Annotated in this window: 71 protein-coding genes (3 of these 71 cut by a window edge); 43 read left to right on the top strand and 28 right to left on the bottom strand. The window is 54.9% G+C overall.

Annotated features, from left to right (window positions below; genetic code table 11):
• A protein-coding gene (locus E3E51_RS09655; protein WP_167912880.1) for a hypothetical protein crosses the window boundary here: on the top strand, positions 1-29 show its 3' end. The gene continues 298 nt to the left of window position 1, outside the view; only the last 29 of its 327 coding nucleotides appear in the window; its start codon lies off the left edge, out of view; it ends in the stop codon at positions 27-29.
• Here the strand turns inward: E3E51_RS09655 and E3E51_RS09650 are convergent.
• Positions 1-644, bottom strand: partial view of a serine/threonine protein kinase gene (locus tag E3E51_RS09650; protein ID WP_167912879.1) — the 5' portion only. 4 nt of this gene lie to the left of the window's left edge; 644 of the gene's 648 nt are visible here — the first part of the coding sequence; the start codon lies at positions 642-644; its stop codon lies off the left edge, out of view. The two genes, E3E51_RS09655 and E3E51_RS09650, sit on opposite strands and share 33 nt — an antisense overlap.
• A 52-nt stretch (positions 645-696) precedes the next feature.
• Here E3E51_RS09650 and E3E51_RS09645 point away from each other — a divergent pair, with 52 nt between their 5' ends.
• Positions 697-924 carry an Lrp/AsnC ligand binding domain-containing protein gene (locus tag E3E51_RS09645; RefSeq protein WP_012572508.1) on the top strand — a complete coding sequence of 76 codons (228 nt, stop codon included), beginning with the start codon at positions 697-699 and terminating at the stop codon, positions 922-924.
• A 30-nt stretch (positions 925-954) separates the two neighbouring features.
• Here E3E51_RS09645 and E3E51_RS09640 read toward each other — a convergent pair whose 3' ends face one another.
• The 6 genes from E3E51_RS09640 to E3E51_RS09615 form a co-directional block, all read right to left on the bottom strand.
• Complete coding sequence (locus tag E3E51_RS09640; RefSeq protein ID WP_346765963.1) at positions 955-2,193, bottom strand: ABC transporter permease; 1,239 nt, start codon at positions 2,191-2,193, stop codon at positions 955-957.
• Positions 2,174-3,172, bottom strand: coding sequence for an ABC transporter permease subunit (locus tag E3E51_RS09635; protein WP_167912877.1), 999 nt, complete (start codon positions 3,170-3,172; stop codon positions 2,174-2,176). Before E3E51_RS09635 ends, E3E51_RS09640 begins: the two co-directional genes overlap by 20 nt.
• Positions 3,173-3,478: 306 nt before the next feature.
• A complete protein-coding gene (locus E3E51_RS09630) occupies positions 3,479-4,654 on the bottom strand; it encodes a radical SAM protein (RefSeq protein ID WP_167912876.1) in 1,176 nt (391 codons plus the stop codon).
• Positions 4,655-5,069: 415 nt separating this feature from the next.
• The gene (locus E3E51_RS09625; protein ID WP_167912875.1) at positions 5,070-7,016 is read right to left on the bottom strand and encodes an FtsX-like permease family protein; all 1,947 of its coding nucleotides are present in this window, start codon (positions 7,014-7,016) and stop codon (positions 5,070-5,072) included.
• On the bottom strand, positions 6,994-7,665 hold the full coding sequence (locus E3E51_RS09620) for an ABC transporter ATP-binding protein (protein ID WP_167912874.1): 672 nt from the start codon (positions 7,663-7,665) through the stop codon (positions 6,994-6,996). The genes E3E51_RS09625 and E3E51_RS09620 overlap by 23 nt, the downstream gene beginning before the upstream one ends.
• A 1-nt stretch (position 7,666) precedes the next feature.
• The gene (locus E3E51_RS09615; protein WP_167912873.1) at positions 7,667-8,809 is read right to left on the bottom strand and encodes a hypothetical protein; all 1,143 of its coding nucleotides are present in this window, start codon (positions 8,807-8,809) and stop codon (positions 7,667-7,669) included.
• Between the two features lie 344 nt (positions 8,810-9,153).
• Between E3E51_RS09615 and E3E51_RS09610 the strand changes: the two genes are divergently transcribed.
• Both E3E51_RS09610 and E3E51_RS09605 read left to right on the top strand, forming a co-directional pair.
• Positions 9,154-9,510 carry a hypothetical protein gene (locus tag E3E51_RS09610; protein WP_167912872.1) on the top strand — a complete coding sequence of 119 codons (357 nt, stop codon included), beginning with the start codon at positions 9,154-9,156 and terminating at the stop codon, positions 9,508-9,510.
• 221 nt (positions 9,511-9,731) lie between these two features.
• Complete coding sequence (locus E3E51_RS09605) at positions 9,732-10,112, top strand: hypothetical protein (protein WP_167912871.1); 381 nt, start codon at positions 9,732-9,734, stop codon at positions 10,110-10,112.
• 48 nt (positions 10,113-10,160) lie between these two features.
• On the opposite strand, the gene E3E51_RS09600 is transcribed toward E3E51_RS09605, so the two are convergent.
• The 5 genes from E3E51_RS09600 to E3E51_RS09580 all read right to left on the bottom strand — a co-directional run bounded on the left by E3E51_RS09600 (position 10,161) and on the right by E3E51_RS09580 (position 15,631).
• On the bottom strand, positions 10,161-11,153 hold the full coding sequence (locus E3E51_RS09600; RefSeq protein ID WP_167912870.1) for an ABC transporter ATP-binding protein: 993 nt from the start codon (positions 11,151-11,153) through the stop codon (positions 10,161-10,163).
• Between the two features lie 9 nt (positions 11,154-11,162).
• Positions 11,163-11,960: an ABC transporter permease gene (locus E3E51_RS09595; protein WP_167912940.1), complete on the bottom strand. Its 798-nt coding sequence runs from the start codon at positions 11,958-11,960 to the stop codon at positions 11,163-11,165.
• Positions 11,961-12,021: 61 nt separating this feature from the next.
• Positions 12,022-12,696, bottom strand: coding sequence for a TIGR00153 family protein (locus E3E51_RS09590; protein ID WP_167912869.1), 675 nt, complete (start codon positions 12,694-12,696; stop codon positions 12,022-12,024).
• A 4-nt stretch (positions 12,697-12,700) separates the two neighbouring features.
• Entirely contained in the window at positions 12,701-13,921 is a 1,221-nt protein-coding gene (locus E3E51_RS09585) for an inorganic phosphate transporter (RefSeq protein WP_167912868.1), read from the bottom strand.
• Between the two features lie 93 nt (positions 13,922-14,014).
• Positions 14,015-15,631: a metallophosphoesterase gene (locus E3E51_RS09580; RefSeq protein ID WP_167912867.1), complete on the bottom strand. Its 1,617-nt coding sequence runs from the start codon at positions 15,629-15,631 to the stop codon at positions 14,015-14,017.
• A gap of 107 nt (positions 15,632-15,738) precedes the next feature.
• Between E3E51_RS09580 and E3E51_RS09575 the strand changes: the two genes are divergently transcribed.
• Complete coding sequence (locus E3E51_RS09575; RefSeq protein ID WP_167912866.1) at positions 15,739-16,095, top strand: cupin domain-containing protein; 357 nt, start codon at positions 15,739-15,741, stop codon at positions 16,093-16,095.
• Here E3E51_RS09575 and E3E51_RS09570 read toward each other — a convergent pair.
• From E3E51_RS09570 to E3E51_RS09545, 6 genes are all read right to left on the bottom strand, one after another.
• Positions 16,092-16,661, bottom strand: coding sequence for a signal peptidase I (locus E3E51_RS09570; protein ID WP_167912865.1), 570 nt, complete (start codon positions 16,659-16,661; stop codon positions 16,092-16,094). The genes E3E51_RS09575 and E3E51_RS09570 overlap by 4 nt on opposite strands.
• A 210-nt stretch (positions 16,662-16,871) precedes the next feature.
• The gene (locus tag E3E51_RS09565; protein WP_167912864.1) at positions 16,872-17,291 is read right to left on the bottom strand and encodes a hypothetical protein; all 420 of its coding nucleotides are present in this window, start codon (positions 17,289-17,291) and stop codon (positions 16,872-16,874) included.
• A gap of 165 nt (positions 17,292-17,456) precedes the next feature.
• Positions 17,457-18,734: a tRNA (N(6)-L-threonylcarbamoyladenosine(37)-C(2))-methylthiotransferase gene (locus E3E51_RS09560; RefSeq protein ID WP_167912863.1), complete on the bottom strand. Its 1,278-nt coding sequence runs from the start codon at positions 18,732-18,734 to the stop codon at positions 17,457-17,459.
• A gap of 72 nt (positions 18,735-18,806) precedes the next feature.
• The gene (locus E3E51_RS09555) at positions 18,807-19,085 is read right to left on the bottom strand and encodes a hypothetical protein (protein ID WP_167912862.1); all 279 of its coding nucleotides are present in this window, start codon (positions 19,083-19,085) and stop codon (positions 18,807-18,809) included.
• Positions 19,086-19,123: 38 nt separating this feature from the next.
• Positions 19,124-20,422, bottom strand: a complete 1,299-nt coding sequence (locus E3E51_RS09550; RefSeq protein WP_167912861.1) for a 1-deoxy-D-xylulose-5-phosphate synthase — start codon at positions 20,420-20,422, stop codon at positions 19,124-19,126.
• A gap of 202 nt (positions 20,423-20,624) precedes the next feature.
• Entirely contained in the window at positions 20,625-20,837 is a 213-nt protein-coding gene (locus tag E3E51_RS09545) for a TRAM domain-containing protein (RefSeq protein ID WP_055430018.1), read from the bottom strand.
• A gap of 363 nt (positions 20,838-21,200) precedes the next feature.
• On the opposite strand from E3E51_RS09545, the gene E3E51_RS09540 reads away from it, so the two are divergent.
• The 29 genes from E3E51_RS09540 (at position 21,201) to E3E51_RS09400 (ending at position 37,912) form a co-directional block, all read left to right on the top strand.
• A complete protein-coding gene (locus tag E3E51_RS09540; protein ID WP_167912860.1) occupies positions 21,201-21,701 on the top strand; it encodes a monovalent cation/H+ antiporter subunit E in 501 nt (166 codons plus the stop codon).
• The gene (locus E3E51_RS09535) at positions 21,698-21,961 is read left to right on the top strand and encodes a cation:proton antiporter (RefSeq protein WP_167912859.1); all 264 of its coding nucleotides are present in this window, start codon (positions 21,698-21,700) and stop codon (positions 21,959-21,961) included. The genes E3E51_RS09540 and E3E51_RS09535 overlap by 4 nt, the downstream gene beginning before the upstream one ends.
• A complete protein-coding gene (gene mnhG / locus E3E51_RS09530) occupies positions 21,958-22,329 on the top strand; it encodes a monovalent cation/H(+) antiporter subunit G (protein WP_167912858.1) in 372 nt (123 codons plus the stop codon). Before E3E51_RS09535 ends, mnhG (E3E51_RS09530) begins: the two co-directional genes overlap by 4 nt.
• Complete coding sequence (locus E3E51_RS09525) at positions 22,326-22,592, top strand: DUF4040 domain-containing protein (RefSeq protein ID WP_014013094.1); 267 nt, start codon at positions 22,326-22,328, stop codon at positions 22,590-22,592. Before mnhG (E3E51_RS09530) ends, E3E51_RS09525 begins: the two co-directional genes overlap by 4 nt.
• On the top strand, positions 22,589-22,891 hold the full coding sequence (mbhE, locus tag E3E51_RS09520) for a hydrogen gas-evolving membrane-bound hydrogenase subunit E (protein WP_167912857.1): 303 nt from the start codon (positions 22,589-22,591) through the stop codon (positions 22,889-22,891). Before E3E51_RS09525 ends, mbhE (E3E51_RS09520) begins: the two co-directional genes overlap by 4 nt.
• Positions 22,881-23,327, top strand: coding sequence for a Na(+)/H(+) antiporter subunit B (locus E3E51_RS09515; protein ID WP_167912939.1), 447 nt, complete (start codon positions 22,881-22,883; stop codon positions 23,325-23,327). Before mbhE (E3E51_RS09520) ends, E3E51_RS09515 begins: the two co-directional genes overlap by 11 nt.
• Positions 23,324-23,683, top strand: a complete 360-nt coding sequence (locus E3E51_RS09510) for an NADH-quinone oxidoreductase subunit K (RefSeq protein ID WP_014013091.1) — start codon at positions 23,324-23,326, stop codon at positions 23,681-23,683. Before E3E51_RS09515 ends, E3E51_RS09510 begins: the two co-directional genes overlap by 4 nt.
• Positions 23,680-25,221 (top strand): proton-conducting transporter membrane subunit, encoded by a 1,542-nt coding sequence (locus E3E51_RS09505; RefSeq protein ID WP_167912856.1) that lies wholly within the window; start codon positions 23,680-23,682, stop codon positions 25,219-25,221. Before E3E51_RS09510 ends, E3E51_RS09505 begins: the two co-directional genes overlap by 4 nt.
• 1 nt (position 25,222) lies before the next feature.
• Complete coding sequence (locus E3E51_RS09500; RefSeq protein WP_167912855.1) at positions 25,223-25,570, top strand: hydrogenase; 348 nt, start codon at positions 25,223-25,225, stop codon at positions 25,568-25,570.
• Positions 25,571-25,583: 13 nt separating this feature from the next.
• The gene (locus E3E51_RS09495) at positions 25,584-26,108 is read left to right on the top strand and encodes an NADH-quinone oxidoreductase subunit B family protein (RefSeq protein ID WP_167912854.1); all 525 of its coding nucleotides are present in this window, start codon (positions 25,584-25,586) and stop codon (positions 26,106-26,108) included.
• On the top strand, positions 26,105-26,629 hold the full coding sequence (locus E3E51_RS09490; RefSeq protein ID WP_167912853.1) for an NADH-quinone oxidoreductase subunit C: 525 nt from the start codon (positions 26,105-26,107) through the stop codon (positions 26,627-26,629). The genes E3E51_RS09495 and E3E51_RS09490 overlap by 4 nt, the downstream gene beginning before the upstream one ends.
• Complete coding sequence (locus E3E51_RS09485; protein ID WP_167912852.1) at positions 26,626-27,921, top strand: nickel-dependent hydrogenase large subunit; 1,296 nt, start codon at positions 26,626-26,628, stop codon at positions 27,919-27,921. The genes E3E51_RS09490 and E3E51_RS09485 overlap by 4 nt, the downstream gene beginning before the upstream one ends.
• Positions 27,918-28,907, top strand: coding sequence for a respiratory chain complex I subunit 1 family protein (locus E3E51_RS09480; RefSeq protein ID WP_167912851.1), 990 nt, complete (start codon positions 27,918-27,920; stop codon positions 28,905-28,907). The genes E3E51_RS09485 and E3E51_RS09480 overlap by 4 nt, the downstream gene beginning before the upstream one ends.
• Positions 28,904-29,329: a 4Fe-4S binding protein gene (locus E3E51_RS09475; RefSeq protein WP_167912850.1), complete on the top strand. Its 426-nt coding sequence runs from the start codon at positions 28,904-28,906 to the stop codon at positions 29,327-29,329. Before E3E51_RS09480 ends, E3E51_RS09475 begins: the two co-directional genes overlap by 4 nt.
• A 250-nt stretch (positions 29,330-29,579) precedes the next feature.
• Positions 29,580-30,083 carry a Na+/H+ antiporter subunit E gene (locus E3E51_RS09470; RefSeq protein WP_167912849.1) on the top strand — a complete coding sequence of 168 codons (504 nt, stop codon included), beginning with the start codon at positions 29,580-29,582 and terminating at the stop codon, positions 30,081-30,083.
• Positions 30,080-30,379 carry a cation:proton antiporter gene (locus E3E51_RS09465; protein WP_167912848.1) on the top strand — a complete coding sequence of 100 codons (300 nt, stop codon included), beginning with the start codon at positions 30,080-30,082 and terminating at the stop codon, positions 30,377-30,379. The genes E3E51_RS09470 and E3E51_RS09465 overlap by 4 nt, the downstream gene beginning before the upstream one ends.
• Positions 30,376-30,729, top strand: a complete 354-nt coding sequence (gene mnhG, locus E3E51_RS09460) for a monovalent cation/H(+) antiporter subunit G (RefSeq protein ID WP_167912847.1) — start codon at positions 30,376-30,378, stop codon at positions 30,727-30,729. Before E3E51_RS09465 ends, mnhG (E3E51_RS09460) begins: the two co-directional genes overlap by 4 nt.
• Positions 30,726-30,989 carry a hydrogenase subunit MbhD domain-containing protein gene (locus tag E3E51_RS09455; protein WP_088181248.1) on the top strand — a complete coding sequence of 88 codons (264 nt, stop codon included), beginning with the start codon at positions 30,726-30,728 and terminating at the stop codon, positions 30,987-30,989. The genes mnhG (E3E51_RS09460) and E3E51_RS09455 overlap by 4 nt, the downstream gene beginning before the upstream one ends.
• Positions 30,986-31,258, top strand: a complete 273-nt coding sequence (gene mbhE / locus E3E51_RS09450; protein ID WP_058939012.1) for a hydrogen gas-evolving membrane-bound hydrogenase subunit E — start codon at positions 30,986-30,988, stop codon at positions 31,256-31,258. The genes E3E51_RS09455 and mbhE (E3E51_RS09450) overlap by 4 nt, the downstream gene beginning before the upstream one ends.
• Positions 31,255-31,722, top strand: a complete 468-nt coding sequence (locus E3E51_RS09445) for an MnhB domain-containing protein (protein WP_167912846.1) — start codon at positions 31,255-31,257, stop codon at positions 31,720-31,722. Before mbhE (E3E51_RS09450) ends, E3E51_RS09445 begins: the two co-directional genes overlap by 4 nt.
• The gene (locus E3E51_RS09440; protein WP_167912845.1) at positions 31,715-32,080 is read left to right on the top strand and encodes a sodium:proton antiporter; all 366 of its coding nucleotides are present in this window, start codon (positions 31,715-31,717) and stop codon (positions 32,078-32,080) included. Before E3E51_RS09445 ends, E3E51_RS09440 begins: the two co-directional genes overlap by 8 nt.
• Positions 32,077-33,630, top strand: a complete 1,554-nt coding sequence (locus E3E51_RS09435) for a proton-conducting transporter membrane subunit (protein ID WP_167912844.1) — start codon at positions 32,077-32,079, stop codon at positions 33,628-33,630. The genes E3E51_RS09440 and E3E51_RS09435 overlap by 4 nt, the downstream gene beginning before the upstream one ends.
• The gene (locus E3E51_RS09430) at positions 33,627-33,980 is read left to right on the top strand and encodes a hydrogenase (protein ID WP_167912843.1); all 354 of its coding nucleotides are present in this window, start codon (positions 33,627-33,629) and stop codon (positions 33,978-33,980) included. The genes E3E51_RS09435 and E3E51_RS09430 overlap by 4 nt, the downstream gene beginning before the upstream one ends.
• A complete protein-coding gene (locus tag E3E51_RS09425; protein ID WP_148883092.1) occupies positions 33,981-34,427 on the top strand; it encodes an NADH-quinone oxidoreductase subunit B family protein in 447 nt (148 codons plus the stop codon).
• The gene (locus tag E3E51_RS09420; RefSeq protein ID WP_167912842.1) at positions 34,424-34,978 is read left to right on the top strand and encodes an NADH-quinone oxidoreductase subunit C; all 555 of its coding nucleotides are present in this window, start codon (positions 34,424-34,426) and stop codon (positions 34,976-34,978) included. The genes E3E51_RS09425 and E3E51_RS09420 overlap by 4 nt, the downstream gene beginning before the upstream one ends.
• On the top strand, positions 34,978-36,216 hold the full coding sequence (locus tag E3E51_RS09415; RefSeq protein WP_167912841.1) for a nickel-dependent hydrogenase large subunit: 1,239 nt from the start codon (positions 34,978-34,980) through the stop codon (positions 36,214-36,216). The genes E3E51_RS09420 and E3E51_RS09415 overlap by 1 nt, the downstream gene beginning before the upstream one ends.
• Entirely contained in the window at positions 36,213-36,455 is a 243-nt protein-coding gene (locus tag E3E51_RS09410; protein ID WP_167912840.1) for a hypothetical protein, read from the top strand. The genes E3E51_RS09415 and E3E51_RS09410 overlap by 4 nt, the downstream gene beginning before the upstream one ends.
• Positions 36,452-37,417, top strand: a complete 966-nt coding sequence (locus E3E51_RS09405; RefSeq protein WP_167912839.1) for a complex I subunit 1 family protein — start codon at positions 36,452-36,454, stop codon at positions 37,415-37,417. Before E3E51_RS09410 ends, E3E51_RS09405 begins: the two co-directional genes overlap by 4 nt.
• 3 nt (positions 37,418-37,420) lie before the next feature.
• Positions 37,421-37,912 carry a 4Fe-4S dicluster domain-containing protein gene (locus tag E3E51_RS09400; protein WP_167912838.1) on the top strand — a complete coding sequence of 164 codons (492 nt, stop codon included), beginning with the start codon at positions 37,421-37,423 and terminating at the stop codon, positions 37,910-37,912.
• A 6-nt stretch (positions 37,913-37,918) separates the two neighbouring features.
• Here E3E51_RS09400 and E3E51_RS09395 read toward each other — a convergent pair whose 3' ends face one another.
• The 5 genes from E3E51_RS09395 to E3E51_RS09375 all read right to left on the bottom strand — a co-directional run bounded on the left by E3E51_RS09395 (position 37,919) and on the right by E3E51_RS09375 (position 40,571).
• Positions 37,919-38,431, bottom strand: coding sequence for a ferritin family protein (locus E3E51_RS09395; protein ID WP_167912837.1), 513 nt, complete (start codon positions 38,429-38,431; stop codon positions 37,919-37,921).
• A gap of 199 nt (positions 38,432-38,630) precedes the next feature.
• A complete protein-coding gene (locus E3E51_RS09390; protein ID WP_167912938.1) occupies positions 38,631-39,122 on the bottom strand; it encodes a ferritin family protein in 492 nt (163 codons plus the stop codon).
• A gap of 47 nt (positions 39,123-39,169) precedes the next feature.
• On the bottom strand, positions 39,170-39,349 hold the full coding sequence (locus E3E51_RS09385) for an LPXTG cell wall anchor domain-containing protein (protein ID WP_167912836.1): 180 nt from the start codon (positions 39,347-39,349) through the stop codon (positions 39,170-39,172).
• Positions 39,342-40,052, bottom strand: coding sequence for a SagB/ThcOx family dehydrogenase (locus tag E3E51_RS09380; RefSeq protein ID WP_167912835.1), 711 nt, complete (start codon positions 40,050-40,052; stop codon positions 39,342-39,344). Before E3E51_RS09380 ends, E3E51_RS09385 begins: the two co-directional genes overlap by 8 nt.
• Before the next feature lie 33 nt (positions 40,053-40,085).
• Positions 40,086-40,571 carry a THUMP domain-containing protein gene (locus tag E3E51_RS09375; protein WP_167912834.1) on the bottom strand — a complete coding sequence of 162 codons (486 nt, stop codon included), beginning with the start codon at positions 40,569-40,571 and terminating at the stop codon, positions 40,086-40,088.
• Between the two features lie 61 nt (positions 40,572-40,632).
• Between E3E51_RS09375 and E3E51_RS09370 the strand changes: the two genes are divergently transcribed.
• The 6 genes from E3E51_RS09370 to E3E51_RS09345 all read left to right on the top strand — a co-directional run bounded on the left by E3E51_RS09370 (position 40,633) and on the right by E3E51_RS09345 (position 46,511).
• Positions 40,633-41,838: an AAA family ATPase gene (locus E3E51_RS09370; protein WP_167912833.1), complete on the top strand. Its 1,206-nt coding sequence runs from the start codon at positions 40,633-40,635 to the stop codon at positions 41,836-41,838.
• Between the two features lie 6 nt (positions 41,839-41,844).
• On the top strand, positions 41,845-42,375 hold the full coding sequence (locus E3E51_RS09365; protein ID WP_167912832.1) for a metal-dependent hydrolase: 531 nt from the start codon (positions 41,845-41,847) through the stop codon (positions 42,373-42,375).
• A gap of 45 nt (positions 42,376-42,420) precedes the next feature.
• On the top strand, positions 42,421-43,266 hold the full coding sequence (locus E3E51_RS09360; RefSeq protein WP_167912831.1) for a hypothetical protein: 846 nt from the start codon (positions 42,421-42,423) through the stop codon (positions 43,264-43,266).
• 65 nt (positions 43,267-43,331) lie between these two features.
• Positions 43,332-44,324 (top strand): thioredoxin-disulfide reductase, encoded by a 993-nt coding sequence (gene trxB, locus E3E51_RS09355; RefSeq protein WP_167912937.1) that lies wholly within the window; start codon positions 43,332-43,334, stop codon positions 44,322-44,324.
• A 158-nt stretch (positions 44,325-44,482) separates the two neighbouring features.
• Complete coding sequence (locus E3E51_RS09350) at positions 44,483-45,820, top strand: ornithine aminotransferase (RefSeq protein ID WP_167912936.1); 1,338 nt, start codon at positions 44,483-44,485, stop codon at positions 45,818-45,820.
• A 91-nt stretch (positions 45,821-45,911) separates the two neighbouring features.
• Positions 45,912-46,511, top strand: coding sequence for an ECF transporter S component (locus tag E3E51_RS09345; RefSeq protein ID WP_167912935.1), 600 nt, complete (start codon positions 45,912-45,914; stop codon positions 46,509-46,511).
• Here the strand turns inward: E3E51_RS09345 and E3E51_RS09340 are convergent.
• The 3 genes from E3E51_RS09340 to E3E51_RS09330 form a co-directional block, all read right to left on the bottom strand.
• Entirely contained in the window at positions 46,508-46,801 is a 294-nt protein-coding gene (locus tag E3E51_RS09340) for a family 4B encapsulin nanocompartment shell protein (protein ID WP_167912830.1), read from the bottom strand. The genes E3E51_RS09345 and E3E51_RS09340 overlap by 4 nt on opposite strands.
• Positions 46,767-47,471 carry a deoxyribose-phosphate aldolase gene (gene deoC / locus E3E51_RS09335; protein WP_167912934.1) on the bottom strand — a complete coding sequence of 235 codons (705 nt, stop codon included), beginning with the start codon at positions 47,469-47,471 and terminating at the stop codon, positions 46,767-46,769. The genes E3E51_RS09340 and deoC overlap by 35 nt, the downstream gene beginning before the upstream one ends.
• Before the next feature lie 145 nt (positions 47,472-47,616).
• On the bottom strand, positions 47,617-47,928 hold the full coding sequence (locus tag E3E51_RS09330) for a hypothetical protein (RefSeq protein WP_167912829.1): 312 nt from the start codon (positions 47,926-47,928) through the stop codon (positions 47,617-47,619).
• A 335-nt stretch (positions 47,929-48,263) separates the two neighbouring features.
• Between E3E51_RS09330 and eno the strand changes: the two genes are divergently transcribed.
• Genes eno through E3E51_RS09315 form a run of 3 tightly spaced genes read left to right on the top strand, consistent with a single transcriptional unit; the run spans position 48,264 to position 51,156 of the window.
• Complete coding sequence (gene eno / locus E3E51_RS09325; RefSeq protein ID WP_167912933.1) at positions 48,264-49,556, top strand: phosphopyruvate hydratase; 1,293 nt, start codon at positions 48,264-48,266, stop codon at positions 49,554-49,556.
• Between the two features lie 36 nt (positions 49,557-49,592).
• Entirely contained in the window at positions 49,593-50,261 is a 669-nt protein-coding gene (locus E3E51_RS09320) for a hypothetical protein (RefSeq protein ID WP_167912828.1), read from the top strand.
• Between the two features lie 58 nt (positions 50,262-50,319).
• Positions 50,320-51,156 carry a radical SAM protein gene (locus tag E3E51_RS09315; protein WP_167912827.1) on the top strand — a complete coding sequence of 279 codons (837 nt, stop codon included), beginning with the start codon at positions 50,320-50,322 and terminating at the stop codon, positions 51,154-51,156.
• Here E3E51_RS09315 and E3E51_RS09310 read toward each other — a convergent pair.
• Together E3E51_RS09310 and E3E51_RS09305 are read right to left on the bottom strand one after the other, a co-directional pair.
• Positions 51,149-51,826, bottom strand: a complete 678-nt coding sequence (locus E3E51_RS09310; protein WP_167912826.1) for a hypothetical protein — start codon at positions 51,824-51,826, stop codon at positions 51,149-51,151. The genes E3E51_RS09315 and E3E51_RS09310 overlap by 8 nt on opposite strands.
• Before the next feature lie 5 nt (positions 51,827-51,831).
• A protein-coding gene (locus E3E51_RS09305; RefSeq protein ID WP_167912825.1) for a hypothetical protein crosses the window boundary here: on the bottom strand, positions 51,832-52,340 show its 3' portion. The gene runs 151 nt beyond the window's last position; 509 of the gene's 660 nt are visible here — the last part of the coding sequence; its start codon lies beyond the right edge, outside the window — the gene reads right to left on this strand; the stop codon is at positions 51,832-51,834.

Below are 52,340 nucleotides of genomic sequence, written 5' to 3'. Positions count from 1 at the left end.
AGGCGAGAAAGAAGGCGCAGAAGGCCTGAGAGCCTTCCGGTTCTCTTGTAAACCCTCACTGCCTCCTTCATCTCCCCCAGGAATGATCCATCTATCCCAAACCTCCCCCTAACGCTGCGCGAGATGTGGTTGTCGTTGATGAACATCATGGCCACCGCGGAGGTTAGGTTCTTCGGCTTCCTCCAGTTGGCTTTCTCGAAGTCTATGAGGTAAACACGCTCGCCGATGATGATATGCTTGCCGCCCTGAATCTGACCGTGGTCGAGGCCGAGCCGGTCTAGCAGAGCCGTTTTTTCTATTATCTCGAACAGATGGCGCTTTTCAAGCTCGGCGTAGAAGATTATCTCCCCCTCCGCGAACTCCCGGATGATGTACTCAAGACCCTCGAAAACGCCGTAGGCCACCAGCGGCGGGGTCACCCCGAAGGGCTCCAAGGCGCGGATGATTTCGGCCTCCTTCGCGAAGTTCTGCCTCGGGGAGTCGGGCCGTTGAAGCTTTATTATGACGTTTTTTTCACCTAACCTTGCCCTGAAGATTAAGCTGGTCGTTCCCTTGGCGTAGGGCTCTATTTCGTCCAATTCAAGCCCCCTCAGGTGAGAGTAAAACCGCTCCAGTTGAACCTTGCTTATCAGGTGGTCGAACATGCGCCTCGATAAGCTTAAATACTCCGCCGATAAAATACTTTTGGTGATAGCCATGGTGACGGCTTTTATTTTGATGGTGACGGCCGCTGGAAAGGAAAGGGAAGTTATGGAGAAGCTTCTGGCCATGCCGGAGGTTAAGGAGGCTTACGTAGTCTATGGAGAATACGACCTCGTCGTAAAGGTCGAGACCGACACCCTCAAGGACCTTGACCAGTTCATCACGGAGAAAATAAGGAAGATGTCCGAAATACAGATGACCTCGACGATGATAGCCATCTGATTCTCTCATTCTTCGTTCTTCCGTTCTCCATTATGTCAACACCCCTTCTGAGGCCTCATCCTCCCAGAGCAGGGCAAAGCCCACGCTCAGGAGCACCATCGTGACGACAGGTGCCAAAAACCACCACCATCTGCCCGCGTACAGGGCGTTCTGATTGAGGCCCTCCAGTATGAACGAACCCCAGTTGTCGCTGGGAATCATGTTGAAGAATCCCAGTATCGCCACCAGCGCGACGACCTTGGGGAACAGCAGGCTGAAGTGGCTCAGGGCGTAGGGGATTACCGGCCTCAGGATATGCCTTCTGAGAATGTGGAAGTCGCCCGCCCCGAGCGCCCTCGCCGCGGCAACGTGCTCTTTAACCTTCTCCTGGACCACGAAGCCCCTAACCGCGCTCCCGAACTTGCCCGCGAGCAGTAGGACCAATATCATGGCCAGGGTTTCGGTGCCTATCTCCCTGCTCATCGCTATGCCCGTCGTCGAGAAAGAGAATATCATCAGCATAGCGAGGGGGAGGACCGGGAGCGCCCCGAGGGAGTTCAGCAGGCCCTCCAAAAGAATCGCGAGCCTGTTCCGGTAGTAGCCCGCGAGGAGGCCGAGGAGGAGGCCGATGACGACCACGAGAACGGACGCCTCGAGCGACACGAGCAGGGTGCTCCTGCCGGCGAGGACGAAACCAACCCAGAGGTCGCGGCCGTAGGAGTCCGTGCCCAGGAGACCGTAGGAGTCGCCGAAGACGGTAACCTCAACCGGGCCGGTGGACTCGACCTCGACCGTGTACTCCCCCTCTAGGACATCACCGCCGTAGCCCATGAAGAGGAGCTGGGTGGGCGTGAAGAGGGGCCTGCTCTCCGGGCCGTAGCCGATGGACTCGGCGAAGTCGTAGGCGTTGGCCGCAAGGACGGGGTTAGAGTTCACGCTCGTCCTCCCGTCCACCTCCACCGGGCCGAGAACCACGGAGAACCCGTCGGGGCGGTGAATCACCAGCCTGACCGTCGAGCTGCCCTCGAGCATTATGTTCCCGGGAACCACGTCGCCGACTGAGAAGGTCATCGAGAAGTTAGTTCCGGAGGATTCAAGGGTTTTGAAGCCAGAGGGGAGCCAGATGGGCCGGGCGTTCCGGGGGTAGTCGTTCCAGTAGGGCAGGTAGTTCCAGTTGGCGGCCTTTTCAGCGGGCACTATCAGCCCGACGGGCAGGACCGCGAGGAGCATCACCAGCATTATCAGCGCGATTCCAACCTTTGCTTTGCCATCAAGCCTCAACGCCGCCACCTCCAGGGGCGAGGAGTTCCGACAGGGCAGTAACTGCCAGAAGGGCGAAGAAGTTCACCACCATGAAGACCGCCAGGGGATAGAAGAAGACGTCCGGGTCGAGGGTGTAGAGGTCGCCGGATATGCGGAAGCCCCACTGGAGCATCTTGCCGAGGCCGAAGAGGCCGAAGAAGGCATCGACCACGAGGGCGAGCGTCGAGACCTCGACGAAGTGCTGGAAGAGGAAGCCGAGGAAGGACGGCATGACCGCACGGAGGGCATGCCTCTCGACCCTACGCTCCGGCAGTCCCATCGCCCTCTTGGCGCGCACGTACTCCTTCCCGAACTCGTCCCGGAGGAGTATCACCAGGGCCTCGACGAACTCCCAGAGGGCGACGAGGACTATGGAGACCAGCGGGAAGGCCATGTAGGCCAGGTTCCTGGCGAGGGAGGTAGAGGAGCCGAGGCCGTTTATCAGGTAGTTGGGGAGCGCGCTCATTATGATGAGGAGCGAGAAGAGCGCCGCCACGGCCCAGACCGGGAGGCCGTTGAAGACCCTGGCGAGAAAGCGCACCGCGGAGCGGAGGCGCCTCTTCCTGAGGGAGAACTTTGCCAGCGGGAAGCCGATGAGGACTATGATAGCCTCCGCGAGGAGAATCAGCGCCAGCGTCCTGGCCACCATGAGCTTCCGGGGTATCGGGTAGTCGTAGTCCGGGTCGAAGAGGGAGTGGTAGAGCACGTAAAGCCCCGCATGAAGGGGGTTCATCGCGAGGGTCGGGTAGTCCTTCGGGGCCACGAAGCTCATGTAGTAGTCGTAGGGATCCATTCCCAGGGAACTCGCGTTGGCCTCCACCACCGCCCTCTCCGCCGAAGGCAGCAGGCTGAAATCCATGTCCGCCCGGTAGAACTGGTAATCCTTTATCCCGATGCCGGAGATGAGCGCCACTAGGAGGATAAGGAGGAGGTAGTTGAGGAGAGCGCGAGAGATGGCCCGGCCCATGGGATCACCTCATCCAGGACAGCACATCAGACATCTCTCCACCCATCAAACGATACCGGCTTTTCTATAGACAACCAGCAGATCAAAGATGAAATGAGCATCTTAGTTTAAAAATATAAACATCACAATAAGTAAGGAGGGAAATTGAATCACCGGATGTCCCACTTGTCACATGGATCTGTATCAATAACCGTGTCACAAGAGGCATCACAGGACCAGCAAGGGGACCAATCCCAGCTCTGAACGCAGAAGTCTGTTGTCAGGCATCCTGATGGGCCTCCTAGTTTCAAAGACTTATTAAGCTTCTTAAACACTTTCCACCGCCTCCTTAAGTTTTTGGGCTTTGGACTCATCGACCTCAGCCTCGTCCCTCACCCCAGATTGGGGTGAGCGTGAGAAGACCTTATTCAACCAATCCTCATCAAGATTCGAGTAGAGCCAGGAACCCCACTTCACGAGAGCAAACATGTAGGCGCAGTGGAACTCGTCGGGGAGAAATATATCGCCGTTGTAGTAGTGATTGCTGTAGATACAACCACCGCCACAGTAGGCCCTTATCGGACAGTTTGAACAGTTCTGCCTCCTATCTACGGTATGGCGCAGAATCTTCTGAATGAACTCGTTCTCCCACCTGAAATCATCAACGTGACCAATCACGAATTCTTCCATCCCAACGAATCTATGGCAGGGATATATCTTCCCGTCCGCCGAAACCCCGAAGTAGCTCCTGGCAACGCCGCATGGATAATGGCGGTAGGTGCCAGAGTAAATCATGTGAACCATCTCACGGAGCTTCGTGTAAACGATTCCCTTCTCTTTGTAGTGTTCAAGCTCGTCCTTCGCTATCTTTTCCAGGGCGGACTCAATGAGTTTGGCATGCTCCTTGGTTAGCGGTGTGCTTGTGGTAGCGGGTTCTATGTGAACGCTCCTAAACCCAAAATCAACGAAGAACCAGTAAATCTCATAGTACCTGCCGAGCTGTTCGGGCAGAATCGTCGCGCGGACGCTAACCTTAACGCCGCGCTCAAGCATTTTCTTTGCATTCTTCGCAACAACATCAAAGGTTGGATACCCGCCGCGTAGGGGCCTATTATGGTTTTGAACGTCCTTGGGGCCATCAAAGCTTAATGTCACTGTAAAGTTATTCTCAAGGAAAAAGTCAATGACCTTGTCCGTGATGAGGTAGCCGTTGGTGGTTATGCTGAAGGTAACGGTTTTGCCGTATTCCTCAGCCTTCTCCTTGGCGTAGGCAACCAGCTCCTGAATCAGAGGTAAGTTCAACAAAGGCTCACCGCCAAAGAACTGGACGTTAACGAATTTCTTTCCTTCCCTCATCAGCAAATCAATGACCTTTTTACCAACTTCCGGGCTCATTCTGGTGTTGGGAGTGTGGTAAGTTCCACCGTCCCCGTAACAGTAAACGCACGCAAAGTTGCAGTCTTCCATGACGTTAAGGGAGAGGGAGGAGATCTTGGATTTCATAGTTCCAAGATATGGTTTTACAGGAGGTTTAGCTTCAAAGAACACACGACGAAGACTTTCATCGGATTTAATCTCATTTATCAAAGAATCCCAGTCAGATTCGGAGTACTCCATTACAAAACGCTCTCTGGCATCACTCCAGCCCAGTTCTGCCACAAACCTGCAGAAGTCGTATGTCTTTTTATCAACCTCAAACAGAGTCCCAGTAGAGGAATGCAAGACAAAATACTTGCCCCCAACGTGAAAATTATATAGTTCCGGTTTCACCTTGTTAGACTTTATACTATCCCACCCAAGAAAATACCTGCATCCTATTCTTATAAATCTTTCTGCCTTATCAGAGAGTTATCAGAGTGTTAAAATTTTTCCAACCGCCCAAAACCAAAAAATAAATGAAAAGTTGCTCGCGCCCACATTAGCTCCTCAGCGCTTTAACGACGTCAAGCCTGTTAAGCGCCCTCTCCGTCAGCAGGACTATGAAGACCCCATAGAGGAGGTAAAGCACCAGCAACAGCGGTGCCACTCCCCCCAAATCACCCATACCAAGCTCTACCGGCAGAACGATGTTCCCGATGTACTCCCCAACTTTAAGACTTATCGGCAGGGCCAGGAGCGAGCTAATAATCAGTGAGGGTATCGCCTTTTTGAGGAATTCCCTCCAAACGTAGGAGTTTGGAATGCCGACAGCCTTGAGTGTTGCGTAAACCTTCTCGTTGCCCTCGATTTCCAAGTAGATTAAGGCGAAGAGGGCAAAGAGAGCTACGATGAGTATCATAACAATTAAGCCGAATATCATTGAGCGGAACAGGGAAACATTCTGCTGGGTTTCTCCTTTAATGTCCTCAACTGTTTTCACGTAAAGTCTCATGCGTTCATATTTAAACTTCTTAGCCTCTGGATCCTCAACCTTAAGGAAAGCCACGTTATCAGGAATAGCCTTTATTTTTGGAAGGAAAATGACCCTAAAGTTTGAAAATGGGGCTCTGCTTATCCCAACGATCCTGTATTCTTTCTCCTCTCCAAGAACCTTAAGCCTTAAGGTGTCTCCGACTTTAAGCCCAAGCTCTTTTGCAAGTCCAATTCCAATAACGGCTTCATTCTCTTTCCTCAGCCACCTGCCCTCTTTTAGAGGCATTCCTATTGTGGAATTGAAAGCCACAAAGTAGAAAGTTACCGTGACTCCGTCGATTTGCTGTCCTGTCAAAATTCCAACTTTTTCACCTGGAAGCTTTCCTACGACTTCGGGGTCTCCATAGACCTTCAGGTTGAAGCTGTAGGTAACATCGTTGAGAACGTTTGTGATTCCTATATATGCCATGTAAGCAGAAAGAGAGGCCAAAGATATGACAAAGAAAACTGCAAAAAATCTAAGGACTGATGTCCTCTTTGGCACAAACCTCAGGCCATCGATTGGCCTTATGCCAACTATGTATACTCCAGGAAAGATTACAAGAAGTGTGATGAGAAGGAGCACCGTTATGTCATAGGGGAGTGCGTAGGAGTAGTTCCGTTGTATTGGAGCTTCTATGAAGAGGTATGAGTAGTGGTAGCCAAGCCACAAACCCGGAAGCATTCCAAGGACATACGCTGTTAGGGACATAAGGAGATAATCGCCGGCAAAGAGTAGAAAGATAAAAGAATTCGGCAGTCCCAGCGCTTTATGAATTCCAATCTCTCTGACACCACTCTTCACATGAGCTATGGTTGTTAGGACTATAACACTGATTGCTGCTCCAAGGAGGAGATAGAAGAAACTCATCAGGAAGTTCTTTGCATTTTTGAGAACGTCCATATAAGGTTGCTCCCCTTCGAAGGCCTTAAAATATCTGACTTGGGCATGCTTTTCTAGGTATCTCGCAAGCTCGTCTGGATTCTTGGAGTTCATGAAGACGTAGAGCCATCTTCCCTTCTCATTCATTAATATTATAGGAGTCCCAGAAGGGAAGTAGTAGGAGGCTTTGACTGTGTAGAATTTTCCATTTATCTCTACTTCTTCTCCTCTCTTAACATCATTCATCCCGAGGACTATAACCTCATTGCCTGAGGGCTTTTCTTTAATAGCGCTGAACTCACCGTAGCCCACCATGGCATGAAATTCTCTTCCGTGTATCTTTACAATCGTCGTGTTATAGTACATGTAGTTGATTATCTCCCCAAACTCCCTCAGGTCATCAATGCTTACACCTTTAGCATCAAAATCCACGTTTCCCTTTGCAGTGTAGCCTTCGAATGCCTTGAGCACTCCTCCTATTGCGGAGAGAGTATAGTTTATCCCCAAGCTCACTATAAAGAACGTCAGAAAAATTACTACAGCTTTTTTCTTCTCGCGCCCGAGCTTTCTAAGGACTGCCCTTAACTTCATGGACCTCACCGTCCCTGAGAACTATCAGGACGTCGGCGAACTCGAAAAACTCCCTTTCGTGGGTCGAGGCTATGACAGTAACGCCCTCCTTCTCGTTTATTCGCCTCAACAGATTCCAGACCCTCATCTTGTTCTCCCAGTCGAGGTTTGCTGTGGGCTCGTCCGCGAAGAGGTACCTGGGATCGTTAGCTAAAGCCCTTGCGATGGCAATCCTCTGCATCTCGCCGCCGCTCATCTGGGACGGCATCTTGTCCTTCAAATGTTCGGCGTTGACGAGCCTCAACAGCTCCAGCGCCCTCCCCTCGGGGTTCCGGATTTTCCGGGAGTACTTCATCGGGAGCATGACGTTTTCGAGGCCGGTCAGGTAGGGCACAAGGTAAAAGAACTGGAATATTATCCCGAAGTTTTCCAGGCGGTAGCGCCTCAGCTCTTTCTCCCCCATTGCGGCCATATCGGTCCCGTCCACGACTACCCTGCCGCCCGTCGGCCTGTCAATGCCTGTCAGGATGTTGAGGAGGGTAGTCTTCCCGCTCCCCGAAGCGCCGGCTATGATGTAGAACTTCCCGTCCTCGAACTTCAGGTTAATTCCCTTTAGAGCCCGGACTTTACCGAACTCATACACCTTCTCAACGTTTTGAACTTCGATCATTTTAACCACCATTGAATGTTTGCCAAAACTGACCCGCTGTCAAGCTTATTTTTTCGCTAGTGAGATACTCATATAACGAAAGTGCGGCACCAAATGATTCGAGAAAGATACAATATGGTTTTGGTATATAAATCTCAATGTCCATTAATTTATCAGCAAATATATACAAGGCATCCTTAAGTATGGGATCCTTCCCAATTCCACTTACCAAGAATTTTGCAGTATCTATCGGAATATCCACCTCAGAAAGAACCATGAGGACATTTTCAAGAATTTTGTTTAGATATGTGCTATAAATATAAAATGCTGAAATTTTTGCCTGATTGTGTAAATTATACGGAGTATTTGTGATTTTGTTCAGATATTTTTTGTTAGGAAAACACCCAATAAATTGTAAAATCACTTCAGAAGAGTTAATAGAGTCCACCCGATACGGTGATTTGTATTCTTTTAATGTCCGAGCAACTTCTGTTTTGGCTATGAGAGATAACGCCTCGTAAAGTTTAATATTTGTAGTTGGAGAAGAAAGAGATTTTTTACCAAATACTAACACATTGTTAGATACACTAGGTAGCGGAGTGTATAACGCTCCAACCCATAAGGCGACACCAGAAGAATAATGTATTTCCATAGGGATGGCCCGTCCAGAGAGCACCGGGATAAATAAAGTAGAAGCGGAGTTCATATGTATTAACATTCCATTTTCCAAGAGTTTTTCTGCAATATATCTAACAGCGTGTATTGAAGACATATACTGCCAAGATTTGAGAGAAGTCAGTTGTTCAACCGAAAGACTGCCGGTCATAGTGTGAAGAATTACATTTTCATATTTCATTTCAATTTCTTTAAATTTTGATAAATAATCATACCACGGGGCAGCAGCTTCTAGTGACGTTACCAAATTCACATATACTGTATCATATTTCTTTGAATATTTTGAAAGTGTTGCATCCAATGCTGGAATAATAAGCTTCTCTATTCTCCCCTTCATCGTGCCAGATAGCTTGAGCTTACCAGTAATGTATGAAATAGGATACACATTAAAGTCAATATTTTTTGAAGAAAGGCAGAGAGTAGTCGTCTTGATATGGGATGACCCAATGTCTACACCCAACATTACACCACTCCTTTCCATTTTGCTCACATTCAATCTACATATTGTCCCAAATATGTGTATATATGTTACAGATCTATTATTATCTCAAGCTCTCTAAGTTGATTCACGAATTCCAAAAAATCTTTACAAACTTGTTCTAGGGGAATAGAGTATTTCTTCCTCAGATAAAATCCCAACCTTCAGCAGTTCATACTTCGGCTTCTCCATCCCACATCACCTCCATTAAGTTTTTGCATCCTCTATTAGTTACTACTTCCAATTTAACTTTTTCGCTTTTAATATCGTAAGTATGCTAAAAATCTTTTTTGTGTTATACTGACAATAGGTTTAACAAAAACTTAATTAATAAGTCAGTTATCCAACTAGAATAAGTGATGCGCATGATTCACATAGTTGGTGTAGGACCTGCGGGAGCATCTTTGGCCTACTACCTTAAAGATGAATTTAAAGTAAGAGGTTATGAAATAAGGAAATCCCCCGGAGCAAAACCCTGTGCTTGGGCAGTTCCAAAAAGTCTAGAAAAATATATCAAAATTCCAGAAGAAGTCATTTTAAACGAGATACACGGGCAAAAGATCTATCTTAACAATGAGTTACTGGGCGAAAATTATCAAAGACTACCTCAAGGGTATATACTCAACAAACCAGCATTCATTAAATGGCTTTTGGATGGAGTGGACGTTAAGCTGAGCAAACCTATCAAATTTAAGGGACAAGGCCAGAACTAAGAACGAAAGACGATGTAGCCGACAAAGTCAGTGTAAAACCTAATTTCTATAACATCATCTTCGATTTTAGCATCTTTAAGTATATATTGGTACGTCAGAAACTTCCACTTGCTTTCATTATGAAATATGCTTCCTGTTGCAATCACGGTGATATCACCTGGGTATTTCCACGAGAAAATAAAGCAAATGTGGGCATTGGAGGATTTTTAAGCCATGACGAATTGAAAGCGAGACTTGACTCTTTCATTAAAAATGATGAGCGTTTTAGATACACAAAAATTGAAAGAAAAGAAGGCGCACACATTTATGCCGGAGGCATAAAAGAGGAGTTGTACAATTTTAAGTATCCAGTTATAGGAGAGGCGCTGGGGGCAGTGTACCCCCTAACTGGTGAAGGAATAAGGCCTTCAATAATTTCCTCCTATGCTTTCTATAGGTCTATAAAGTATGGAAAATCACTCAGAGAAGAGTTCGAAAAAACCGGAATTCCCCAGCAAATCAACTTTCAAAAACAACTAGTCGAAGCCCTCCTAAAAGCACCACCCCATCTGAGAGAGGTATTCATAAGAGAATACTTCAAAAGCTCCAAAAATCCCTTATAGGTTATTACCAATTGTTCAACAAATTTACAGAAATTCCACGAAAAATCATCATCCCCCAAATAACCTATTATCAAAGATAAGTAAAAACACGTCCTCAAGTGATAGGTCCTCCACCTTAATCTGAAGGACACCCCGTGAGGATAGAAACCTCACGAACTCATCAACTTCTTCAACCTTAAGGTACGCAACGAGGTGGGTATAGCCGTTCTTAAAGGTGCACTTCACGAGACCCTCCCAGTTGCAGTTGAATTTTCCCTCCACCAGGGCCACAACCTTCTTATCAACTGGAACCCTAAGCTTCCTGCTTATCTCCTCAGGCTTTCCCTCCAGGATAGGCCTCTTGTTGAAGAGCAGAACCCTGTCGCTCAGCTTCTCCGCCTCCCCAAGGTCGTGGGTGGTAAGCAAAACAGTGGTCCCGAACTCTCTTGCCATGGTCAGTATTGCGTCGTGTATCTCACCCTTAGTTATCACATCAAGAAAAACCGTTGGCTCGTCGAGTATGAGATACTTTGGCCTCACAACCAGGGCGGAGGCGATGTAGACCTTCTGCTTCATTCCAGCCGAGAGCTTCTGGTACCACTCGTCCCTCTTCTCCCACAGGTTCAGCAGCTTGAGCGCGTACTCTATGCGCTCCCCTATCTCACCCTCCGGGACCTTCCACAGCCTCGCGATGAACTGGAGGTTTCGTTGAACGCTCAGACGCCACTGGAATATGCCCCACATGTCCCTCTCGCCGGTGAAGACAGTGAACATCTTGCCCGCAACCTTGCCGTGCTCCCGGAAGCTGTCGTGGCCGTCTATGAGCAGTTTTCCGGAACTCGGCTCCAGCAGGCCGTTGGCGATTTTACAGAGGGTCGTCTTTCCCGCGCCGTTCGGGCCGAGGAGGCCGAATATCTCACCCTCCCTAACCCTGAAGTTCAAATCCACTAGGGCCGGAATCTCCTCCCTCGGCTTACCTAGGAAGTCCTTTATGCTCTCCAGGTCGAAGAAGCCCCGGAACGGGGGAGGGTAGTACTTGGTCAGGTGCTCCGCCTCTATCATCTGACCACCTCACACGTGCCCGAGGGTGCCCAGCTGCATTGCCTTTCCAACGCCCCACCGAAACATCGCCACGCCAACGACCAGCATGACCCCGGTGGTGATGACGAGGTTAACGAAGCTGGGCCAGATCTGGGACACTGAATAGCCCCCGCCCATCGTCAGCCTGGCCATCTCAAGAATGTACCTCTCGGGGTGTATCTTGGAGATGGGCTGGAGCCACCAGGGGAGGGCGTCGGGGGGAAAGTAGAGACCGCTCACGAGCTGGGAGGTGAGGTTGAGGAACCAGTTTATCGGGTCTTGTCTAGCCTTGGTCGCCGCCCGAAAGCCGGCTGAAAACAGTTCCAGGGCGAAGGTGAGGGTGAAGCCCGCGAGGATAACGAGCAGGGCACCGAGGTTGATGTGTATGACCAGGCCGTAGAAGAGAACAAAGACTGCTGTTATCAGGCCCATTATCATGAGGCTCCAGACGACGTTCCAGGCGTTTATTCCCACGAAGATCGCCACCATTCCGGCGGGGGAGGCGTAGAGCATCGGGAAGCTCCGCCCAATCAGGAGCTTGGAAAGGCTACCCCGCGGAAGGAATATTATGTTGTGCACGATGAAGCCTATCAGAAAGAACTGGAGGAAGGAGTCGGTTCCGTACTGCTCGATGTTGGCGTCTATCGTCACCAGGCTGGCGAATATCCCCATCACCGCAACCTGGATTAGAAGGCCTATCAGGTAGCTGACCACGTCCCAGCGGTAGCTGAAAAAGACCTCCCTCTGAATGTTGAAGAACTCACGGACTATTCCAACACCGTCCCTCATTCCCACCAGAAGAAGTCAGCAGAAAGAACTTAAAAGAATATCGGAGGTCGGAGGTATCGGCTCACTTGTTCATCATGAGCCGTATCCTCTCGGCCGCATCCTTGGCCTTGTCCGAGATGTTGCTGAGGGTTCTGGCGATGTTGAGGATGTAGAAGCCGTCGCCCCAGCTGAGCCTATCGGCGTTCTCGAAGACGAGCTGCATGAGCTTCGTGTCGAGGCCATCTATCTTGTTCTCAACGCTCTCTATTCCCCTGATTATCTCGTACTCCCTTTCTATCTCCCCATCGGTAAAGCCGCTCTCTATAACCCTGTCCATCTGGACTATGGCCTCGTGGACTAGCTTGGCGGCGTTGATGCTCTCCATGCCCATCTGGAGAATTATGTCCTTGACCTCCGTTGGGACGCAGTCGGGCTTCTTGATGAGCAGCCACTTCGCGGTGTCCTCGGCGGCATCCGCCACCTTGTCCTGCATGTGGAGGTATATTAGCACGTCCTCCCTCGCAACGGCCATCATGAGCTTGGAGCTGAGGGAATTCCTTATCTCCTCCTTTATCCTGTCCGCAACATCCTCAAGCCGGTCAACCTCGATTGCAACCTTCCGCATCTCCTCGTAATTCCCCTCGTACCAGTACTGGAGGGCCTTCTCCAGCGTCTCAACGGTGCTGAGCACGACATCCGCATGCTTTATGAGGGGCTTGAAGGGGCTCTTCGCGAAGAGCTTCGTCCACACCTGCATGCTATCACCCCACGATCATCAGGAACTTGAATATGGCCGCGCTTATCAGACCCGCGACCGGAACGGTAACGAACCAGGAGATTATTATATCCCTAACGATGTCCTTGTTTATTGCCTTTACTCCCCTCGCGAGGCCTATTCCTATGACCGCGCCGACCACAGTGTGGGTCGTCGAGATGGGCAGTCCAAGCCAGCTGGCGGCGAGGACAACGGTCGCCGCGGAAAAGTCGATGGTGAAGCCGCGCGTGTTGGTAAGCTCGGTTATCTTCTTGCCGACCGTTTCCATGACCCTGTACCCATAGGTGGCGACACCGACCGCTATTCCAAGACCGCCCATGGCGAGTATCCACTTGGGAACGGGAACCTGCATGCCGTTAAGGCCCATCGTGGCCACCGCGTAAACCGCCGCGACCGGACCTATCGCGTTGGCGACGTCGTTGGCGCCGTGGGCCAGGGCAACGTAGCCAGAAGTAACCACCTGCGCCTTCCTGAATATCGCCTCAACGCCGATGAAGGGGTCGCTGCTCGGGAAGCGGAGCTTTATCAGGAGGTACGTTACCGCGAACACGATTATGCCCAAGGGGACGCCGTACATCAAAACTCCCGTCTTGAGGTTATTTCCGTGGAGAACCTTGATGTAGAACATGGTTCCAATGACGACGAACGCCAGCCCAATCCAGAACGGGGACCATATCCTGGCGCTCCTGACGGGATCCTTTCTCTCGAAGATGCTCTTCGTGAAGGCCTTAAAGATGAGGTAGGCCATTATGGCGCCGATTATAGGCGAGAGAATCCAGCTGAGGACGACCTGACCCATCTTGCCCCAGTTGACTATCGCGGTGCCGGCGTAGACTATTCCGTAGCCGGCTATGCCCCCTATGATTGAATGGGTGGTCGAGACCGGCAGGCCGAACTTGGTCGCTATGATGAGCCATATCGTGGCAGCCAGAAGCGCCGCAACGGAGCCGTAAACGAGCACATTTGGGTCCGTTATCATCGTAGGGTCGAGGATGCCCTTCCTTATCGTTTCGGTGACGCTCTTTCCGAAGAAGTACGCACCCGCGAACTCAAGGACACCGGCGATCACGACGGCCTGCTTCGGGGTTATGGCCCTCGCACCCACAGCGGTACTCATAGAGTTGGCCGCGTCGTTGGCACCTATCGCCCACGCCATGGAAAATCCAAGGATTACGGTTATTAGTAGCCATACGTCCACTGTCACCACCGAGGCCCAATATGGATGGGCATATAAATATCTTGTCGCAGTAGAATATAGCCAAATACCATCCACTATATAGACATAAATAGAATAAAGGGATTAAGGGCTCACCTTCACGGGTTCGACCCCTATGCTTCCATCGGCCCCCATCGAGAGCCTGACGTAGTGGTAGAAGCCGCCCTGGTCGGGGGGTGCGTAGAGGGGCGCACCGCCGCCACCGGTGATGAGCATCTGCACACCGTCCTCCTCGCCGTACCAGTAGATGTGGATGTGGCTGAATATTCCGAAGGCGTTGTACTCCTTCATGAGCGCCAGAAGCCTCTTCCCGTCCTCCGGATTCATCGCATGGTCCCCATCCGGCCTTGGGTCCACCGGCGGGGCATGGAGGACTATAACCGGCCTCTTTCCCATGCCCTTCGCCTTCTCAAGCTCACCCTCCAGCCAGGCAAAGACCCCATCGCCCAGCCCGTAGTCGTCCTCGACGTTGTTTATAAATATGTAATAGTAATCCCCGAGTGCGAACGAATAGTCGTCCGGGCCGAAGAAGGTGTGGTAGACGTTCACGCCCTCCCCGCGGTACTCGTGGTTCCCGGGGGCCAAGAATATCGGCTTGTTCCACTTCCACTCCTTCAGCAGGGCCGCCCACTCGTCAACCTTGCCCGAGTAGACGAGGTCACCGCCGTCGATTATGAAGACCGCATCGTCGGAGTTTACCTCGTCCCGTATCTTCAGGAAGACCTCCGGCGGCTCCTTCCCACCATCGGACCTGTGGTCGCCGAAGGCTATCACCTTGTAATCCCCCAAATTCTTCGGAGCGATGTTAAAGGAAGCCTCGGAAGTGCTCAGCCTGACCCATGTGTCCCCGGTTTCAGCCCCCGCGGGAAGTTCAACGACGGACGGGTTGATGTTCTCGACGACGTAGGTCAGCTCAACGCCCTTTGAGTCCCCCACGTCAACGCTGACGTTGAAACCCAGGGCGCGGATGTAGACGGTCGAACCGTTGACCAGTCTTATGAACCCTCCCCTGACCGTCACGTTCTCACCGTCAACGATGCGCCAGTCGTAGATGAATGGCTCCCTCGTCCTGAAAGAATCCAGATACCAGTGCTCCCCGTCGTCGGGGACGCCGTTCCAGTTGTTGTCGCCTATGACCTTGAGAACGACGCCCTCGAACTCCCCGCTCCTGATAACGTCCTCGGTGTTGGGGGCATTTCCGCCCGCCAAATCCAGGGCGTACTTCACCGCGGCACCCGCGCCGGCCCTGCTCGTTCCGGTGAATACGAAGTAGGGCCTGCCATCCTTGTTGAAGACGGCGAAGACGCCCTTGTCCGGACCGACAAACTTAAGGCCGAGCTTATAGACCACGTACCCGAAGTAATCGCTGACAGTTATGAGAATCGGTCTGCCCCTCAGCAGGGCCCTCGCATCGGCGGGCGAGAGTATCGCGACGCCGCCGTCGTACTGGCTCGCGGGGAGTATCTGCGCGTTCGGGAAGTAGTGCTTTGCCAGCCCCTCGTAGCCCCCGCTGACGTAAACCTTGGATACGTCCGCCAGGCTCTTCCACTGCGCCAGGACCCCGCCCTTCTCGTAGCTCCCGAAGTCTATCCCGCCGGCGGGGCCGGTGGCGGTTGACGTCTGGCTCGGACCGCTCTGGCCGATGCAACCCGAGACCATCACCATTAAAACCAGAACGAGGGTAAAAGCGGCTTTCTTCATGAAATCACCTTCTGGGGGATTGAAACGAAAGCTTAAAGCCCTTTCCATTAGAAACCCGAACTCGGCAGATTTAAATAGGCAAACACCGAAAGTCCTTCGGTGATACCATGTTCGTCGGACACTACAAGGATGTCCCCGAAAAGGACACCGGGTTTGAGGGTGTTACCATCAGGTGGCTCGTTTCTCCAAAGCTCGGCGCAAAGAACTACGCGATGCGCTACTTCGTCCTCAAGAAGGGCGCGGAGATACCGCTCCATCACCACGACTGGGAGCACGAGATATTCATTATAAAGGGAGAGGGAGTGATCACCGGCGGAGGCAAGGAAGCCCATGTCAAGGCCGGCGACTTCCTCTACGTTCCGCCCAACGAGACCCACGGATACAAGGCTCTGAGCGAAACCTTCGAGTTTCTATGCATAATCCCTGCCAAGAAGGAGGCAATCCCCGAGGACGAGTGGGCCTAATGGCGCCTGCAGTGATGGGCCTTTATTTTCTTCCTTCTTAAAACGACGAGGTCTGCCTTTCTGGATTTGGGGCGTATCGGCTCATCCTCAAGCAGGAGCCAGGCCAGCTCGTATGCGAGGGAGGCTATTATGAACAGAAAGATTCCGAAAACTATCAGCGGGGTGTAGTACCAGACCGCCCCAACCTTCGGAATCACCAGAACGACCCTGCCGACCACCTGTGTGTAGTAAACCCTCCAGGGGTCCGTGTAGTTCCTGTTGTCCCCTTTTGTCACGTAGTACATCCGCATTTCCGGATCGACGTCCATCCCAACGATGCGGTGGGTTATCATGTAAGTGGAGTTGCCGATGAAAACACGGTAGAGCACCACGTCCCCAACGCCTATCTCATCCGGCTGAACCGGCCTCGTTACCACGAGGTCGTTGGGCCTTATTTCAGGCTCCATGGAGTCCGTGAGGATGACGACGTACCTGAACCCGAAGACGAAGTGAAGAACAACCACGGTAACCACGAGAAGCATGAGAACGTAGGAGACCACTGAAAGGGCGTCGACGCGCTTTGCCATCCAACCACCACCCAAGCGAAGATGCACCCTGGGCCTGTCGTGAGTTTTTATGGAGCATGTCCGACTCCTCCGGATAGGGACGAGTTCGGCTTAATCCTCACCACTGGCGGGGAGGTTTGGGGTTTGCTAGAGTTTCACCGTGACGCTCCTCTTCGTTTTAACTCCCGCCCCCATCGCCAACTAAAAAAAGAGGGGGTTGGGGCAGGCAAATCAGCTCTTTATCTCCTTACCCTTATAAATGACCTTAACGCCGTTAAGCTGGTCTATGGAAACACCCGGGTTAAAGGATATGTCCACGTAATAATTACCGCTGGCGTCCTGCTGAACGGTTCCGCCCTCGCTGGCAAGGTCATTACCGTTGGTGTCTATGAGATGAACGTAAACGGTCGCCCCGGTTTCAACATCGTTTCCTGTTAGGTATACCATGACACCAGTGACATCAGTGCCATCCGCACCGAGCTTAAAGTTCACGTGGGCGTTCACATCAAGGGACGGCGAAAACGTTTTATCCCCAGCGCCAAGGTTCTGAAGGTTCACACTTATCGTCGGAACGGCCAGAGCCGCGCCAACCATAGTCAGCACGAGGGCAAAAACCAGCGGAATCAACCGTTTCTTATTGCTCCGTCTCATTCAAACCACCCCCAGGGAGTGCAACTGTCGTCTATACCCCGGAAGTGGTATAAATAGTTTTCGAGTGCGAACCCGTTTAGTTCACCCCTCAGCATTGTAGGTTCTACAAAAGAACTTTGTGGTTGTTAAAAATCCCCCAAAACTCGTTGGATGCTCCCCAAGAGCTCACCCGAGAACCGTTCCCCTGAGGTAAGTGGAGCCGGCCCAGCTCACCCGCACATCAACGAGATCCCCGGGCTCGCCGGAATCAAGGATTATCTCCTTATAGTTAAACGTCCTGCCTTCGGTTCCACCCTTCTTACCCCGCCCGTGGACGAGAACTTCAACGGATTTACCGACGTAAGCGCGATTTATCTCGTAAGCGATGGCCAGCCGAAGCCTGTGAAGTTCACGGGAGCGCTCCTTAACCTTCCAGCCGGGAAGCTGCTTCCAGCGAGCGGCTATCGTTCCAGGGCGGGGCGAATAGCGCGAAACATTGATTTTGTCGGGCCTAACGCGCTCCACCAGGCTCACGGTGTTCCTGAAGGCCTCGTCCGTCTCCCCCGGAAAGCCCACTATTATGTCCGTGTTGAGGTTCAAATCGCGAACCTTTTTGCGAAAAGTTCGAACTATCTCCTCAAACTGTTCCACAGTGTAGGTTCTGCCCATCCGCTTCAGAACCTCATCGTCACCGCTCTGGACGGGCAGGTGAAGGAAGCGGTAGACCTTCTCATCGGAGTATACATCAACCAGCTCGTCGAGGAACTTGAGGATGTGGTTCGGGTTCATCATACCGACCCTGACCCTGAACTCACCCTCTATGGCCGTTATCTCGTCGAGGAGTTCGGCCAGATTCGTCCCAATGTCGAAGCCGTAGCAGCCGGTGTCCTCGCTCGACAGCTGTATCTCCCTGTACCCCCTGGCGAGGGCTTCCTTGACCCACCTAACGACAAGTTCAGGTTTGTAGCTCTTGAGGACTCCCCTAGCAAAGCGAGTCGCACAGTAGGTGCAGGCGTTGAGACAGCCCTCGCTTATTGGAACGACGAAGGCAACACCGTTTTTCCACAGACGGGGAAGTTCGAGCTTGTCTATGCCCCTCTCGCGCCAGCCCTCAACGCTCACCAGTTTTCCACCGCGCTCCGCTACGCTTATCACCTCGGCAATTCTGTCGATGCTCTTGACGCCGAGTATTCCGGAAACGCGTGAATCTATGACATCCGGGTTAACATGGGGGAGGCAGCCGGTGACGATTACCCTCTTGCCGGCGTTAAGGAGCTCCTTTATTCTCCCGCGCATGTGCTTTTCGGTTGGGTCTTTGACCGCGCAGGTGTTGACCACGACGTAGTCGGCACCTTCAGGGGTCTCCGCCAGATCATAGCCTGCACTAGCCAGAATCGCTTCCATCATCTCGGCATCTGCCTTGTTTCTCGTGCACCCGTAGGTCTCGACGTGAACCCTTACCATCGGTGGGCGCTCTGGAAAGGGGTTTAAAAAGGGTACGGTTCAAAAATGGGGATTAGACCGCACCCACCATGCTCAGGAGCATGAAGAGGGCGGCGAAGAGAAAAAGGGCCACAAAGGCCAGTTTCTTCCGTATCCAGCCGGGGGCTTGTTGTAGTACCTCATAACCAGAAAGGAGAGGAGGGAAACTATGAGAACCGGGACGAGGGCCGAAACCGCTATGAAGGGCGTGCCCGGCAGGTGGCGGTCGATGCCAGAGGTGTCGAGAAAAGCCACAGTCCAGTAGAGCAGTATCGGCGAGAGAAGAACCAGGAACACAACTGCGACCCCGATAATCGCGGACTCCTCGTCCATGGAACCACCACAAAAGTTTGGGACAAAATACTAAAAATTCATCGCGTACTTGTTTGATATAACCTTGAGACGTACGGACACATCTTTTTAGCGATGATCTTCGCCATCTCGTAGTTGTAGATGGGCTGAGTCGTTGGGTCATCAGTGCGCAGTTTTACCATAGACTCCAAGACCACATCACCGTGCTTAAAGTACCATCCCACGGCGTCCTGGATGTAGAGGGACGTTAGTGGGTCCCGATGACAGGCATTAATGGACTCCAGGGCTTCATGTCTCAGACGAAGAATCATCCTGACTTTCTCCGCCGGAGTTTTCAGGGTGGCAAAAGTCGAATTGAGGGCCTCAAACTCGTCGAGATGCTCGTCTATCGCGATTGCATACAGCAGGTGGTAGATGGCGGCTGAACAGTAGCCCTTCTCGACCCCCAGGAGTCCCTGCTTTTTGTGGTAATCCTTCCAGTCACACGCCACCTTTAGCATCGCCTCCGTAAAGTTGCAGGTAATGTCAACCCTTGAGAGGTTATTTCCAAGCGAGTACACGTTATCCCGCAGTTCATCCGGAGTGAAATTACCGGGGGTCATGTGGTTCATAAGTACCATCGCGTCTCCCAGAAAACTTCTGGCGAATTCTAAATTGCTTGCTATCCAGCTCCCCAGCAGGCTTATGTTTTCAATCTCCTCAGGGGTCGTTGGATCCGGCATTTTCTGGAGTTCTTCAAGGAACCCATGAGAGCGGTTCAGGAAAATCTCTGCCTTGATTATGTTGTCCTCCACCACAAAGCCGGTTATCATGTAATCTGTGAAATCAACCCCACCATCCAGTTTTCGTTTCCATTCTCGATCCACCTTCTCTTTTAGGGCGGTAAGATTCTGAAGCTCTTCGCGGGCGTACTCCATGAATTCCGAGCGGTTTGCAGTCACAAGGGTCGAACCGATGGAATCGAACGCGGATATCGCACAGACCCTGCTCTCCACGAGGGCCCTGTGGAACCTGCCCGCATCCATGTGGGCATAGGTTTCGTTGAGGCAGTCATCGACGTCTTCAATGTCATACTCCGAGGCGTTTAGCTCCACGAGCTTCTTTCTGAGCAACAATACCCTTTCAACGGCCATCTCGCAGTCTTCCCTGCCCACCTTTTGAGCGAGGTACTGCGAATGAGTAGAGTTGTATTCCACCCCGTAAGTCCCGAGGTCGGATTTAATTAACTCAAGACTCTTATTGAGTTCCAGCTGCCCCTGCAGTGCTCTCTCGTACTGTGCGTACTTGGAGTAAGCTATGAGAAGAGAGGTACCCATGAGAAGAATGACAAAGAACGTCTTTAACTTTTTCGTTTCCATGAGGAACCTCCTTACGAGGTTTTTGCGTTATAATATCTGCTGCCACATTTATAAGATTTTCTGCCATAATGAGGATTCACAACTTATTTTCCCCGTGGGTTCCATCATTTTTGACGGATAACGGCCCATTCAATTCGAGAAATGTGACCGCACAGGTTAGACTATAAAACGGGACAAAGTGAAGAATAGGAAGGAAAGGAAATCAGATGACTTCCGCGAAAGCGAACTTTCTCTTGACCGAGTTAATGACGATCTCAACCTCGTCGCCGACCTGGGTGTTCGGGACGAAGATAACGAAGCCCTTTATCTTGGCGATGCCGTCACCGCCCTTTCCAAGGCTCTCGATCCTAACCCTATACCTTTCTCCAACCTTAACAGGGGCTTCGTAGCCACCGCCAAATCCATCTCCATACATATCCAACACCAACTCTTTCAACTTTCAGGGCTCCCTCGAAAGACTCCGAGAAGAGTCCCAATGGTGGGTCGGCCCGAGGGTATATAAAGCTTTGGGTAAATTTTAGGCCCCCGAAGCCACTAAAAGGCTTTTTCAGCCCACAAAAGTTCATGAATGTACCATATGGCTAAAAAAGCCATCGAAAGCTGCGTTCCATACCGTTCCGGAAGTATCTAACCTTTGGTTAACAACGGGAAGTTACAGACCTTTGCTTTCAAGTCTAAGCTTCAAAAAACCCTTTTAAAGCAAATAACGAATTTTCTATTGAAAACTGACGAAATACAGAGCTGTAGAGCCTGTGACAGGTGAGAGGAGGGAAGAACAATGAGTTTCATCGCTGTATTCATTTGGTCATTCGTGCTCTGGTTAGTACTCACCGCGGGCAGTAAAGGGTTACTCTGGAGTCCCGAAGAACTCGCTGCAGGACTGATATTCTCGGGAGTAATTGCGTTAACTACCAAGGACATCATAGGCGAGAAGGCCGCGAGGTTCCTCAACCCTGCAAAGTGGGTCGGCTTCGTTATCTATGCCATCGGGCCGCTGTTCTGGGGCATGGTCAAGGCCAACCTCGACGTTGCCTACCGCGTCATAACCGGCAGGATAAAGCCCGGAATCGTGCGCGTTCCGGTCGATCTCGAAAACGACGCCCAGTACACGATACTCAGCAACTCGATAACGCTCACCCCGGGGACGCTCACGATAGACGCATGCCCGGAGGAGAAGGCCCTCTACGTCCACTGGATAAACGTGACCGAGAAGGAGCCGAAGAGCTCCGAGGTCATAGCCGGTTCATTCGAAAAATGGGCGAGGAGGCTGGGAAGATGATAGCACCGGAGTTCTTCTATGCAGCACTCATAGTCATGATTGGAGCATTCCTAGCGCTGCTCAGGGTGTTCTTTGGCCCCAGCGTACCGGATAGGGTCGTTGGAGTGGACACCCTCAACACGCTCATCGTTGCAGGAATGGTTCTCCTCGGAGCGGCCTACGACAGGACGATATACATCGATATCGCCATCGTCTACGCCCTTCTGAGCTACGTGGGAACCCTGGCCATAGCCAAATACCTCCAGGGGGGATTGGAATGAGTGCGGTCACCTACGTCATCTACGCCTTCCTCACGATAAACATAGTCTTCAACCTGCTGGGCAGCTTCTCGCTCCACAGGTTCCCGGACGTTTACACCAGACTCCACGGAGCGACCAAGTGCACCACCTTCGGGACGATATTCGCGGTTCTGGCGGTGGTGGTTCATGCCCTAAACCAGCTTCACGTCACCGGCGACCCGAAGTACCTCCAGATGGCGCTTCACAGCCTCGTTGCCCTCATCGCTCTGCTCCTCACGAACCCAACGGGAGCCCACGCGATAGCCAAGGCGGCCCATCTGAGCGGCTACAAGCCAGCCAAAGCCGTCATTGACGCGTACGAGGACAAGCTCAGGGGTGGTGCCGAATGAACGCCCTTTCGATGGACATGGTCATACAGTTCGGAATACTCCTCGGTGTGCTGGTGGCGGCCTACATCACGATAACGATGAGGGACCTCCTCAGCGCGGCAATAGCTTCCGCCGCCATGAGCCTGCTCCTCAGCCTGGAGTTCTACATGCTCCACGCGCCGGACGTGGCGATAGCCGAGGCCGCGGTCGGAGCCGGCGTCGTTACAGCAGTGGTTGTGTATGGAATAGCCAAAACGGAGAGATGGGAGCGTGAGGGACCATGAAGAGGACTTTCGGAGCTCTCGCACTGCTGTTCCTCCTCGGAGTGCTGCTCGTCGTTGCGAGCCCTTCAACCGGAATAAAGTTCGGCCTCGGCGGTGAGGACTGGAAGGCCTACCGCTACACCGACCAGTACTACATAGACCACGGTGTGGACGAGGTCGGCGGAACCAACATAGTTACGGACATAGTCTTCGACTACCGTGGCTACGATACCATAGGGGAGGCTACCGTTCTGTTCACCGCCATAGCAGGAGCGGTTGCACTTCTCAGGCCCTGGAGGAGGGATGGCAATGAAGAATGACATGGGACTAATTGTTAAGACCACCGCGAGGGCAACCATTCCGCTCATAGGAATCTTCGGCGCCTACGTTGTCTCACACGGTCACCTTACGCCGGGAGGCGGCTTCCAGGGAGGAGCGACCATAGCCGGAGCCGGGATACTGTTCCTCATAGCCTTCGGGCTTGGTGAGATGAAGAGGCGCTACAACCACCATCTCTACTCGGCCCTTGAAGGCCTGGGCGGCCTGGTCTTCCTCGGAGCGGCCATGCTCGGCCTCGGTGTGGCGTTCTTCTACAACACGCTGTGGCACAACGGGCCGGTCTTCAACGGCCAGCCGGGAACGCTGCTCTCGGCAGGATACCTGCCGATAATGAACCTCGCCGTGGGACTCAAGGTCTTTGCGGGACTGGTCAGCGCGATGGTGGCTATAGCGGCATTCAGGAGGTGGGACGAATGATACCTTTCCAGTTCATCACGGCGTTCCTGCTGATAGCCATGGGGATCTACGCCCTCCTCTACAAGAGGAACCTCATCAAGCTCATACTGGCCCTCAACATCATTGATGCGGGCATCCACCTGCTCCTCATAAGCTTCGGATACCGCATAGAGGCGGGCCAGATACCAACCGCGCCAATCTACACGGGCTACGAGACCGTAAAGAGCGCCATGGTCGCCCCGATTCCGCAGGCGCTCACGCTCACCAGCATAGTCATCGGAGTCTGCGTTCTCTCGCTGGCGATGGCCCTCACCATAAACGCCTACAGGCACTACGGAAGCCTCGACGTTAACAAGCTCAGGAGGTTGAGAGGATGAACGGGCTGATTCCATACCTCATCATAGTCCCGCTCCTTGGAGCATTCGCACTGCCCATAGTCGGCCTCGCGGGAAGGAAGGCCAGGGAGCTGTGGGCGATACTCATCACAGGCATCACCCTCGGCGTTGCGGCCGGTCTGTTCAACACAATCTGGAAGAGCGGCGAGATACTCGTCTACACCCTCGGAGCGAAGAGCCCCCTCGGAAACGGCGTGCCGTTCCCGATAAGAATAGTGTGGGAGGTCGACCTTATCAGCGCGCTCTTCGCCCTGATGGTGACCTTCATAGCCTTCGTGGCCGTGCTCTACTCCAGCGAGTACATGAGGCACGACACGGGGCTTGAGAAGTACTACGCCCTAGTCCTCGTCCTTGAGGTCGGCATGCTCGGCATAGCCATAACCGGCGACCTGTTCAACTTCTACGTCTTCCTGGAGATAATGAGCATAGCGAGCTACGCCCTCGTCGCCTTCAGGAACGACACCTGGGAGGGCATCGAGGCGGGCATAAAGTACATGTTCGTCGGCTCGCTGGCCAGCTCGTTCATCCTCCTCGGCATAGTGCTCCTCTACGGCCAGTACGGAACGCTGACGATGGCCTACCTGGCCAAGATGATAGCTGAGAACCCAACCTTCACCGCCAAGGTGGCCCTCGGCCTCCTCGCGGGCGGACTGCTCTTCAAGAGCGGTGCCGTTCCTGTGCACATGTGGCTCGCAGACGCACACCCGGCCGCTCCGAGCTCGATCAGCGCCATGCTCTCGGGTCTCGTCATCAAGATAGGCGGTACCTACGCCCTGGCGAGGCTCGCCTTCAGCGTCTTCAGCGCCGGAATCAGCACCAAAACTATCGGCTGGATAATCATATTCTTCGCCTGCGTGACACTCATAGTCGGAAACGCGATGGCGGTGATACAGACCGACATGAAGAGGCTCTTCGCCTTCTCCAGCGTCGGTCAGATCGGCTACATCCTCCTCGGCATAGGAATCGGCCTCGCCGCGTACGGAAGCGACGTCAGCCAGGTCGCCTTGGCGGGTGCGATATACCACACCGTGAACCACGCGATAATGAAGGCCCTCCTGTTCCTCGTCGCGGGAGCGGTCATACACCAGCTCGGAACCAAGAACCTCAACGAGCTGAGTGGAATAGCCAGGAAGATGCCGGTCACGAGCTTCGCCTTCCTGGTCGGTGCGGCCGCGATAATCGGCCTTCCGCCGCTCAACGGCTTCGCGAGCAAGTGGCTCATCTACGAGAGCTCGGCGCTCTTCAACCCGTTCCTCGCGGCGATAGCCGTCATAGGCACGGCCTTCTGTACCGCCGCATACATCAGGGTGCTCTTCACGTTCTTCGGAAGGCCGAGCGAGAGGGTCATGAACGCGGAGGAGCCAGGAAAGGCCATGCTCGTGCCGATGCTCATACTGGTGGCGGCAATAATCGTCATGGGACTCTTCCCATGGGCCATCAGCGACAAGGTCATGCTTCCGGCGGCAAAGACCCTGGAGAACATAGGCGCCTACGTTTCGGCGGTGCTGGGGGGTGCGTGAAATGTTTGGCTACTGGGATGCACTCTATTTCGTTTACGTCTTCATCATAGGACTGCTCATCTCGTACGCCCTCTACAAGTGGGCCGAGCGCTCCAGCACGGGGACGAGGAGAACCGGCGATGGAACGAAGATATTCCTCAGCGGTGAGGACCAGGACGAGGTTATTCCGCAGTTCGAGCACTTCCAGGGCTACGTCACCGGAAGGCACGTCATGTGGGGCCTCATAAGGGGAATCCACAGGATGTTCCTCATCTTCCGCAGGGAGCACACCGGACTGCTGAGCGACTACATCAGCTACCTGCTCGTCACGACCGCGATAATCGTGGGAGCGCTGATAGTGTGGGGATGAGGAGGTGAGATGAATGGCGATTAAGGTTACAAGGGCAGAGACCAATGTCAGCTCAAACTCCTCGGAGCGCGAGAGGCTTGAGAGGGAGATATCAAAGCTCTGCAGATACATAGGAAGATCACCCTGGGTGTTCCACGTGAACAGCGGCAGCTGCAACGGCTGCGACATCGAGATAATAGCCGCACTGACGCCGAGGTACGACGCCGAGCGCTTCGGCGTGAAGCTCGTTGGAACACCGAGGCACGCGGACATCCTGCTCGTAACCGGGCCGGTGACCGACCAGAGCCTTGAGAGGGTCAAGCTGGTCTACGAGCAGACTCCGGACCCCAAGGTTGTCATAGCCGTGGGGGCCTGCCCCACCGGAGGGAGCGTGTTCTTCGAGAGCCCGTTCACCAACGCGCCGCTGGACAAGCACATGCCGGTGGACGTCTTTGTTCCCGGCTGTCCGCCGAGGCCCGAGGCGATACTCTACGGAGTCGTGCTCGGTCTGCAGAAGCTGATAGAGAGAATTGAAGGTAAGGAGGGGAGCAAAGAATGAACGTTGACGAGTTCGTTAAAGTCTTTGGCGAGAGGTTCCCCGAGGCCGAGATAAGGGTGAGCGAGAACAAGATGCCCCACCCGAAGAGGCGCGTCTGGGTCGAGATAGACAGGGAGAAGTTCCACGACGCCATGAAGTTCATCAGGGAACTCGACCCGAAGGCCCAGTTCTCCATCATAATAGGAATAGACGCCGGCGACAGACTGCTCGCCAAGTACCACATGGAGATGTTCTGGGAGGAGGGGGAGAGCCTGTCGCTCATCATAGGCACTAGCGCTCCCAAGGACGACCCAAAACTGCCCACGGTCACGGACGTCTTCCCGAGCGCGCTGCCCTACGAGAGGGAGAACCAAGAGTTCCTCGGGCTGTTCTTCGAGGGAATCCCCGACCCGAGAAGACTCTTCCTGCCCGACGACTTCCCGGAGGGAATCTACCCGCTGAGGCTCGACGAAACCGGAATCAAGCCCGAGATGGTGAAGAACGCAGGCCACCCGTACAAGATAGGGGGTGCAAAGAAATGAACGGGAGACTTGAGTACTGGGTCAAGGTTCCAGTGGGACCCATTCACCCGGCCTTGGAGGAGCCTGAGAAGTTCATCATCACGCTCGACGGAGAGAGGATAATCAACGTCGACGTCAAGCTCGGCTACAACCTCAGGGGACTCGAATGGATAGCAATGAGAAGGAACTACATCCAGATACTATACCTAGCGGAGAGAATATGCGGAATCTGCTCCTTCTCCCACAACCACACGTATTCCAGAGCCGTTGAGGAGATGGCAGGCATAGAGGTGCCCGAGAGGGCCGAGTACATCCGCGTGATAGTCGGCGAGCTGGAGAGAATCCACTCCCACCTGCTCAACCTAGGTGTGGTTGGCCATGCGATAGGCTACGACACGATTCTGCACCTCAGCTGGCTCGCCCGCGAGCGCGTCATGGACATCCTAGAGGCCATCGGGGGCAACAGGGTCAACTACTCCATCAACACCATCGGCGGTGTGAGGAGGGACCTGGAGGAGAAGCACGTACGGGCGATACTCGACATGATAGAGTACTACCGCAACGAGGTCATGCCGAAGATTGAGGAGATATTCCTCTACGACCCGACGGTGGAGGCAAGGCTGAGGGATGCCGGGGTTATCCCCAAGAGGATAGCCATCGAGTACAGCGCGCAGGGACCGACCGCCAGGGGGAGCGGCGTGAAGAGGGACGTCCGCTACAACGAGAAGCTGAGCGTCTACCCCGACCTCGGCGTGAAGCCGATAACGCCCAAGGAGTTCACGGGCGTTGTCAAGGGGGACGTTTTTGACAGGATGGTTGTCCGCGTTGGGGAACTCTGGCAGAGCATGGACCTAATAGAGAGGGCCATAGACCAGATGCCGGAGGGCAAGATAAAGGCCGTTCCAAAGGACAACACCCTCCTGTTCCAGCTCAAGAAAGCCGAGGGGGAGGGAATAGGCAGGTACGAGGCTCCGCGCGGTGAGCTTGTCCACTACGTCATGGCCCAGAAGGGCAAGGACATTCCGGCGAAGTGGAAGATGCGCGAACCCACCTTCCCGAACCTGTTCGCGATAGCCAGGGCGCTGGTCGGCGAGCAGGTGGCGGACGTTCCGGTTGCAATAGCCTCGATAGACCCGTGCCTGAGCTGTACCGACAGGGTCGCGGTGGTGGATGCTAACACAGGGAGAAAGAAGGTCCTCACCGAGAGAGACCTCCTGAGGCTCTCGATAGAGAAAACCAGGGAGCTGAACCCGAACGTTAAGGCGAAACCCGAAGTTGTCGGAGTAGGCTGCCCGAGGGGTGGTGTCCTATGAACGTCATCTATGCAACGCTCGGATTCCTGGGAGTTTACGCTTACGTATCCTTAGCCTCACTGCTCTGGGGAGGGATAGACAGGAAACTGGTTGCGAGGATGCAGCGCAGGATGGGTCCTCCGCTGCTCCAGCCGTTCTACGACTTCCTGAAGCTGGTGGGCAAGGAGTCCATAATCCCGAGGGACGCCAACAGGTTCTTCGAGCTGGCCCCGGTGCTGGCCCTCGCCACCTCCATCGCCCTGCTCGCCTACACCCCGCTCGGGTTTGAACCCATCTTCGGAACCAAGGGCGACGTGATACTCTTTATATACCTGCTGACCCTAATCGGCTTCCTCAGGGTCGTCGGTGCCGTTAGCTCCGGCTCCCCCTACGCCCAGATAGGCGCCCAGAGGGAGATGATAGTCCTCGTCTCCAGGGAAGGGCCGATGATGCTGGCTCTCTTCACCATACTCTGGCGCCTCAGCGATCTCGGCGTTACAAAGCCGTTCAGCATGGGCACCTTCTACGAGCACAACGTCTGGGAGCTTGGAACCCCCCTGAGCATCATAGGAACTTTCATACTGCTCTTTGTCTTCATGGCCTGGCTAGCCAGCGAGATCGAGGTCGGTTACTTCGACATCCCAGAGGCCGAGACCGAGCTCGCCGAGGGAACGATGGCGGAGTACAGCGGAAGGCACCTGGCCCTCTTCGAGCTTGCCAACGCGATAAAGGCCTTCGTGAGCGCAAGCCTCGTCGTGGCCATATTCTTCCCCTGGGGCATCTCGGGCTACCTCGGACTCAGCGGAATTACCGCGATAGTCGTTGACCTGCTCTTCCACACCCTCAAGGTCTTCGCCGTTCTCTTCGTGAGCATGAGCGTCTTCAGAGCGGTAACCGGAAGGCTCAGAATAAACCAGGCTGTGGGCCTGTTCTGGACGAGGATGCTTCCGGCGGCAATAGTGGGGGCACTGCTGCTGGCGATAGACACCCTGGGGGTGATAGCATGAAGGTTCCGCCAACGCTATCGACGGTGCTGGGCAACCTGTTCAAGAAGCCGGCAACCAACCCGTTTCCTGCGAGCGAGCCGGTTCCAACCCCTGAGGGCTTCAGGGGCAAGCTCGTCTACTACCCTGACAAGTGCGTTGGCTGCAGGCTCTGCGTCATGGTCTGCCCGGCAGGGGTCATAGAGTACGTCCCGGAGGTCAGGAAGGTCACCTTCTGGCTCGGAAGGTGCGTCTTCTGCCAGCAGTGCGTGGACGTCTGCCCTGTGAAGGCCCTGGAGATGAGCGACGAGTTCCTGCTGGCGACGGACGATAAGTACGACGACAATCTCCGCTGGTTCAAGGAGGATGAGATAGCGGAGCTCAAAAAGAAGCTGGAGGAGCAGAAAAAGGCAAAGGAAGCGGCTAAGAAAGAAGGTTCCAAATAGTCACATTCCTTTTCTTACGTTTTCCTCTGTGGTTTCTAATGCTCTTTTCTGAACATTCGTATCCAAGAACATACTACGAAGAGCCGTTTTTTGTACTTATGTAAAGCATTGTGCTGTTTCTATTTGTCAAATTTCAGGTTGTCAACCATTTGTTTTAGAAATCCATTTATAAAGATTTAGCCAATGCTCAATTGAGATTTCGGGAAAATACGCCCGATAAGGGTTTAAAACCTAAAGTTGAGGTGGGAAAATGGGGTTTGCCGCACCGTTCCTGTGGTCCCTTATCGTCTATCTGCTCCTCACAGCGGGCTCCGGCAAAGTCATTGCTTGGAGTCCGGGGGAGCTGGTTGCAGGGATTGTAATAGCGGCCATCATAGGCTACGCCACAAAGGACGTCATGGACGAAAAGGTGAGCTACTTCTTCAACCCAAAGAGGTGGCTTCTCTTCATAGTCTACGCAATAGGGCCGTTCTTCTTCGCCATGGCAAAAGCGAACCTGGACGTTGCATACAGGGTCATAACCGGCAAGATAAGACCCGGAATAGTCAAGATATCCCCCGACCTGACCCGGGATGAGAGCAGGACTCTTCTGGCCAACTCGATAACCTTGACGCCTGGAACATTCACCCTGGAGATAGACGAGGAGGGCAACTTCTACGTTCACTGGATAAACGTGCCGCCCGGAAAGGAGAAGCCCACGCCGGAGGAGCTGTGTGGGTACCTTCCAAAATGGGCAAGGAGGATTGCGGAATGACGATAGACGGGATGTTCATGTGGGCAATGATACTGCTGCTGTTTTCGGCAACTCTGACGCTCATAAGGCTCCTGGCCGGGCCGACGATACCTGACAGGGCCGTCGCCCTGGATTCCATGACGACAACCACCGCCGGAGCGATGGTCGCATACGGCGTCATAACCAGGCAGGCGGTTTTCATTGATGTCGCTCTCGTCTACGCGGTTCTGAGCTACATCGCGACCCTCTACATAGCCCGCTATCTGGTCAAGAAGAGGGTCGGGGTTATCTACACTGAAGAGGGGGAGGACTCATGATAGAGTGGCTCATCGGAATCTTCCTGGCAATAGGGGTCATCTTCAACCTGCTGGCCAGCATAGGCCTCCTCCGCTTCCCCGATGTCTACACAAGGATACACGCGGCAACCAAATGCACGACCTTCGGTACGATATTCATAGTCCTCGCCACGGTTACCTACGCGATATACAGCTACTTCTGGGTTGAGAAGGACCCCTCGTGGATAACCATAGGGATACACTCGGCGCTGGTGGTCATATTCCTCGTCCTCACGAACCCTGTTGGAGCGCACGCCCTCGGCAGGGCCGCCAGGAAGTCGGGAATACTGCCCTACGGGGCGGTTATAGACGAGCTGGAGGGTCGCCTATGAACTTCGAGGAACTCTTCTGGGCGCTTCAAGTTATGGCGGGGCTGGGGCTTCTGATAGCGGCGATAGCCGCCGTGAGGTTCAAGAACCTGGTCTCGGCCGTCATCGCGATGGCAGTGTTCAGCCTGATACTCTCGCTGGAGTTCTACATACTGCAGGCACCGGACGTCGCGATAGCGGAGGCTGGAGTTGGGGCGTGCCTTACAACCGCGATGTACCTGCTGGCGATCAAGAAAACCACCGACGAGGAGGTGATAGAATGAGGAGAGCCCTCGGCCTCTTCGCGTTCATAGGCTTCACTCTGTTCCTTCTGGTGGCAGCGGCGAGCCTCAGGCCCTTCGGTGAGCCGGTTCACACCGAGATGGACTCCTACTTCATCGGGCACGCGCAGGAGGAGGCATCGTCAAACAACGTCGTCACCAGCATAGTCTTCGACTACAGGGGTTTCGATACCCTCGGAGAGGCCACTGTACTGTTCACCGCGGTTGCGGGCGTGCTGATGGCCCTCAGAAGGAGGGAGGTGAAAGCATGACGACCCTCATCATCAAGACGACCACCAGGTACCTGACGGCGCTCATACTGACGTTCGGAGCCTACATCATCCTCCACGGTCACCTTACGCCGGGAGGCGGCTTCCAAGGAGGAGCTGTTTTCGCCAGCGGCCTGGCACTCCTCATAGTCGCGTGCGAGGACAGGGTGATAAGGGAGCGGTTCAAGAAGGTGCCCCTGAGCGCCTTTGAGAGCATCGGCGCCCTCGGATTCCTGGGAGTGGCAACCCTCGGCTTCATGGGATACACCTTCTTCAGGAACGTCATAGCCAACAGCGGGTTCCCGCTCTTCGGAGACCCGACCCCTCTAGGGATAAACCCCGGCTACCTGAACACGGGCGGAACGCTGCCGTATATGAACATATTCGTTGGAACGAAGGTTTTTGCCGGATTGACCAGCATAATCCTGGTGTTCTACCTCCTCCTGGGGGTGAGGAAGGATGAATAACGTGATTCTAGTCAACCTCCCGTTCATAGTCGTGGCGCTCCTGCTGGCGGTGGGGTTCTACACGATAGGCTTCAAGCGGAACCTCATCAAGGTCGTCATAGGCATTGAAATCCTTGAGGGAGCCGTCAACCTGTTCCTAATCGCCCTAGGCTACGTCAAAGGCGCCTACGCCCCGATATACACGATGGCACCGAAGGAGGCCGTCAACAACATGGTTCTGCCGACGCCCCAGGCGCTCACGCTGACGAGCATCGTCATAGGCGTCGCCGTCTCGGCCCTGATGCTGGCCTTCGCCGTCAACATCTACGAACACTACGGAACCCTTGACGTTACAAAGATCAGGAGGCTGAAAGGATGATCGAGCACCTGCCCGCACTCATGATAGCCGTACCCCTCTTCGGGGCGTTCGTGGCTCCCCTGCTCAAGAAAAAGGGCAGTGCTCCAGCAGTCTGGGCAATGATAATCACCGGCGTGACGCTGGGGATGGCGCTCCTCCTCGTCAGGGAGGTGCTCGCCCAGGGGATGATGGTGTACGTCTTCGGAGCGGACAGCCCGCACCTCGTTCTGCCCTCAGGGTACAGGGTTCCGATAAGGATAATATTCGAGGTCGACGCAATAGGGGCCTTCATGGCGCTCTCCGCAACGCTCATGAGCTTCATCGGGGCGATGTACTCATACAGCCACGTGAGGAACGAAACGGGCCTTGAGAAGTACTACGCGCTGCTCCTCCTCCTAGAGGTCGGAATCCTCGGCATGGTTCTGACTGGAGACCTGTTCAACCTCTTCGTGTTCCTGGAGATAGCCGGAATAGCCGGTTCGGCCCTGGTTGGCTTCAGAAACTATCGCGGTGAGGCAAGCGAGGCAGGAATCAAGTACCTCATAGTCAGCGCGGTCGCTTCGCTGATGGTGCTGTTCTCAATCGGCCTGCTCTACGGCCAGTACGGGAACCTCAACATAGCCTACCTGAGCACCCAGATAGGGTTCAACACCGTTGACATAATCGCCCTCGGAATACTCTTCACGTCCTTCGCGATGAAGTGCGGTTCGGTACCGACCCACCACTGGGTTCCAGACGCGTACACGGAGGTTCCCTCGGGAATCAACCCCACGCTCCTAGTGGCGACCTACGCGAGCCTCTACGCCCTCTTCAGGGTGAGCTTCAGCCTCTTCGGCAAGGTTAGCTCGGGAATGAGCAGCGTCGGCTGGATAATGTGCGTCCTTGGAGTGCTCACCATGTTCATCGGCGTTACGATGGCCCTCGTCCAGAAGGACGTCAAGAGGCTCATGAGCTACCACGCGATTTCGCAGACCGGCTACATGCTCCTCGGCGTTGGCGTTGGCTTAGCCGTTCTCAACGATCCGGCAAAACTAGCCGCCTTCGGAAGGGACGCGATGGCCGGAGGTATATTCCACATAATCAACCACATCATCTACAAGAGCCTCCTCCTCATGACCGCCGGAGCGCTCTTCTACGTCACCGGAACGAGAAACCTCAACGAGATGGGCGGCTTGGCGAGGAAGATGCCCTACACCACGATAGCCTTCATAGTAGGTGCCGCGGCAATATCCGGAATACCGCCCTTCAACGGCTTCGCGAGCAAATTCCTCATCTACGAGACGTCCTACCAGCTGAGCCCGATATTCGCGATATTCGCAATGGTCACGAGCGTACTGACGCTGGCTTCGTTCGTCAAGGTCTTTGCCTCAGCCTTCCTCGGACCGCCGGTCAAGAAGTACGAGGAGGTAACGGAGGTTCCAAGGAGCATGGTAGTGGCGATGCTCATCCTGGCGGCGCTGTGTCTGCTGTTCGGTCTGTTCCCGAACGTTGTGCTGGACAAGCTTGTCTACCCGGCGGTTGACGCGCTGCTGAAGCTGGGCAGCTACCAGACGTGGGGTGGTATACTATGACCTGGATTGAGAGTCTTACACTGAACTCCCCGTCGGGATTCTGGAACCCGATAGTCTGGCTGGTGTTCCTGGTGATCTTCGCCATCATCGGTTACCTCATCTATTCGCGCGGAAACAGGAGCTACAAGCCGAACACCGACCAGGTGAAGCCCTTCCTGAGCGGCAACAAGGTTGAGGACGTGGAGGAAATCCGCGTAAGGGCCGGCGACATATACTGGGGCTTCATCGAGGCGCTGAAGGGCTACTACGACGTGCTCATGAGAATGCACACCGGAGACGTCAGGGACTACATCCTCTGGTACCTCGGACTCGGTGCCATAATCCTGTTCATCCTCGTGGGGGGTGTGTGAATGGGGAAGCTGACCAACTTTAAACGCTCCCTCTGGGTTTTCCATGCCTCCGGGGGGAGCTGTAACGCCTGCGATATCGAGATTATAGCCGCGCTGACGCCGCGCTACGACGTGGAGCGCTTTGGAATCAAACTCGTCGGAAGTCCAAGGCACGCGGATGTCCTCCTCGTAACCGGGGCCATCCCGAGGGACTTCGCCGACAAGCTGAGGCGCATATACGAGCAGATGCCCGACCCGAAGGCCGTCGTGGTCATCGGAAACTGCGGAACCAGCGGGGGAGTGTTCTACGACTCCTACAACATAGCCGGCCCGATAGACGAGATAATCCCAGTGGACGTCTACGTTCCCGGCTGCCCCCCGAGGCCCGAGGCGATAATAGACGGCGTTGTGAAGGCCTGGCTCAAGATAGAGAAGCTGGAAAAGGAGCTGGAGGGGAAGAAAGAATGAGGGAACCAATGAGCGCGGAAGAGGTCCTCAAGAGACTCCAGGAGGCGCTCGGGGAGGCCCTGCTCTCCCACGAGGTCAGGGAGTACACGATGGGAGTCAGGAGGAAGAGAACGTACCAGGAACTCTGGATAGAGATAGACCCGAAGGCCTTCAGGAGAGCCGTCGAAGTCATGTTCGAGCTTGACTACCCGCACCTGCACTTCATAACCGGAGAGGACGATGGGGGCGACTTCCTGAGGATGGTCTACTCCTTCGGCCTGTTCTGGGCCGTTCCCTGGGGGGAGCTCAGCGTCACCATGCGCTTCAACCTTCCGAAGGATAACCTAGTCCTGCCGACGATAACCGACATGATGCCCGGGGCGGAGACCAACGAGCGTGAGATTAGGGAGATGCTCGGCGTTGAATTCGAGGGCCTGAAGAACAAGCGGCACCTATTCCTGCCCGACGACTGGCCGGAGGGCAAGTACCCCTGGAGGAAGGACGAGTACGGCGTGGAGGACATGGTGAAGCATACCCACAAGAGCGTGAACGAGATAAGGAGGGGTGAGTGATGGCGAAAACCCAGTACTACGTCCCTGTCGGCCCGATCCACCCGGCGCTGAAGGAGCCGATAAGGGTCGAGGCCAAGGTCGAGGGAGAGAGGATAGTCGATGTGGACGTCAAGAGGGGCTTCGCCCACAGGGGAATAGAGTACATGGGCATGAAGAGGAACGCCATACAGACCCTCTACCTCTCGGAGAGGATATGCGGAATCTGCTCGATATCGCACCCCTACGCCTTCGTCATAGGAAGCGAAAAGGCCCTGGGAATAGAGGCCCCGCCGAGGGCCCAGTACATAAGGACGATAATAGCCGAGCTGGAGAGGATTCACAGCCACATACTCTGGCTCGGTGTCGTGGCGCACGAGATGGGCTTTGACTCCCTCCTGTTCTGGACGTGGAAGGGCAGGGAGAAGGTTCTCGACATCCTGGAGCTACTGACAGGTAACAGGATAAACTACTCCGTGTTCATGATAGGCGGCGTCAGGAGGGACATAACGGAAAGCCAGGCGAAGGCCGTAAGGGACATGATAAACTACTACCGGATATTCACGGAGGAGATGAAGGACGTCTTCCTGGCGGACCCCGTCTACAAGGCCAGGACGCGGGGAGTGGCACAGCTTTCCAGGGATATGGCGAAGAAGCTCAACGTATGCGGGCCGGTTGCCAGGGCGGCAGGACTAAGAATGGATGTCAGGCAGGACACGCCGTACGACGCCTACGCGGACATTGACGTAAGGGCAATAGTGCCGCAGGACATAGTGGGCGAGGCCAGGGGCGATGCCTACGACATCACCCTCGTCAGGATATACGAGATAGAGCAGAGCCTCGACATAATCGAGTTCTGCCTGGATAACATGCCAGAAGGCAAGATAATGGCCATTCCAAACTACGTGGCGCTTCTGGCCAAGATAAGGAGGAGCGAAGGGGAGGGAATCGGCATGCACGAGGCACCGCGCGGTGAGGTCATCCACTACTTCAAGTACGGCAACAAGCGCGACGGGCCGGTCGTCTGGAAGGTGATAGCACCGAGCTACAACAATATCAACACGTGGGGACCGCTCCTCCTCGGAGCCGAGGTGGCGGACATACCGATAGTCGTCGCCTACATAGACCCGTGCATGTGCTGCAACGACAGGGTCGCGGTGGTAAGGGACGAGAACGGCAGGCTAATCGACCCTGCAACGCTGCACCTGAAGGCGGTTGAAAAAACAAGGAAGCTTAGGGAAGAGCTGGGGGTGAGAGAATGAACTGCAGCATCGTCCATGAGGGGTGCATGGGAACAGCGGCCACTCCAAAGGCTCGCATCTATCTCGCGTCCGGAGGACGCACTTTAAGGGCGAGCAAATGGACAATGGACACTATTGAGGCACCCGCCAGCGGAAAAGCCAGTTTTGGAGTTAGTAACGTTCCGCCATCCGTCAAGGACGTTCGAACGATAGTGAGAACGGCGCTTGCACAAACAAGGGCTGAGGGGGTGAGAGAATGACCCCCGAAACACTGCTGTACGCCTTTACGTTCCCCGTACTGGGAGTTTTCCTCGGACTGGTCTACAAGGGTATAGACAGGCGCGTCTCGGCCAGGCTGACCTCCAGGATAGGACCGCCAATAAGGCAGCCCTTCTGGGACGTTGGCAAGCTGCTCCTGAAGGAGACCGTCGTTCCCGAGAACGCGGTGGCGTGGATATTCAACGCCATGCCCATAGTCTCATTCGCGGCCTCAATGACCCTGCTCCTGTACATACCCTTCGGAGTGCTCAAAGCTCCGCTCGAAGGCTACGGAGACCTCGTCGTCATCCTGTACCTGCTGACCCTTCAGTCGCTGGCAATGGCCATAGGCGGCTTTGCATCGGGAAGCCCGTTCTCCTCGGTGGGTGCGCAGAGGGAAATGGTGCTCATGATGAGCTACGAGATGCCGCTGGCGACCGTCATAGTTGGCTTCGCCGTGCTCTACAAGAGCTTCTCACTGACGACCATAGCGAGCACACCGGTGTGGGGCGTCGCGGGCCCGCTCGCGGCCATGGGCGTGGTGCTACTCTTCGTGGCCTTACTCGTCGTTACGCCGGCCGAGCTGGCGAAACTGCCTTTCGACATAGCCGAGGCCGAGACGGAGATATGTGAGGGTATGCTCGCCGAGTACAGCGGGAGGAATCTTGCACTGTTCTACCTCTCGGACGCGGTCAGGGGCTTCGCCATGGCAGCGCTGGAGGTGGTGCTGTTCTTCCCGTTCGCGCTGACGAGCATGCTCAACCTGAACCTAACTGGAACGCCCTACTACGTCGTCGAGGCCCTGTGGTTCCTCTTCAAGGTCATGGTCATCTACCTGCTGGCGATAACGCTGGTCAGGACATCGTTCGCAAGGTTCAGGATAGAGCAGGCCTCCAGAGTGTTCTGGGTCTACGTCAACATAATCGCCCTCGTCGGGCTCGCGCTGGTATGGCTGGGGGTGTGACGCATGGTAAACAAGATGATGTTCGTCCTCCTCAAGCAGCTCGTCAAGAAGCCCGCCACCAACCCCTTCCCGGTTAAGCATGCTCCCGCTAACGTCACGGCGCTCATAGAGAAAGTGCAGAAGGGTGAAGCTCAGATAAACCCGCCCGTCCCGGTTCCCGAAGGGTTCAGGGGTAAGCTCGTCTACGACCCGGAGAGGTGCATAGGCTGCCGGCTCTGCATAATGGTCTGTCCTGCGGATGCCATGGAGTGGATACCTGAGCTGAAGAAGATAAGGCACTACGTTTCACGCTGTATGTTCTGCGCCCTCTGCGTTGATGTCTGCCCGGGCAAGAAGTTCCCGGGAGAGGAGAAGGCCGTCAAGGCGCTGAGAATGAGCGAGGAGTTCCTGATAGCTGACTACGACAAGTACAGCGACAACCTGATAGAGGAGCCGCCGGAGGCCAAGGAGCTATTCAAAAAAGAAGTGAAGGAGGCAGCGGAGTCAGAAGGCTAGCGTGAGCTAAGCCTCCACTCCCTCTTTTTTTACACCTGCTCTGTAGTCGTAATCCCGTATAAGGGACCCAACGGCCCTCTCATGGAGCCTCTCCGTGGAACCGAGGTAAGAAAAGACCGCCCTCAGGGTTTCGTCGTCGGCCTTCTCGGCTAGAATTGAGTAAACCCTCTCTGCAACCTCCTCCAGCTCAAGGGCACACTTAAGAACGGCAAAAACGTCGTTCTCACTCTCAAGCTCCCTTATCTCGGAGAGCTCCTCCAAAGACGGCCCATTGACGGCGGGAATCTCATCCCCGAACTTTCTCGTGTAGAGGGTCCTCAGCTTCTTCTCGTGTCTTCTCGCTTCTTGGCCGAGGAGTTTGAACATATCCCCCACGGCCCCCTCAACATCCATACCCCTGGCCCTCTCGGCCAGCCTCTCGTAGAGCAGGGCCTTGTCACCCTCCAGGGATATCCAGTGGGCGAGAAGCTCCCCCAGGGGAAGTTCCTCAAGGAAAGACAAGCCTTCGAGATCAACCATCCCACTCACCCAATAAAACTTACACCGGAGGCTTTATACGGCATTTGGCACAACCGTCTATAAAAGGAGTTTAGGGGAAAAGGACAGTTAATAAAGGATTTACCAAAAGGGGAGGTGTTTTTGAATCGGATTTCGGGATTTCAGGCCTTTTTCTTTACATTTCATTAGCGAGGGGTTAACCCGCTGGAACCCTCGCCCCTCACGGCGGGGAGGAGGTCAGCAACTCACTGTACCTCTCCAGGAGCATCTCGTAGTGGCCCCGCTCAACGTCGGCCAGTTTGGAGTAGAACTCCCTCAGCCGTTCGTCATCCACACTCTCCGCGAGCAGCTTGTAGGACTCGTGGGCTATCAGCTCGCTCTCCATCGCCGCCTTCAAAACCTCCTCCAGCTGGTCTGCCCTCTCGAATTCATTGAGAACCGGAAGAACCTCAAGCGGGGGAAGGTCGCTCCTCGGAACGTCCCCGTAGGTCTCCCCGAGCTGGGCCTCAAGCTCGGCGGCGTGGTTCAGCGAATCCTCGGCCAGCTTCTCGAAGGTTTTCACCAGTTCCTCTCCGAGACCCAGGTTGCGGGCACGCCTCGCGAGCTCGCGATAAAATTCCGCCTCCTTCTTCTCACCCTCTATCCAGTACGCAAGGGCGTCCCTGTAGCTCAGCCTTGAGAGGGCCTCAACGACCTCGTGAACGTCGTACATTCCCATCCCCTGCACGGATAGCCCACAGGGTCTAATAAGCTTTAGGTTCATCTAACGAGCCATATTGAGAGGAACATGATGATGTACGCTATCACGCTGATGACGATGTGGGCCTTTATCCACGTCTCCCTGCGCTTTGATAGGAATATCAGTGCCCCGCTCAGCATGGCGAGGCCCATGAGGGCAAAGCTCAGGTAGCCAAGGGTGTAGTGGTCAAAGCTAACCATTTGGAACACCCACAGGGAAGATGTAAAGGGGAGCACCATCGGTGCCCAGTATCTCCGCAACACCCTCATCGTAGAAGGCCCCAACCGCGACGGTTCCCAGGCTTAGAGCGGTTGCCTGAAGGTAGAGGTTCTGGCCTATGTGGCCAGCCTCCATGTGGACGTACCTGACGCCCCGTTCACCATAGTAGGAGGTCGTTCTCCCATAGAAGGCCACGAGGACTATGCTGAGGGGTGCATCCCCAACCCACCGCTGATCGAGGGCGGCATCCTGGAGGGCTTTTCTGTAGTCGCCGGCCTTCACCAACACGAGGGTGTGGTTGAAGGGGTCGTAGCGATACACTCCCGGGGCAAGGCCCTCAACGTTCCCCGCCACCACGTAGACCTCGAAGGGATACGTCGCCCCCGCGCTGGGCGATGCCCGAAACTTGGTTCGCTGGGCAGTTATCCCCTGTGCCGCCCAGAGGAGCTGGGAGAGCTGGCCAAGGGTTACGGGCTCGTCCCTGTAGGAGCGTATGCTCCTCCGCCTCGCTATCGCTTCCTCGACGCTAACCTCTGAGTCCAGCCTGGGCTCCGGCAGGGCTATGACCTCCCCCGAAAGGGTCTCGCCCACTCCCCTCCAGAGGATGTAGGGCTTGAGGACGAGAAGGAGGGACGAGGCTACCACCAGGGCCACGACGATGTACGAGACGTGCCTGAAGTTCATGTTTATGAATTGGACGTCATACTATTTTAGGCTTCACTCGACTACCTCAAAGCGAAGCAGTTCACCCCTTCCCACCAGCCCGATTCCGGCCTTTTTCCCCAGCACCTCGACGGCGACGGTGTAGTCCGGGTCGCTGAGGTTGACTTTTAGGCCGAAGGCTTCCACTATAAGCGAACCGAGGCCTATTTCAAGCTCCCTCTGGGACATCCTCTTGTTCCCCCTGACCTTGGCGCGCACCGCAAAGGTGCCGTCTATTCTTTTCGCCACTTCAAGGACGGCCTTTTCTATCTCTTCCCTCCTGGCGGGAACGATGAGGTCGAGGGGGACAACGCGCTGTATCGCCTGGGTCTCGAAGTTCTTCAGCCTTCCTATGGCTTCCTTCTTCGACAGGGGCGTTTCGGCGAGGAGAACGCCCCTCCAGTCTGTACCCCTGACCCTGACCTTCCCCAGCGCCCACTCCAGTTCGAGTATGGCGTCGCCCTCACGTCCAGCCGGAGCCGTAACGAGAAGAATCGTCATCTCCGCTCACCAATGGACAGGTTTTTATATTTCGCGTTCCTAAACTATGCGGTGAGTTAAAATGGAAGCCGGTGGCCTTAAGCTTTATCCATATCAGTCATACGAAGTTTACGGTCTTTCTCGAAATCCCTTTGAACAGCTCGCAAGCGAGGGAATAACCGACGTCGAGAGCATTCACGTCTATCAAGAGATAGACATGCGCCTCCAGATGATAATCTCCGAGGTCATTGGGAACAAAAGCTCGATAGCCATGAGCATCGTCGGCCCCCTCGGAATGGGCAAGACTCAGAGGCTCAAGACCATAGCCAAGGCCGTAGAGGAAAACCGCGGGAAGGCTATATACGTCAAGGTCGACACGAACGACATCCTCAAGCTCACGCGCGACATCTTCTACGCCCTCAAGCCGCCGAAGAGCAGGACGAACATCTTCCTGGAGAACCTCTCCAAAAAGCTCGGATTCATAGACAGGCTTGAAAAGATGCTGAGCGACAGGGACGAGTACAAAAGCAGAGACATAGCCGAACTTTTAACCGAGCAGATGGGGAGATACCCCTACTGCGCCCTTCTCCTGGACGAGCTTGAGAACATGGGGAGCGCGAGCGAGAGGGAGAAGATACAGTTCTTCGAGATGCTCAGGCACTTCATCAGCAACATGCCCCAGGGCTGTATCGTTGCCTTCGCCTGCGTCCCCGAGGCCTACGAGGAGTACTCCAAGATTTTCCCTGCCTTCTTCATGCGCCTCCACTACGAGTTCAAGCTCAGACCAATGAGCATAGACGAGGCCTACGAGCTGGTGAAGAAGAGGCTCAACAGGGTGAGGATACGGGACACAGATGATCCAATCTACCCCTTCACCGAGGGAGCGGTAAAGCTAATCCACGAGCTTGGGAAGGGCAACCCCAGGCAGATTCTTCGCCTGCTCCACTACGTTCTGAGCGAAGCCGTGAAGCACAAGTTCGATCCGATAGACGACTACGTTGTCACGGCAATCCTTGAGGAGCCCAAGAGCCTTGAGGAGTACCTCACGAGGATTCCAAAGGAGTACAAGGACCTCGTTGAGGCCATAGTTCACGAGTTCAACGGTGGGCCGGTGAGCTACATTCAGATAGCCAAGGTCGTCAAGAGGCCCGGAATACAGGTCTACGACCAGCTCAACGAGCTCATAAGGCTCGGCTTCCTGGTCGGAGACCCCAAAGGCAACTACAAGGTTCCAGAGTACGTGAAAAAGTTCCTGGAGGAAGAACAGGCCGAGAAAGAGGAAGAGTGATGCCCCATGCCCAACTACGACGTTCACGTGCTCAGCGGGATAGCCAGCTATCCTGTCATCGTCGCCGCGGCGGGATTCGCGGCCGCCCACGGCGCTCCCCTCGCCCTCACAACGATGGCTCTGGTGCTGGGCTACGCTTTCTACGTCCTGGGGAGCGACCTGCCGGACATGGACCATCCAAACGCCCTGATCCACCGCGGGACGAAGCCAATAGTCAGCGTGGTGGTCGGGGGGGCGGTCTACGTCAACGCCGCGGGGTCGATAAACGTCGGGGGGCCCTGGCTCAACACAACCGTTGAATGGGGCATAGCGGTTCTCGCCGCCGTGATAGCATGGTTCGCCTTCACGTGGATGATGCCAAAGCACAGGGGAATAGTTCACTCCTTCCTCTTCGCGGCCGTCTACGGGGGCCTGGCGTTCGTTCTGGTGGAGTACGGCCTCAACATGACGACGGGGGAGGGACTCTACGTCGGCTTCGCGGCCTTCTGCGGCTATGCCCTTCACCTTCTCCTCGACGGGGAGCTATCACTGCTGTAGAGAAACTCTTTTATTTTCCAACTTCGTATTTGCCCCGGTGGTTGCATGGAAGGCGGCGGGGCCCTGTTTATCGTCTTCATATTCATCATGCTGGGCATCATACTGATGGACATGGAGAGGGAAGCGAAGGCGAGGAAAAAGTGCACGGAACTGGCCTCCTCGATGAGGATCGACGGGAGAACCCTCGTACTCCCCGAGAAAACCAGGCTCCTGAGGGGAACCCTGCGGATAAGGGGCGAATGGATTGGGGCAAAGCACAGACACTACTCCGTGCAGAGGGAACTCAGAACCTCAGGGGAGTTCACCTCGGACAGGATAGAACTGGAGCCGGAGGGGTTCTTCGTCTTCATAGGTGAAAACGACGATGCCTGGGTTGAGCTTCCGGTTTACGTTATCGCGGAGGGGAGGTTCAGGGACGCCCTGATATCCCCCGTGCTGCCCACGTACAGAATCGAGGCAAGGGAGAACTCCCTGGGAACGTCCTACAACGACGAGTACGCCCACCTGCGGCTGGAGACAGGGAGGGGAATGATCTCGGGGAGGCTCTACACCAGCGTCGCGAAGTGCAGGGGAGCCAGGGTGGAGCTGATCCACCCCGAATCGAAGGGGAAGGAGAAGCTCGTGGAGGTTCAGGGGAGCGGGGAAAAAGATTTTGAGAGAAGGTTCTGGGAAAAGCCCCTGATACTAGTGATGGACAGGAACGTCAGCGATCCGCGGAAGCTCCGGGAGGCCTTCGGAGCGCGGAGGGTTCTGGAGGGACACGGAAAATACGAGGTTCTGCTCACGATGGACATCCCCCTAAAGCAGGACGAACACGCGGGGACGGAACTCCTGATCGAACCCGCGGAAGGGTTCCCCGAGGACAGTCCGGAAATTAACGTCGTGGTATGAATACCCACCACTGGGCAATAATGCTTTTAAATAGTCCACGTTAGGAAAGTCCGGAGGTGAGAGAGATGTTCAGCCTTGGAGGATTCTCACGCGGGGGAGAGTACGAGAACAAAACATGGGACGTGCTCATCATAGGCGCCGGGCCGGCCGGATTCACCGCGGCAGTATACGCGGCGCGCTTCGGCCTTGAGACGCTGATACTCAGCAAAGACCTCGGCGGAAACATGGCCCTGACCGACCTTATAGAGAACTATCCAGGATTTCCAGAGGGAATCAGCGGTTCCGAGCTGACGAACAGGATGCACGAGCAGGTCAAGAACCTCGGCGTTGATATAGTCTTCGACGAGGTGGAAAGGATAGACCCGACGGAGTGCGCCTACTACGAGGGGCCGTGCAAGTTCGCGGTCAAGACGAAGAACGGCAAGGAGTACAAGGCCAGGACGATAATCATAGCCGTCGGCGCCGCACCGAGGAAGCTCCACGTGCCAGGAGAGGAAGAGTTCACCGGAAGGGGCGTTTCCTACTGTGCGACCTGCGACGGCCCGCTCTTCAAGGGCAAGAAGGTCATAGTTGTCGGAGGCGGAAACACCGCCCTTCAGGAGGCGCTCTACCTCAAGAGCATAGGCGTCGACGTCACGCTCGTCCACAGGCGCGAGGAGTTCAGGGCCGACAAGATACTCCAGGACCGCTTTAAGGAGAGCGGTATTCCGACGATACTCAACACCGTCGTGACCGAAATCAGAGGCAACGGGAAGGTCGAGGCGGTCAAGTTGAAGAACCGCGTTACCGGCGAGGAGACCGAGATGGCGGTCGATGGAGTCTTCATCTTCATCGGCTACGAGCCTAAAACGGATTTCGTCAAGCACCTCGGCATAACCGACGAGTACGGCTACATCCCGGTGGACATGCACATGCGCACGAAGGTGAAGGGAATCTTTGCCGCCGGAGACATAACCAACGTCTTCAAGCAGATTGCAGTTGCCGTCGGCCAGGGTGCGATAGCGGCGAACTCCGCCAAGGAACTCCTTGAGGAGTGGAACTCAAAGGTCGCGGAGTGATTTCCACTGCCCCTAGTTCTTTTCTCTCGGCGTTTTTTTGCCCTCCGTTTTGGGAATCGAGGTATTTCCCGATTCTCCCGAAGATTTTTCGGTCAAAGATGTTCATTGATGAACATAGGGTTATATAGGATAAACCCTATCATCCATTGGTGATGCACATGGTGGTTAGACCGAACGTTAAAGAACTCCCCGGACCCAAGGCCAAGGAGGTTATCGAAAAGAACTTTGAGGCCCTCGCAGTTACCACCCAGGACCCGGAGACCCTCCCGATAGTCATCGACCACGGAGATGGAATCCTCGTTTACGACGTTGATGGAAACACCTTCTACGACTTCGGAAGCGGCGTCGGTGTTCTCAACGTTGGCCACGCCCACCCGAGGGTCGTCGAGGCCGTTAAAAAGCAGGCAGAGAGGTTTACCCACTTCGCGCTGAACGACTTCTTCTACGAGAACGCCGTCATACTCGCCCAGAAGCTGGCGGAGCTTGCCCCCGGCGACTTCCCGAAGAAGGTCGTCTACCAGAACAGCGGTGCGGAAGCAAACGAGGCCATGATGAAGCTCGTCAAGTACGGAACCGGCAGGAAGAGGTTCATCGCCTTCTACCACGCCTTCCACGGCAGGAGCCAGGCCGTTCTCTCACTTACCGCCAGCAAGTGGGTTCAGCAGGACAGGTTCTTCCCGACCATGCCGGGTGTTGAGCACATACCCTACCCGAACCCCTACAGGAACCCCTGGCACATCGACGGTTACGCCGAGCCGGACGAGCTCGTCAACCGCGTCATCGAGTTCATCGAGGAGTACGTATTCCGCCACGTCCCGCCCCATGAGGTTGGAGCCATAGTCTTCGAGCCGATACAGGGTGAAGGTGGTTACGTCGTCCCGCCGAAGAACTTCTTCAAGGAGCTCAAGAAGCTCGCCGACAACTATGGCATACTCCTCGCCGACGACGAGGTTCAGATGGGCGTCGGAAGAACCGGAAAGTTCTGGGCCATCGAGCACTTCGACGTCGCGCCAGACACCATCCAGTTCGGTAAGGCCATAGGCGGCGGCATTCCCCTCGCCGGTGTCGTCCACAGGGCAGAGATAGCCTTCGACAAGCCGGGCAGGCACGCCTCGACCTTCGGCGGCAACCCGGTTGCGATAGCGGCCGGAATAGAGGTCGTCGAGATCGTCAAGGAACTCCTCCCGCACGTTCAGGAGGTCGGTGACTACCTCCACAAGCGCCTCGAAGAGCTCATGGAGAAGTACGAGGCCATTGGAGACGCTAGAGGTCTCGGCCTCGCCCAGGCGGTCGAAATCGTCAAGAGCAAGGACACCAAGGAGAAGGACCCCAAGCTCAGGGATGCCATCGTCAAGGAGGCCGTCAAGCGCGGACTCATCCTCCTCGGATGCGGCGACAACAGCATAAGGTTCATACCGCCGCTGACCATCAAGGAGGAGGAGATAGACGTCGCCATGGAGATATTCGAGGAGAGCCTCAAGGCCGCTCTCCAGTGATTTCCTCCCTTTTCTTATCCGTTTACTGAAGTAGTAATCCCTGGAAGTCAAGTTTTTAAAGTTATAACTTGAGATTTTCCCGGTGGGGAACATGGTGAACCTGACAGAGATGTTCAGACCGTACGGTCACTACGTGCTCGGGGGTGCCGTGGTCATTTTCCTCGCGTACGTCTGGGCAAAGAGGAAGGAGTACCAGGCACCGGCGACGATAGCCCTCTCGGCCATTCTAGCGGCGGTTGTAGCGATAGCCACCAACCTGATAAAGGTTCCAACCCCAGCCACCGGGGGCTACATCAACTTTGGAGACACCATGGTCATGTTCTCGGCCATGGTATTCGGCCCGGTCGTGGGTGTCTTCGCAGGGGGCGTCGGCTCTGCCCTCGGCGACATCATAGGCGGCTACGCGGGATGGGCCCCGATAACGCTGGTGGTCAAGGGGCTTGAGGGTCTTGCCATCGGGTACATCGCCAAAAGGAGCGACAACGTCTCCACGATGGTCATAGCGGGCATCGTCGGCGGCATCATAATGGTCTCCGGATACTTCCTCTTCGAGGCATACATGTTCGGGGTCCCATCAGCGCTCACTGAGGTGCCAGGAAACATACTCCAAGCTGTTACGGGGATACTCGTGGGCACCGGACTGGCAACGATAATAAAGAAGAGGTACCCCGAGGTCGAGGATTTAATCTAAACGTCCAGCCTCTTCAATTCTTCCCACATTTCGCTTTCCTTAAGGAGGGGCTCTACCGAGATTCTCCTGGACGCCCTCTTCATCTGGCCCAGGTACTTCGAATCGGCGACGACCGCATCGTAGCCAAGCTCCTCGATTTTGTATATCTTCAGCCTGCAGTCCCTGAGCATTCCCGCAGAGTATTCAAGGAAACCAGGTCCTACGAGGAGTATGTCGGGCTCAAGCTCCTCTCCCCGGAGTTCCGAAATGGCCCTGTCAAGGATGTCCCTGATCTCGGCAATCTCCTGCATCCCTTCCCCCCTCCACGATTTTTACGCCGCTCGATGTTCCAATCCTCGTCGCACCAGCCTCTATCACCGCCAGTGCCTGCTCGTAGGTCCTTATTCCCCCTGCGGCCTTGACGCCCATCTCCGGGCCGACCACCTTTCTCATGAGCCGAACGTCCTCAACGGTGGCTCCGCCAGTTCCAAAGCCCGTTGAGGTCTTCACGAAGTCCGCCCCAGCTTCTTTCGCCAGCTCGCAGGCCTTCACCTTCTCCTCCTCGGTGAGGTAGCAGGTCTCGATGATGACCTTTACTTTGGCGCCCCTCTCGTGGGCGACCTTGACGACCTCGGCTATGTCCCTCTTCACGTATTCGTAGTCCCCGTCCTTGAGGGCTCCGATGTTGATGACCATGTCCAGCTCATCGGCACCGTCGTCGAGGGCCCGTTTCGCCTCAAAAACCTTGACCTCCGTCGGGGTTGCACCCAGCGGAAAGCCTATGACGCTGGCAACCTTCACGTCGGCGTTCTTCCCGCGCAGGTAGTCCTTGGCGAGCTTAACCCTGTAGGGATTGACGCAGACTGCGTAGAACCCGTACTCTATAGCCTCATCGCAGAGCCTCTTAATGTCATCGTAGGTAGCGTAGGGTTTGAGGTTCGTATGGTCAATATACTTGGCGACATCGATGTGATCACCCATAATCATCACCAGTAAATACTTTCCCTGAAGGTATTTAGGCTTTTTCTCCTCAAAAATGGGTAATTTACCGGAAAATCTGCAGAGTTCCATTGGATTTTCGCCGATTTGTCGATAAAGTCTGCCATCGTATGAAGAAACCACATCATCATGTAGAATCCCCAAGCCGCCTCAGGAACTCAGTGAACCTCTTCGCAACCGCAACATCGTCCAGGATGGGCTTCTCGTTCCCGGCGGCTATGCGTTCAAGGACCTCAACGGCATTGTCCCAGTTATCCTCCAGCGTTTTTCCCTTCGGAATCGTGTTTCTGAGAACGTGCCATCTCCCGGTTGGGGGGTCGTAGAACAGCACCCTGGGGATGTAGTCCAGATCCATGAACGTGTTGTCCAGGCTGAGTTCTATCCTGAAGCCATCAGCCTCGACGAAGCCATCCTCACGCAGTCGTCTCCTCCAGTCCATGTGGGAATGTTGGAGGGGAGGTTTAAAAGCTCATCTCCTCCCTGCGAAGGCAACCAGCAACGCCAGCAGAATCACGCTCCAGGTCCGCATATCTCCCACTAGCTGAACCAGGCGCCGCGGTGGAATCCTTTGAAGTCGCCCGAACAGCCCCGGGTTCAGCCAGCCTTCTCGCCCCGCTCACTGGCCCGTTCCCAGTCCCATACCGACCCGCGCGGGAGTCGTGCCCGCGTTTCCCAACTCCGCAGCCAAACATATGCACCCGTTCATCGCTTCGACCCGGATTGAAGCTAAAACCTTTATATGCCCTGCAGGGAATATCACCCGAGGTGATTGAGATGGAGAACCCCTTTGAGATAACCGGAGTCGTTGCCAGGGAGATACTCGACAGCAGGGGAAACCCGACCGTCGAGGTTGAGGTCTACACGCCGATAAGCATGGGCCGTGCCGCAGTTCCGAGCGGAGCCTCAACCGGCACCCACGAGGCCCTGGAGCTCCGCGACGGCGGGAAGCGCTACCACGGAAAGGGAGTAAAGAGGGCCGTCGAGAACGTCAACAAGATAATAGCCCCCGAAATCATCGGAATGGACGTCACCTGGCAGAGGGACATCGATATGCTTATGCTCGAACTCGACGGCACCGAGAACAAGAGCAACCTCGGCGCCAACGCTATTCTGGGCGTTTCTCTGGCGGTAGCCAAGGCCGCTGCCAACGCGCTCGGCCTTCCGCTCTACCAGTACATCGGCGGAACCAACGCCTACGTCATGCCAGTTCCGATGAGCAACGTCATCAACGGCGGAGTACACGCCGGCAACGAGCTTGACTTCCAGGAGTTCATGATAATGCCCGTCGGGGCGGACTCGTTCAGAGAGGGCATAATGTGGGTCAGCGAGACCTACCACGTCCTCAAGGGAGTTATCGCCGATAAGTACGGCAAAGACGCCGTTAACGTTGGCGACGAGGGCGGCTTCGCCCCGCCGCTGAAGGAGCCCCACGAGCCGCTTGAACTCCTCATAACAGCCATCGAGGAGGCTGGCTACAAGCCCGGCGACGAGATAGCCTTCGCTATGGACCCGGCCTCAAGCGAGTTCTTCCACACAGACATCGGCAAGTACGTCGTCAACGGCAAGGAGTACACCAACGCCGAGCTTCTCGAACTCTACAAGGAGCTCGTCTCAAACTACCCGATAGTCTCCATAGAGGACCCGTTCCACGAGGAAGACTGGGAAGGCTTCGTCATGATAACTAGGGAACTCGGAGGAAAGATACAGATAGTTGGCGACGACCTCTTCGTCACCAACCCGAAGAGGATAAGGAAGGGCATCGAGATGGGCGCGGCAAACGCACTCCTCCTCAAGGTCAACCAGATTGGAACCCTCAGTGAGGCCATAGATGCCGCATACACCGCCTTCCGCGCAGGCTACGGCGTCGTCGTCTCCCACCGCTCAGGAGAGACCGAGGATTCAACCATAGCCGACCTCGCGGTTGCCCTCAACGCCGGCCAGATAAAGACGGGTGCCCCAGCGAGGAGCGACAGGAACGCCAAGTACAACCAGCTGATACGCATAGAGGAGGAGCTTGAGGGCATAGCGCTCTATCCGGGCAGGAAGTTCCGCAACCCCTTCCTCTGATTCCTTTTCCTTAATTTTGGAATTTTGGTGGAACCGATGGAGTTTGATCCTGAGAAGCTCCTAAAGCCCAGACCGCTCCTGCTTTTGGCGGAGTTATTCCTCCTGCCCGCGGCGGTTCTGGCTTCCAAATCCTACAACGCCTCGATAGCCTGTCTGGGGGCATCAACGATTCTCTACTACGTAGGCATGACGGAACTCGTGAGAAGAAAACTCGGGAGATGGGCGGTGAAGCGCTTCACGGTGGCGTATCTCCTCAGGGCCATCTCATGGGTTTTCATGCTCGCATCGGCAGTCTACACATACTCGGCGGTTATAAGGAACATCTTTCCATTCGGCCCGCAGGAGTTCGTGATAACCTCCGTGGTAACGCTCGTTGGAGCGGGAATAAACTACCTCGCGGTCGGGATAAGAAACAGCGTTCTCTGGAAGATCAAGGGACTCAAGACCAGCCTCTGGTTTTCGAGGCTCAACTCCATCGTGCTCTTTCTCATGGCGGCGGTTCCGTTCCTGCCGGCCCTCGCCAGCGCCGGCGAGGTGACCTGGCTCCTGGCAGTTCTAGCGGCACCGATACTCGGCTCGTTCACGGTTCTCGCGATACTCGGAAAGCTGTTCTACCTCAAGTTCCTCCTCACTTTCGAGGAAACAGAACCGTCCAGTCAGGGTTTTAAACTGGAGGGAGGACTTCCAAGGCGGGAGGGAGACTGAATGAGGAAACAAAAAAGGCCCCGCCCCCTACAACCCCCAGTTTCGCAAGGTGGTTGAAATGACGGAAAGAAAAAAGCTCAAAATCTACATTCCAGGCGTTAAGTTCCCCTCAATCTCGCTCACTGGCAACTACTGCTCTCTGAACTGCGCTCACTGCGGGAGGCACTATTTAGAGGGCATGAGAAAGCCCACCAGAAAGAACCTTGTTGACTATTGCCTCGGCCTTGAGAGGGAGGGCTACACCGGCTGCCTGCTGAGTGGTGGAATGGATTCGAGGCTCAAGGTTCCCATCGACAGGTACGCGGCTGAAATCAGGGAGATAAAGCGAAGAACGGGCCTCAAGCTCAACGCCCACGTGGGGTTCATAGACGAGAGCGACCTGGAGTGGGTCAGGTACGTCGATGCCGTCTCCCTCGACTTCGTGGGCGATGACGGCGTCATAAGGCGCGTTTACGGGATAGACAAGACCGTTGGGGACTACCTGAGAATCCTAGACCTGCTCACGGGGGCGGGCGTCAGGGTGGCCCCCCACATCACCATCGGGCTGGATTTCGGCAGAATCGGCTGGGAGTACCGGGCGATTGACCTGCTGATGGAGTACCCGATAGACGTCCTCGTGCTGGACGTACTCATCCCAACGAAGGGAACGGATATGGAGAACGTTCCAAAGCCGGGCGTCGAGGAGAGCCTGAGGGTGGTTGAATACGCACGCGAGCGCTTTGACGGTGAGATAAGCATAGGCTGCATGCGCCCGCTGGGCAGGTGGCGGGTTGACTTCGACAGGGGGGCAGTTTTAGCCGGCGTTGACAGACTGACGAATCCCCCCAGAAAAGTCATCGAATGGGCAAAAAGTGTGAGGAACGTCGAGATAATCTACGAGTGCTGCGTTATGTGAGAGCATCAACGAATCGCTCGACGTGCCTTACCGTTGCCTTGGCCAGTGATGAGCGGTTGTTAACGCGCTCAATAAGGGTGTTTATCGAGTTTCTACCTTCAACGAGCACCTCCAAGGCAAGCTCAATGAATTCTCCCGCGCTCATTCTGTAGACCCTGCCATTGTCGAAAATCCAGGCCAGGAATTTGCCTTCCCTAACGAGGATCGCATGAACGGTCGGGTCAAAGGCCCCAAAGTCCATTCCCACATAGAGTTTGGCCTTTGGTCGTATTCTTACCCACTCCAGAAGCTCTCCAACGGGCTTAAACAAGTCCCCAGGAACCATCCTGCCGTCTCCGGCGGGCGTTTTAACTCCCGGCCCTCCAATGAATTTTTTAAATTCGTTCTCCCTTCCGAGCGCATAGAGTGTTCCAGCTATGAAGTTTCCGAGAAAGCGGGGAAAGCTTAAGGTGGCAGAGAGAACGTTGATGTCCTTAGGAGCTTCGGTTAAAATGCCCGGGTTCTCAATCCAGTGACCTCTAAGCTCTGGCAGGTGGTGCTTGAGAACATTATCGAAGTCAAAAAGTACCTCCGTCCACTCCAAAAGCTCGTCCACGCTTTTAGCGGTCGAATAAGGACTGTCCACGTAGAAGTACCAGTAAAAACCCGGGTTAGTGCTGTGCAGGGTCATGCTTCTCACCATGTGCTGAGCGCATACCTCGCCACCACCTTCACCCACTGGATTTTTGGATATAAAGCCCGCAGGAGAGTGAACGTTTTTAGGGCTTCTTCCACCTCATGTACTCCCCTTATGAGGTCTTCCCTAATGCCCTCTACGTACTCTTCAACCCTCACCCGGACGGTTACTCCGTCGTCCGGGGATTCAATTTCAAGGATTTTGCCATGTTTGCGGTACAGGACGAACTTTATGGGGTCAAAGGTGCCGAAGAAGAGTTTAAGGGGCCCTTCAGGAAAAAACACCTCTTCTATGGACATGTTTCTGGTGACAGGGTTGTTCCTGAGGGGGTTTACCTCCACAGGGAGACTCATGAGTTTGATTATCGCATCCTTTCCTCCCCCTGCGTAAACAATCGAGAGTGCCATGTCCTCGAAGAAGCCGATTAAGTTCCCACAGGCAGGCGCTATCAGCTCCTTGCCATCCACCGCTAACCCATACTTAACGCCGTGTTCAAATGCCCTCATGA

The sequence above is a fragment of the Thermococcus sp. 21S7 genome (genome assembly GCF_012027615.1).
Lineage (GTDB): Archaea > Methanobacteriota_B > Thermococci > Thermococcales > Thermococcaceae > Thermococcus.
This window is presented reverse-complemented; position numbering and strand designations above follow the sequence as displayed.

Excerpts from the sequence above, each read along its gene's own strand:
- E3E51_RS09645 (WP_012572508.1), top strand. The coding sequence starts at position 697 with ATGGTGACGGCTTTTATTTTGATGGTGACGGCCGCTGGAAAGGAAAGG.
- E3E51_RS09635 (WP_167912877.1), bottom strand. The coding sequence starts at position 3,172 with ATGGGCCGGGCCATCTCTCGCGCTCTCCTCAACTACCTCCTCCTTATC.
- E3E51_RS09630 (WP_167912876.1), bottom strand. The coding sequence starts at position 4,654 with ATGAAATCCAAGATCTCCTCCCTCTCCCTTAACGTCATGGAAGACTGC.
- E3E51_RS09625 (WP_167912875.1), bottom strand. The coding sequence starts at position 7,016 with ATGAAGTTAAGGGCAGTCCTTAGAAAGCTCGGGCGCGAGAAGAAAAAA.
- E3E51_RS09620 (WP_167912874.1), bottom strand. The coding sequence starts at position 7,665 with ATGATCGAAGTTCAAAACGTTGAGAAGGTGTATGAGTTCGGTAAAGTC.
- E3E51_RS09600 (WP_167912870.1), bottom strand. The coding sequence starts at position 11,153 with ATGATAGAGGCGGAGCACCTGACCAAGTACTACCCTCCCCCGTTCCGG.
- E3E51_RS09595 (WP_167912940.1), bottom strand. The coding sequence starts at position 11,960 with ATGAGGGACGGTGTTGGAATAGTCCGTGAGTTCTTCAACATTCAGAGG.
- E3E51_RS09590 (WP_167912869.1), bottom strand. The coding sequence starts at position 12,696 with ATGCAGGTGTGGACGAAGCTCTTCGCGAAGAGCCCCTTCAAGCCCCTC.
- E3E51_RS09580 (WP_167912867.1), bottom strand. The coding sequence starts at position 15,631 with ATGAAGAAAGCCGCTTTTACCCTCGTTCTGGTTTTAATGGTGATGGTC.
- E3E51_RS09575 (WP_167912866.1), top strand. The coding sequence starts at position 15,739 with ATGTTCGTCGGACACTACAAGGATGTCCCCGAAAAGGACACCGGGTTT.
- E3E51_RS09570 (WP_167912865.1), bottom strand. The coding sequence starts at position 16,661 with ATGGCAAAGCGCGTCGACGCCCTTTCAGTGGTCTCCTACGTTCTCATG.
- E3E51_RS09565 (WP_167912864.1), bottom strand. The coding sequence starts at position 17,291 with ATGAGACGGAGCAATAAGAAACGGTTGATTCCGCTGGTTTTTGCCCTC.
- E3E51_RS09560 (WP_167912863.1), bottom strand. The coding sequence starts at position 18,734 with ATGGTAAGGGTTCACGTCGAGACCTACGGGTGCACGAGAAACAAGGCA.
- E3E51_RS09555 (WP_167912862.1), bottom strand. The coding sequence starts at position 19,085 with ATGGACGAGGAGTCCGCGATTATCGGGGTCGCAGTTGTGTTCCTGGTT.
- E3E51_RS09550 (WP_167912861.1), bottom strand. The coding sequence starts at position 20,422 with ATGGAAACGAAAAAGTTAAAGACGTTCTTTGTCATTCTTCTCATGGGT.
- E3E51_RS09545 (WP_055430018.1), bottom strand. The coding sequence starts at position 20,837 with ATGTATGGAGATGGATTTGGCGGTGGCTACGAAGCCCCTGTTAAGGTT.
- E3E51_RS09540 (WP_167912860.1), top strand. The coding sequence starts at position 21,201 with ATGAGTTTCATCGCTGTATTCATTTGGTCATTCGTGCTCTGGTTAGTA.
- E3E51_RS09535 (WP_167912859.1), top strand. The coding sequence starts at position 21,698 with ATGATAGCACCGGAGTTCTTCTATGCAGCACTCATAGTCATGATTGGA.
- mnhG (WP_167912858.1), top strand. The coding sequence starts at position 21,958 with ATGAGTGCGGTCACCTACGTCATCTACGCCTTCCTCACGATAAACATA.
- E3E51_RS09525 (WP_014013094.1), top strand. The coding sequence starts at position 22,326 with ATGAACGCCCTTTCGATGGACATGGTCATACAGTTCGGAATACTCCTC.
- mbhE (WP_167912857.1), top strand. The coding sequence starts at position 22,589 with ATGAAGAGGACTTTCGGAGCTCTCGCACTGCTGTTCCTCCTCGGAGTG.
- E3E51_RS09515 (WP_167912939.1), top strand. The coding sequence starts at position 22,881 with ATGAAGAATGACATGGGACTAATTGTTAAGACCACCGCGAGGGCAACC.
- E3E51_RS09510 (WP_014013091.1), top strand. The coding sequence starts at position 23,324 with ATGATACCTTTCCAGTTCATCACGGCGTTCCTGCTGATAGCCATGGGG.
- E3E51_RS09505 (WP_167912856.1), top strand. The coding sequence starts at position 23,680 with ATGAACGGGCTGATTCCATACCTCATCATAGTCCCGCTCCTTGGAGCA.
- E3E51_RS09500 (WP_167912855.1), top strand. The coding sequence starts at position 25,223 with ATGTTTGGCTACTGGGATGCACTCTATTTCGTTTACGTCTTCATCATA.
- E3E51_RS09495 (WP_167912854.1), top strand. The coding sequence starts at position 25,584 with ATGGCGATTAAGGTTACAAGGGCAGAGACCAATGTCAGCTCAAACTCC.
- E3E51_RS09490 (WP_167912853.1), top strand. The coding sequence starts at position 26,105 with ATGAACGTTGACGAGTTCGTTAAAGTCTTTGGCGAGAGGTTCCCCGAG.
- E3E51_RS09485 (WP_167912852.1), top strand. The coding sequence starts at position 26,626 with ATGAACGGGAGACTTGAGTACTGGGTCAAGGTTCCAGTGGGACCCATT.
- E3E51_RS09480 (WP_167912851.1), top strand. The coding sequence starts at position 27,918 with ATGAACGTCATCTATGCAACGCTCGGATTCCTGGGAGTTTACGCTTAC.
- E3E51_RS09475 (WP_167912850.1), top strand. The coding sequence starts at position 28,904 with ATGAAGGTTCCGCCAACGCTATCGACGGTGCTGGGCAACCTGTTCAAG.
- E3E51_RS09470 (WP_167912849.1), top strand. The coding sequence starts at position 29,580 with ATGGGGTTTGCCGCACCGTTCCTGTGGTCCCTTATCGTCTATCTGCTC.
- E3E51_RS09465 (WP_167912848.1), top strand. The coding sequence starts at position 30,080 with ATGACGATAGACGGGATGTTCATGTGGGCAATGATACTGCTGCTGTTT.
- mnhG (WP_167912847.1), top strand. The coding sequence starts at position 30,376 with ATGATAGAGTGGCTCATCGGAATCTTCCTGGCAATAGGGGTCATCTTC.
- E3E51_RS09455 (WP_088181248.1), top strand. The coding sequence starts at position 30,726 with ATGAACTTCGAGGAACTCTTCTGGGCGCTTCAAGTTATGGCGGGGCTG.
- mbhE (WP_058939012.1), top strand. The coding sequence starts at position 30,986 with ATGAGGAGAGCCCTCGGCCTCTTCGCGTTCATAGGCTTCACTCTGTTC.
- E3E51_RS09445 (WP_167912846.1), top strand. The coding sequence starts at position 31,255 with ATGACGACCCTCATCATCAAGACGACCACCAGGTACCTGACGGCGCTC.
- E3E51_RS09440 (WP_167912845.1), top strand. The coding sequence starts at position 31,715 with ATGAATAACGTGATTCTAGTCAACCTCCCGTTCATAGTCGTGGCGCTC.
- E3E51_RS09435 (WP_167912844.1), top strand. The coding sequence starts at position 32,077 with ATGATCGAGCACCTGCCCGCACTCATGATAGCCGTACCCCTCTTCGGG.
- E3E51_RS09430 (WP_167912843.1), top strand. The coding sequence starts at position 33,627 with ATGACCTGGATTGAGAGTCTTACACTGAACTCCCCGTCGGGATTCTGG.
- E3E51_RS09425 (WP_148883092.1), top strand. The coding sequence starts at position 33,981 with ATGGGGAAGCTGACCAACTTTAAACGCTCCCTCTGGGTTTTCCATGCC.
- E3E51_RS09420 (WP_167912842.1), top strand. The coding sequence starts at position 34,424 with ATGAGGGAACCAATGAGCGCGGAAGAGGTCCTCAAGAGACTCCAGGAG.
- E3E51_RS09415 (WP_167912841.1), top strand. The coding sequence starts at position 34,978 with ATGGCGAAAACCCAGTACTACGTCCCTGTCGGCCCGATCCACCCGGCG.
- E3E51_RS09410 (WP_167912840.1), top strand. The coding sequence starts at position 36,213 with ATGAACTGCAGCATCGTCCATGAGGGGTGCATGGGAACAGCGGCCACT.
- E3E51_RS09405 (WP_167912839.1), top strand. The coding sequence starts at position 36,452 with ATGACCCCCGAAACACTGCTGTACGCCTTTACGTTCCCCGTACTGGGA.
- E3E51_RS09400 (WP_167912838.1), top strand. The coding sequence starts at position 37,421 with ATGGTAAACAAGATGATGTTCGTCCTCCTCAAGCAGCTCGTCAAGAAG.
- E3E51_RS09395 (WP_167912837.1), bottom strand. The coding sequence starts at position 38,431 with ATGGTTGATCTCGAAGGCTTGTCTTTCCTTGAGGAACTTCCCCTGGGG.
- E3E51_RS09390 (WP_167912938.1), bottom strand. The coding sequence starts at position 39,122 with ATGTACGACGTTCACGAGGTCGTTGAGGCCCTCTCAAGGCTGAGCTAC.
- E3E51_RS09385 (WP_167912836.1), bottom strand. The coding sequence starts at position 39,349 with ATGGTTAGCTTTGACCACTACACCCTTGGCTACCTGAGCTTTGCCCTC.
- E3E51_RS09380 (WP_167912835.1), bottom strand. The coding sequence starts at position 40,052 with ATGAACTTCAGGCACGTCTCGTACATCGTCGTGGCCCTGGTGGTAGCC.
- E3E51_RS09375 (WP_167912834.1), bottom strand. The coding sequence starts at position 40,571 with ATGACGATTCTTCTCGTTACGGCTCCGGCTGGACGTGAGGGCGACGCC.
- E3E51_RS09370 (WP_167912833.1), top strand. The coding sequence starts at position 40,633 with ATGGAAGCCGGTGGCCTTAAGCTTTATCCATATCAGTCATACGAAGTT.
- E3E51_RS09365 (WP_167912832.1), top strand. The coding sequence starts at position 41,845 with ATGCCCAACTACGACGTTCACGTGCTCAGCGGGATAGCCAGCTATCCT.
- E3E51_RS09360 (WP_167912831.1), top strand. The coding sequence starts at position 42,421 with ATGGAAGGCGGCGGGGCCCTGTTTATCGTCTTCATATTCATCATGCTG.
- trxB (WP_167912937.1), top strand. The coding sequence starts at position 43,332 with ATGTTCAGCCTTGGAGGATTCTCACGCGGGGGAGAGTACGAGAACAAA.
- E3E51_RS09350 (WP_167912936.1), top strand. The coding sequence starts at position 44,483 with ATGGTGGTTAGACCGAACGTTAAAGAACTCCCCGGACCCAAGGCCAAG.
- E3E51_RS09345 (WP_167912935.1), top strand. The coding sequence starts at position 45,912 with ATGGTGAACCTGACAGAGATGTTCAGACCGTACGGTCACTACGTGCTC.
- E3E51_RS09340 (WP_167912830.1), bottom strand. The coding sequence starts at position 46,801 with ATGCAGGAGATTGCCGAGATCAGGGACATCCTTGACAGGGCCATTTCG.
- deoC (WP_167912934.1), bottom strand. The coding sequence starts at position 47,471 with ATGGGTGATCACATCGATGTCGCCAAGTATATTGACCATACGAACCTC.
- E3E51_RS09330 (WP_167912829.1), bottom strand. The coding sequence starts at position 47,928 with ATGGACTGGAGGAGACGACTGCGTGAGGATGGCTTCGTCGAGGCTGAT.
- eno (WP_167912933.1), top strand. The coding sequence starts at position 48,264 with ATGGAGAACCCCTTTGAGATAACCGGAGTCGTTGCCAGGGAGATACTC.
- E3E51_RS09320 (WP_167912828.1), top strand. The coding sequence starts at position 49,593 with ATGGAGTTTGATCCTGAGAAGCTCCTAAAGCCCAGACCGCTCCTGCTT.
- E3E51_RS09315 (WP_167912827.1), top strand. The coding sequence starts at position 50,320 with ATGACGGAAAGAAAAAAGCTCAAAATCTACATTCCAGGCGTTAAGTTC.
- E3E51_RS09310 (WP_167912826.1), bottom strand. The coding sequence starts at position 51,826 with ATGACCCTGCACAGCACTAACCCGGGTTTTTACTGGTACTTCTACGTG.